The organism is Sutcliffiella horikoshii (assembly GCF_021991925.1).
Classification (GTDB): domain Bacteria; phylum Bacillota; class Bacilli; order Bacillales; family Bacillaceae_I; genus Sutcliffiella_A; species Sutcliffiella_A horikoshii_F.
Map to the genome: position 1 here is coordinate 115,343 of NZ_RXZI01000008.1, position 43,512 is coordinate 158,854.

Consider the following 43,512-nt stretch of genomic DNA (forward strand, 5'->3'; position numbering starts at 1 on the left):
CATCATGATGTTATTCATCGCCATCGGAAACAGTGGGGCAAGGGTTGCGCGGAATGCCTTCATGATGGAGCGGATTCCAAATGAGATCATCGGAAGGGTCGATGGTTTGTTGAGAGCAGTTGGGCTTTTATTGCGAATTGTGTTGTTGGGGTTGTTCACAGGGCTGGTTTCCATGGGGCAGATTCTGTTGTGTTTTTCCATTCTGGCAGGGTTACTCATGGTCGCTTCGGTTTATGTGGTCGTATTTTCGCGGAAAAGCGTGGAAGTTGGTGGTCGGGAGGTCGTGAAAGTATAAAAGGAGCCAAGATGAGTGGCTCCTTTTGTTTTGAGTGGAGGCGACGAGGTGATTTATCAACCAACTCATGAATTTATCAACCACTTTTTGTGGTTTATCAACCAACTCATGAATTTATCAACCACTTTTTGTGGTTTATCAACCAACTTTCGAATTTATCAACCACTTTAGGCAATATAAATGCCATTCGACCGTTTTCGACAAAAGTCCTTCCTCAACTCATGGGCTGGACCGTCGTGCTGTCCCCTCATCCCACCACCGTCAACATCACCGCCAGCCCATTAAATACTCCATGAATAATCATCGCCGGAATAACGGAACCAGATTTCTCATAGGTCCACGCAAAAATCATCCCAGAAATAAAGTTGACCGGCAGGGTGTTATAGGTCGGGATGTGAACCACGGTGAAAATGAGGGAACTCCCTATTAAACCAGCCCACACACCCCACCTGCCGCGTAACCACTTATATAAAAATCCTCGATAAAAGATTTCCTCATAGATGGGGGAAACACCGGCGGCGGAAAGAAAGGCGATGGTGAATGTGAACCAGGTGATCTGCTCTTTCAAGGATTCGGTCTTGCTGTTGTCGACGCCGATTCCAAAAATGTCCATCACAATTAACAGTAGAATACTAGAAACAATCAATACCCCGGTCCACACCGGGATCCATTTCCAATAGCTTTTCCTAAAGGAGCGGAGGCCGACTTCCTCCCAGCCCAATTGATGTGGTTTGAGGGCAATCAGGTATACACTAAGTGTGAAGATAATGGACATGATGAAACCAGTCATGGTGCCTGCGTAGAGTGTGTTCTCGAACGCTTGCAGTAAAAATCGGTGTAACCAGAACTCAATAAAGATCGGTACGAAAACGAGTGCCATCAAGAGTAACAGGATTAATTCTCTCAAATTCCATTTTGTGTTCATTTCCAATGTGATTTCCTCCAGATATTTTGTATGATAGATGTAGGATAAATGGTGACGTTACGTAACCTGCAAGTAGTTTAGGGGGGATTATATGAATTATTTTTCATCGGGGGAAGTAGCGAAGAAGTTGGGAGTTTCCTTGCGAACGATACGTTATTATGACGATATTGGATTGGTGGAGCCGACAAGTAAGGATGATAGTGGAAGGCGGTTGTATACGGCAGAGGATATCCTGCAGCTTCAAAAAGTAATGCTATTGAAGGAAACTTCCATGCCACTGAAGGACATTCAGAATATCTTGAATCAGATCACGATGGAGCGGATTCTTCTTTTACATAAGGAAAAATTGGGGAAGTTACTTGAGCAGTTAAAGCTGTCGCTAGATCACACACATTCTCTGTTAAACATGATCAAGCTTGAAAAGGACATACAATGGGAGCATCTTGTCCCTTTGCTGGGAGAGGACTTAGAAAAGAAACGCCAGCAGCGATCGGCAGCAATGGAAATGGTATTCAGCGGGAAGGAGCAAGCGGTTTTGCAAGAGAACCTGCCTAAGATGGAAGACAATCCGATGAAAGTGGCGAAGTGGATCAATATCATCAAGCGGATTGAGCTTTGCATTGCGGAGGGGAAAGTGCCGGAATCACCACAGGGCCAATTGATCGCCGAAGATGTGATGATTTTGTCTCGGGAAACCTTCGGGGGAGATGACGAGTTGGCGGAGAAGTTCTGGGATGTGAGGAGATCGGAAGAAGCGTCTAATGGGTTGGGGTTTTATCCAGTGAAGCAGGAAGTGTTGGAGTTTTTGGAGAGGGCGATGGAGGGGAAATAGAAAATTGAGTAGCAGAACTTTTTTCATATAGTTTCGTCTATTGATTGTAGGAGATACATACATAACGCGCAGGGGTTAGGGAGAGAGAGAATGAGATTAGAAGAAATCACGGGAATACTTAGTCGGTATTTCGAGCTGGCATTGATTGCCGTCGTAGTATTAGGGGCCATATTAGTAATCGGATATTTTGTTGTATATCGAAAACTAATGGGTGGAAAGAAGCGGCTCTCTATAAAAAGTTGGCTCGTTGGAGGGATGTTTACGGGCTACATCATCATGGTATTGGGTGTAACGTTCCTGAGCAGGGGGCCAGGATTCGAAAACGAGATGAATCTCTCGTTGTTTTATAGTTATCGAGATGCATGGCATGGCTTTAGTGTTCGGCATTGGCAGTTTGTGATATTGAATATTGTGATGTTTGTTCCTTTGGGAATTCTTTTACCACTGCTACATCCTCGTTTTAAAAAGGCTGGATGGACGATAGGTGCTGCGTTCTTATTTACTCTTTTTATTGAAAGCACCCAGTTTGTAACGAAGTTTGGTAGATTTGTAGTGGATGATCTGTTTAATAATTTTATCGGTGGCATCATCGGGTATGGCATATGCATGGGTATTATGAGGTTGAAAGAGAGGCGAGTAAAACCGGCCATTCTGAATTTTATGCCATTGTTATTAGTAGTGGCCATGTTTGGCGGGTTATTCGGTTATTATCATTTGAAAGAGTTCGGGAACCTCGCCATTGTGCCGGCAATGAAGGCGGATATGAGTGATGCCTATATAACGACAGATGTAGAGTTTGATGATAGGAAAGCGACTTCTACCGTTTATAAGGCCCCGTTTTATACACAAAAAGAGGGGGATGCTTTCGTTTTAGATTTTTTCGAAAAAATGGATATTGATACTTCTAATTTGGAAACTATCTATTATCAAAATGAAGGTGTCTATACGGTAAGAGATAGCGGTTCTCACTATATATGGTTCTATGGGATTGGTGGAAGTTATCGTTATTCGGACTGGTCAGCCTATGGTGAAAGTGCAGAGCCAAAAGAAGTTGAAGAGGATGACCTTAGAGAAATCGTGGAGGACTTTGGAATTGATTTGCCGGCTGAAGCTACTTTTAAGCAAGTAGAAGATAGTGGCCATTATAATTTTACGGTAGACAAACTGACTCAAGGAAATCAGCTAATTGATGGTACTTTGACGATTGGTTTCTATAGCGACGATACAATAAAAGTAATAGATAACAATCTCGTCACTTATGACAAAGTGCGAGATAAAGAAATTAAGAGCGAAAAGGACGCGTACGAGCAGATTTTGAAGGGGAACTTCCAACACTTTTCTCCAGACAGAAAAGTAACTAGCCTTCATGTTTACGACGTGACTATAAGCTACTTTTTGGACTCAAAAGGGTATTATCAACCAGTCTATGCTTTCTATAGTGAGTTGGATGGGGAAGAAGTGACTATTTTGGTTCCCGGGATTTGACTGGGGGCCAATGAGATGCAGTTGTTTTGAAAAAAACAGCTGTGTTTTTTTGTTTGATACTGACCACGGATGATTTATCAACCACTTTTGCATGTTTATCATCCAACTTTTGAATTTATCAACCACTTTTGCATGTTTATCAACCAACTTTTGAATTTATCAACCACTTTAGCGTGTTTATCAACCAACTTTGAGTTTTATCAACCACTTTAACCAATATAAATGCCATTCGACAACTCTCGTCAATTGATGCAAACGTTATTTACTCCAGTAACCGCCTCCCCACGAGAAACTGGGTCAGCGTGCGGCCTGTCCCCTCAACCCGCGGTTTAAAAATTCATTCAACAGCCCCGCCATCTCCCTAGGTGTTTTGTTCATCCCGCTCTCCAACCAGTTCTTAATCATATAAATACTTCCACTCACAAAGAATATACTTAAGTATTCAAAGGTTTCAGCATCTACTTGTTTACTTGGAATAAAATTCTTCAAAATGTATTCCTTTGCGATCATCATGCCTTTTTTCTGGAATTGCACTTCGGTATTTTCGCTCAACAGAATGCAACAAATATCACTTTTTGATGCGATGTACTCAAAGATCTTCTCGGTCATTTGGTATGCCTCGTCTTCTTTGGAGAAGTTATATTGGTTAAGCGTTTTGACCATGTCCTCGGTGAATTCGTCGTCAATGGAATCCAGCAGGTCGTATTGGCTGGAATAGTGGGCATAAAAGGTGGAGCGGTTTATATCCGCCTTTGTACATATTTCTTTTATAGTAATGCTCGCAATGGATTTCTCCTTAAGTAAATCAAGTAAACTTTCCTTCAGTACCATGCGTGTGTACTGCTTTCTTCTGTCCATCTTTTCACTCATCTTCCGCACAACCTTTCATTAAGCAACACAATAGAATGATTTGTTGTGTATCTGACATCCCGAACACAACTGTCTGTTGAATAGCCAACACCGTGTCTAATATAATAATAAGATGTAAAGAGGAAAGACACAAGAGAGGATGAACAACCATAAATATCGCATCACGTATTATTAAACATAAAAAGGCTGTCCTGATTGTCTTTGCGTTGGTGACCATCATCTCGACCGTGGCGCAGTTTTTTGTCTCGGTCAATTATAATATGGTAGATTATCTGCCCGAGGATGCCCAGTCGACCAAGGCGATGGAAATCATGGAAAAAGAATTCACCGGTTCTGTTCCGGATACGAGGGTCATGGTGACCGATGTATCCATTCAGGAAGCCGTTTCGTATAAAGAAAGACTAGAGGCTATCGATGGCGTGGCAGAAGTGATCTGGCTCGATGATGTGGTCGATTTGAAGACGCCACTCGAAATGGCGAACACAGAAATGGTGGAAACCTACTACAAAAATGAGAATGCCCTGTTTTCCATCAGCGTCCGCAGTGGGGATGAGGTGGCGATCACGGATGCCATTTATGAAGTGATTGGAGACAATGGCGCGATTGCCGGGGAAGCGATCAATACGGCGACCTCACAGAAAATGGCGGGGAACGAATCAATGTATGCGGCCATGCTGCTTGTGCCGATCATCATTTTCATCCTGATCATCTCCACGACCTCATGGGTGGAGCCGATTTTCTTCCTGACCGCCATTGGGGTGTCCGTGTTGATCAACTTAGGAACCAACATCTTTATCGGAGAGGTTTCCTTTGTGACGCAGTCAGTTGCACCAATCTTGCAGCTCGCGGTGTCACTTGATTATGCGGTGTTTCTCTTGCACAGTTTTGCGGAATATCGTCAAAAGACAAACAATCCGGAAGAGGCCATGGAGCTTGCGATGAAAAAATCGTTCCCGGCCATCACGGCAAGTGCGGCGACAACATTCTTCGGATTTATTGCCCTTACTTTCATGGAATTTGAAATTGGTTCTGATCTTGGATTGAACCTGGTGAAAGGGATTGTCTTGAGCTTTATCAGTGTTATGGTATTTTTACCGGCATTGACCTTGTTCTTTTATAAATGGATGGATAAAACGCAGCACAAAAGTTTTATCCCAAGCTTTGAGGGGATTGGGAACTTCGTGGTGAAGTTAAGGGTTCCTAGTTTACTCATCGTCCTCGCATTATTGGTACCGGCGTTCCTTGCGCAGACGAATACCTCTTTTACATATGGATTTGGTGAACTGCCAGACCATACGAGAGCGGGTTCGGATTATAAGCGTATCAATGAATCCTTTGGGGAAGTCACGCCGATTGTACTCTTGGTGCCAAAGGGTGAGGTGGCCAAAGAGGAGGAGCTTGTTGCGGAAATCGAGGCTATGGATTATGTCACAAGTGTGGTGTCCTACGTTAACATGGTGGACCCGGTGATTCCGCCGGAGTACCTGGATGAAGAAGTGCGGAATGAATTTTATTCGGAAAATTACAGCCGGATCGTTATCAACACCAACCAGGCGACAGAAGGGGATATTCCTTTTGCCATTGTGGAAAATGTGGATACAGCAGCATCGGACTATTATGGGGATTCAGCGCTCAGCCTTGGGGAGAGCGTGACCTTGTATGATATAAAAAATACAGTCACCAAGGATAATATTCTTGTCAATGTGCTGACGGTCGTGACGATTGCGATTGTATTATTGATTGGTTTCCGGTCGATTTCCATACCGGTTGTGCTGTTGTTGACGATTCAGTCTGCTGTATGGATTAACCTGTCGATACCGTATTTTACGGAAACTTCCCTCGTGTTTGTGGGGTACCTCATCATTAGTACGGTGCAGCTAGCCGCAACCGTGGACTATGGAATTCTATTTACCGAGGCCTACACGCATCATCGCAAGGAGATGTCTGCGAGAAAGGCCATCATCAAAACGCTGGACGAGAAGACCTTCTCGATTTCGATATCGGCAGCGATTTTATCGAGTGTCGGGTTTATTTTATGGATCACCTCTTCAAACCCGATTGTCGGTTCCATCGGATTGTTGCTGGGAAGAGGGGCGCTGCTGGCGTTTATCATGGTACTATTCTTCCTGCCGGCGATGCTGCTTGTGTGTGATAAATTCATCAAAAAAACAACCTATAAGTCCAATTTTAAAGAGGAGAAGTGATGATGAGAAAGAAAAAACTACTTTATGCTGCACTTGCCGGAATGATTTTCTTGCCTTCATTTCTTGGCAATGCGAGTGGGGTTCTGGCGGAGGATCAGAAGAATGTCCGGTCCAAGGAAGAGGTCGTGTATGCCACGTTGAAGGCAAACGGGGACCTCGGACCGATCTATGTCGTGAATACCCTTGAGGTGGCAAAGGCAGGGGAAATCCTGGATTTTGGAAACTATAAAACGGTTAAAAACCTAACGGATAGAACAGAGCTACAGCAAGAAGGCGAACGGGTTGTAGCGGATGTGGAACAGGAAGGAAAGTTCTACTACCAAGGGGACTTGGAAGAAGGGACAGAACTGCCTTGGGATGTGACGGTAACCTACCTTTTGGATGGACGTAAAATGGATCCTGCCGACCTTGCGGGAGAAACTGGTCATGTAGAGATACAAGTGGAGACGAAAGCCAACAAGAGTGTGGATAACGATTTTTATGAAAATTACTTGCTACAGGTATCCCTGACGCTGCCGAATACCTACCAGAATATCGAAGCATCCCCTGGTGGCATGCAGGCGAATGCCGGGAAAAATAAACAAATCACGTTTACTGTGATGCCTGGAAAAGAAGAGCAGCTTATCGTTGAAGCTGATGTTGAAAATTTTGAGTTCAATGGTGTGGAAATCGCCGCAGTCCCATCCAGCCTTCCGATCGATACAACGGGAACGGAAGGAATGACCGATGATATGGCGGAATTGTCTGATGCGATCGGGCAATTAAATGATGGGGTTTCTGATTTGCAGGACGGCGTTTCGCAGTTGAATGACGGTGCTGGGAAGCTTCGAGATGGTTCAGGAACATATAAAAATGGCATTAACCAGCTGAATGGGTCCTCCTCAGAGTTGGTTGGCGCTTCTGCATCTATAAAAGAAGCATTGGGAACGATCAACCGTGAGCTTTCCGGTGGTGCGGCCGACGTTGATTTAAGCAGTTTGACTCAATTGCCTGCAGGGTTGCGTGAGCTTGCCAAAGGTATGAATGATACGGCCGACGGACTTGCTTCTTTACAGAAAAACTATGGAGCGGCATATGCTGCACTAGATGGTGCGATCACAGAAATTCCTGCAGGGGAACTATCCGAAGCAGAGATTGCCTCGTTATATGAAAGCGGGGCAGATCCTGCCGTTGTGGATAAGTTGGCAGCTAATTACGCAGCTGCTCAGAAAGTGAAAGGTACTTATGCACAGGTTCGGGAAGCATTTGCTGCAGTGGAACCAACGCTTACACAGGTCGATGGAGCTGTAAGAGGGATGAGCGGCACGTTGACAACGATTGCCGATGAGCTATCTGCTTCCTTAAAGGAAACGGACCTGAGTGGGTTTGCTGAACTTGTGAAAGGGATGGAAACATTAGCCGCGAATTATAATCAGTTCCATTCCGGGCTTGTGAGCTATACGAATGGTGTTGGCGAGCTATCCACATCCTATTCACAACTCCACAGTGGTTTGGTTGGTTTGACGGATGGTACGAGTGAGTTGTCATCTGGAGTGGATGAATTGTCTAATGGAACTGAGGAATTACATTCCGAAACGAAAGACCTGCCTGAGAAAATGCAAGCCGAAATCGACAAAATGATTCAAGAATTCGATAAATCGGACTTCAAGCCGGTATCGTTTGTTTCTGAGGAAAATGAGAAAGTTACTTCCGTTCAGTTTGTGATCAAGACCGAAGCGATTAAGATGGAAGAAAAGAAAACGAAGGAAGCGGAACCTGAGAAGAAGAAGGGGTTCTGGACTTTGTTGAAAGAGTTGTTTAACTAAAAAAAGGGAGGTTTCTACTGGTACACAGAAGAAACCTCCCTTTACTAATAAAGTTAAATTTCAGTAGGCTCAACGATATCTTTACGTCTGTAAACACTTAAGATAATCCCTAAAACAGCAGAATAAAAAAGAAGAGAACTTCCCCCATAACTTACAAATGGCAATGATACATTTATTATTGGTGCAAATCCTAAGCCCATAAGGATGTTCCATATGGCTGGAACCGCTATTAAGGTGGCTCCACCGACAACCAGTATCTTTCCATAGTGATCCTTCGTCTTGCTTGCAGTTTGGGACATTCTCCATAAGAAGACTAGCAATAAAATGCTCAGAAAAATTCCGAACGCCCATCCGAGTGAGTAAACTAGGTATGGAAAAGCAAAATCTGTATGTGCTTCTGGCAGAGCTTGAATGGTACTATTCCCGTTTAATCCATTGCCGAACCATCCTGCGTCGGCAAGGAATTCCTTGATTAAGATGTACATATAACCCGGTCCATTAAAATATTTTTCAGGGGAAAGAAATGAAAGTAATCTTTCACTTAAACGGCTACCACGAAAGTTGATTAAAATCGGTACTATAAAAAGTAAACACGTGGTTATGTTTGCTGTGATCATGATAATCTTGTTCTTTTTCGAAATATGGGAAAAAGTGAACATCATTAATACACAGAAGAAATAAAAAATACTGTAAGGAAAATATGGAAGCATCATGTAGAGAATGAATGGAATCCAGAATAGGACAAACATTACTATCTGTCTCCAACCGCTGAACATCGTCTCTTTCGTGAAAATACCAGCCCATGCCAGGAAAAAGAAAAGCATGGTAAAGGTAGTGACATCTACCGTAAATCCTCCAAATGATATCCATCGTAGAACTCCGTTTTGCGTAATGCCGAATACAAGAAGGTATAGTAAGAGAAGCACGCCACTAACATAAAAGCCTATCCACCAGTTCATAAGTTTCCTATAATCAAAAAATAGAAAAGATAGTGTAACAATGGATGCCAATCCTAACCATATTGCCTGGCGTTCCAAAAAGGAGGGACCAGGAGCATTCCCGATCAAGGGAAGAAAACTGATGGCACCGATCATACCAAATAGAATAAGGAGAACCCAGTCCATTCTGGGTTTATGTAGCTTATTTAACTTCTCCCCAATGGAATAAGGATCCCCCATTTCTTGAACGGCCTTTCTTTCCGCCTCCTCGTTAGAGTCCTCACGATTCTGGAAGGAGTGGCTTAACTCTTGGAGGTGATGATGTAGCTCTTTCTCAATCATTTTGTGAGCTTCTTTCGACTTTACTTTAGACATTACTTTTGCTAAAAAATCATTAAATATGGGGGAGTTCATAGGGAGGCCTCCTCTAGTAAATCTTTTAGTATAAACGGTTGATGGGCATATCCTTTTTTATAGGCGGCTGCCAAGTACTTTCGCCCTTTTTTGGTTAAAGCATAATACTTCTTATCCTCTCGCCACATGGAAGTTAACACTTCTTTGCTCTCTAATAGATGTAAAAGTGTATAAAGTTGTCCCTCATTGTGCAGGAAGCTGTGTTCTTCTTTTTGGAATAGAAGCGTGGATATCTCAAATCCATATTTTTCCTCTAGCTGTAGAGATTTCAAAATAGATAGGATGGTTTCTTCCTTAAATGAGTGTAGCGTAGAGGACGAATGCTTTGCCTGTATCGCTTCGTTCACTCTAGCTTTTCTTTCTTCCGTAAAAGAGAGATCCTTGAAGACATTCTTTTTCATAGACTTTTTCAAATTTAGGAATGGATCAGTCATTTTTTAAACCTCCTCCTTCATGTGCTCTTTTAATATTTCTCTTGCGCGTTTAAGTCTTGTTTTGATTGTATTGACATTAACAGTGGTGATCTCGCTTATTTCAGCCAAAGGCAATTCTTCATAGTAATGGAGTACCACCAATTCACGGTATTTTATAGGTAATTCCATCACTGCATTGGTCAGGCTGGTTTCTAGGCTTTTATCTATGACCTCCCCCTCCACATCCTTTGATTTGGAAGGTATAAAGTCCAATAGTTTTTCATTGAGTACTAGCTTCCGATAATGCCAGCTTCTTAGATAGTCTTTACAATGGTTGCTGGCAACGCGGTAGAGCCAAGTTTTTATGGAAGACTGGTGATTGAATTGTTCCAACTTCTCATAGCACTTAATAAAAATCTCTTGTGTCAAATCCTCCGCTATCGTCCGGTTCTTAACATATGTGAAAACAAGATGGAGAACCGCGTCCCCGTTCTCGTTCATTATTTCATTGATTAGCTGTTCCTTATCTGTGACAAATTCTTTAGAAACAGCCGTATGTTCTAGTTCGTTCATGTAGATATCCCCCCTCTCTCCATTTTAGACGAAGCACCCACTGTTTGGGTTTGGTAAAAAAGAAAATATAGTATGTAAGGTGTGGACGAACTACTCTATATCTTAAGTCACATATTACTTAATTAGAAAAATTACTTTGACACACACAGTAATATGTTGTAAATTATAACCAGGAGGTGAAGTGATGTGGGAAGCAAAATATCGACTGATTTGATACGTGGGCATACGGATACCATTATCCTTAATGTGCTGCGGCAAGGGGACAGTTATGGTTATCAGATATACAAGACCATCATAGAGCTCAGTAACAATCAGTATGAATTGAAGGAGGCAACCTTGTATACGGCTTTTCGGCGCCTTGAGAAGGAAGGATCTATTGCTTCTTATTGGGGAGATGAAACGCAAGGGGGACGCAGGAAGTATTACCGGATAACAGAAGATGGGATAGCGCGCTACGATCAATACAAGGAAGAATGGAACTTTGCGAAAGAGGTTCTTCATTACTTAATAGAGGGAGGAATCGAAATTGATGAGAAATCAGAGTGACTTGGATAAAAAAATTCATGCGTATGTGGATGGCCTGTTTTCTGGAGTTGGAGAAAGTCAGCAATTGTATGATCTAAAGGAGGAGCTGGCAACTAATCTGAAAGAAAAAATTGCGGACTATAAAAAAGCAGGAATGGATGAGTCGACTGCATTCAAAGAAGCAGTAAGTTCGATGGGGGACCTTAGCGGACTTGTGGATGATATGCGTGAAGTTGGCCAAGACAAAGCGAAGCAAGCGGTCTATTCGTCGATGACGGAAAGAATTGCTGTTGCCGGATTGATTACGGGGATATTGCTTATTTTATTCGGGGTATTAACAACTGCCATGTTGTTCTTCATGGGTCTGCAGTTGGAAGCTGTCACAGGTACTGCGATATTTACCGTGTTTGGGATAGCGATCATTACGTATAGTGCGCTGACAAGAGAGACGAGTAAGAAGTATGCGATGAATAAGATACGGGCCATTTTTTATGCTGTTGCAATAGGGTTGATCGCATTTAGTCTGTATGTGGCATTCACTTCAGGATTTGCGACTGGAGAGATGTATATTGCCATCAGTTCCTTCATGATTTTTTTTATCATCGGACTCGGATTATGGTTGGGGCTTTTATTTACGGGGACGGACCGCAGGAAGATGGTGTCGAGGTAGTGATATCTCGAGGAATCTGGGCAAAAGAAAACCACCTTATGCTTCGGTAAAAGAAAAAGGTGGCTTTACTTCTAAGATTGAATTGTAGAGAGAGGTGTTGGCGCACTTCTCTCTTTTTTATTATACACCAGAGTATTAGATGCTCCTAGCCTAGGCAGCCACATCCCCTTTAACCTGTAAAAGGTTCGCTTGCTTCAGACGTCTTCTTACAGTTATCCCAATCCAGCTTGCCAGGAATGCTTTAATCAGACCGACGACTATAAAAGGATAAACCCCGAATTTCAATGCATCTGCCCATGTCATAGCCATCACCATTTTTAACTGAATGGTTCCCATCACAAGGGTGATGATCATCCCGACGGTATTCGCAATCATGGCCCATTTTAAGGAGAAAGATGTTTTCTCCAAAATGTATCCCGTGAAGAAAGCTGCTAAGATAAAGCCGAATATGTAACCACCAGTTGGACCGACAAGCACACCTGCTCCGCCCTTCATTTCCGCAAACACCGGCAAGCCGACCGCTCCAAGCAAAACATAACAGACCATCGACATGGCACCGTATCTACTTCCGAGGATGGTTGCCGCAAGCCCCACCGCAAGTGTTTGCCCGCTGATCGGTACAAGCGGTAATGGTATTTCCATTTGTGCCAGCACTGCTGTGATGGCGGCGAACATGGCACATAAAATAAGCCATCTTAGTCTTTCATTTTTTGCATTCATTTAATGTCCCTCCATTTATGTTAACTTGTTTATTTTTAAAGTTTACATAAAATTCTCGGAAATAAAAAGGCCTTTTTGACCCATTCACTTAAAGGATATTAATAAATTACATAGAATTTGTTACCACATAAACCTTTAAGGAGGAAAAATGATGATCCATAAGCTTGGCCAAATCATGCTTTATGTTAATGACCAGGATGAAGCAGTAAAGTTCTGGAAGGAAAAAGTAGGGTTCCACGTCATTACGGAAGAAGACATTGGGGGAGGGATGAGATGGATTGAAATAGCACCCTCTAATGAATCGGAAACAAGCATCGTCCTTCATAATAAGGAGTTTGTTGCGAAAATGTCACCAGAACTAAACCTCGGGACCCCTTCTTTGATGTTTTTCACGGAGGATCTGGAAGGACTCTATGCAAATCTGACGGAAAAAAATGTCACGGTTGGCGAGATGGTGAATATGCCTTCCGGTAAGGTATTTAATTTTGCTGATGGGGAAGGGAATTATTTTGCGGTGATGGAGAAGGGAAGATAGAAATTAATTTCCTCTAAATGACCCGGGATGATAGCTCCTTGTTTTACCACTACTCCTACAGGGAACACAAAACGATAACCTACTTTACAGGAGGAGTTCAAATGGCTAAAACCATATTCATTACAGGAGCGGGAACCGGGCTTGGTAGAGGTGCTGCGTTGGGACTTGCCGAGAAAGGGCATAGAGTGATCGCAACGACTGAACTGACATCCCAGAAAACCGATCTATTGCGGGAAGTGGAGAATCAAGGCTTGGATATGGAAGTGTTCAAGCTCGACATTACCAACCCTCTTGATTTGGAGCAGATAGAGAAATACGATTTTGACGTGTTTGTGGCGAATGCTGCAATCAATGAGGGAGGGCCGCTTGGGGAAGTGCCGATGGAAAGGTTTCGCGCCCTTTTTAAAATCAATGTATTCGCGACCCTTGAAACTGCGCAGATTGCTGCAAGGAAGCTCGTGAAAAGGGGAAGTGGAAAGATAGTCTTCATGAGTTCCATGGCGGGCATTTCCGCGACTCCATATGTGGGTCCTTACACGGCAACCAAGCATGCATTGGAAGGCATAGCGCAGACGATGAAATCTGAGTTGGAAGAGTTCGGGGTGAAAGTGGCGACAATCAATCCAGGCCCATATGCAACTGGCTTCAATAAACGTGCTGCTGAGGAAAAGTGGAAGTGGTTTGATGAAGAAAAGCATTTTACTAGAAAAGCAGACATGATCGAGCAGGAAGAGCAGTTAAAAGAGTTCCATCCTGAAGATATGATCGAAAAGATGGTGGAAATCATTCCGGCTGATGACCATAAGTTCCGTACCGTTTATCCTGAGGAAACGGAGAAGCTGTTGAAAGAGACGGAGCAAGAGCGATGGGATATGAGGATATAAAAAGAGAATGTAGAAACCGGTGACCTTCATTCCAGGAGGTGGCCGGTTTTTTTTGCATCTATTGAACATATATAGAGTAATTAAAGTTATTATAGGGAGGGTTCTTCCGCTTCTGATGGAGAGGTGGAAGAACCAACCTTTTATTTTTCCATTTATTAAAACTTTTTTAAAGTTCGCCCGTCTATACAGTGTCAAAAAAAACGAGGGGGAAAAATTGGTGTCATTCTATAAAGAAAATGAGATAGAGGAGTGGTATAGCCAATACCATCAGACTATTTTCAAATATATTATTCTCATGGTCAAAGACAGTCAGCAGGCAGAGGATTTGACGCAAGAGACTTTTTTAAGGGCATATAAGCATCATCATACATATAAGAGAGATTCTTCACCGAAGACGTGGCTCTTTAGGATTGCCCACAACACCACAGTCGATCACCTTCGGAAAATGAAACCAATAAGGTTATTTCATCAAGTCTTTCAAAAAGAGCAGTCCGTTTCATCTGAGGATATTGTGATTCTGAAAGAGAATTCACGTGAACTTTATGAAGCATTGAACAATTTAAAGGATAGTTATAAACAAGTGATCATCCTTAGAAAGATAAAATGCTTCTCTATACTGGAAACAGCACACATCTTGGATTGGTCGGAAAGTAAAGTGAAGTCTACTTTGTTTCGGGCGATGCAGACCTTGGAGGAAAAAATGAAGGGGGAGATAAATTATGATGAGAAGCAGGTCAGAAGGTGATTCCCGGTTGGAGCAATCATTGAAGAGATTGGAGCATGATTTGGAGTGGAATCAGGAGCGTGCCGGTTTGGTTCGAAATCAGATTGAATACAATATCCGAAGCATCAACAAAAGGCGAGTTGCCTCAAAGTTTCTAATTGCCATCGCAACATTATTACTGATGATAAGTATTTCATTTATCGTAATTGAGCCACAGGAATTGTCTGTGAAAGAGGAAAATCTTTATCAAGCAGCTCCAAGTACCGTTAAAAATGCCGAACCTAAAGGTATTGAATTTGACCCAACATTTCAAGTGTTTCCGATGAATGCAGAAGATTATATTGATGCCATCATCGGTGAGCCATTAATTACAGATGGTAGTATTTATGGCGCTTACTTTTACCAGCTTGGTAATCGTTCCCCAGAATTACTTCATATTACTACTTATGAAAATGATGAGTATTCTATCGATCAAAGGATGAAATTGCTATTACCGCACAAAAAATTCCCCTCAGCATCCTATGAATCTACAGAGATACTAGTCGGGGATCACAGGGCTGTAATGACATTTTCAAACCAAGAATATGGAGGAGTGACACTTCAAGTTGTAACTGACAATTATGTGTACACTTTTTCCCCACCCTTTCAGTTTAAGGCTATGACAGACAAAGAAGCGGAGCAGTTGAAAGAGGATATAGTGGAACTTGCAATGCTGCTTAACTATAAATGAGTAAAGGTTCCATTTGCTTTCTAGTGTAAACTAGAGTTGCAGATGGAACTTTTTTTATTTTAAAAACTGTAACCAAAGAACAATCCTCACGTCCTTAAAGTAAGCAAATTTGCGATAGCTATAGAGAGAGATAGGTGAAATACATGGAGGGAGAATGGTCAATTCAAAAGCTGAATGATTGGTATGAGCGGTATAGTGACGAGGTTTTTCGGTATGTTCTGATGATGACCGGTGATCCAGAGATGGCGAAGGACTTGACGCATGATACGTATATCAAGGCTTATCAAGCAATAGATCGTTTCAAAGGGGAGACAAGTGAAAGGAATTGGCTGTACCGGATTGCGCGGAATGCGACAATCGATGAGTTTCGGAAGAGGAAGCCTTTTCGTTTTGTGGCGGATTCCTTTGGAGCTACTGCCATGCTTCCGACTACGGAATATTTACCCGAGCAGGTGACACAGCAAGGGGAATATGAGGCATATGTGTATCGCGCCCTACAGCAATTGAAAAGATCCTATCGGGAAGTCATTATTTTACGAAAAATAAAAGATTTGACGGTTCGGGAGACAGCGGAAATCCTGGGTTGGAGTGAAGGCAAGGTAAAGACCACTTTGCACAGAGCGTTGGAAGCCTTGAAGAAACAGATGCTGAAGGAGGGTTATAACCATGACGCATGAGAAAGATGAGAGCCGCCTTGATCGGACTTTGAAAGGGTACCAGGCAATTAAGATGGATGATGAAGGAAAAAAAGAAATACATGAAAAAGTGATGGGGTCAGTTAGGCAACCGGAGAAAAGACAACAAAGGAGATGGGATATGAGGCCGGTCGTTTCATTTATGTTGGCTGGGTTTTTGTTGGTGGTTGGAGGGTATTTTCTTGCGACAGAGTTGATATTTTCAGATGGTGAAAAGAGTTTGACGGTGGAGGAAGAGAGGGAAGCTGGTTTGGATACCGGCAATGGAGGGGCGACTCCGTATACCAATTTAGAAAAAGTGGCATCTTCTAAACTTGGGACTGAGGTTCATATTCCGTTTCATGCTGATGTTCCTTTAAAGGTGGCTACCATTATAAAAGACGGATACATTATTGATGATGAAGCTCATATCGGCGAGCCAGTTTACGGAATTTTCATTTATAGTACATTGGATGCGGGAGAGGAGGAAAAGGAGCAGGAAGAGGAACTGGAAAAAAGATATGGTGGCTTCTTTGGAGATATCATTTACGGTGAGCCATTGGTTGATGATAAACACATGGTGAGTCTGAGCGTCGTAAATGGAGAAACGAGTCATATAGATGATATTAATAGACGTCTGATTGGAGAAGAAAAAACAATCGCCGGCAAAACTGTCTACTATAGTCATAGAAAAGATTCCATTCCGGAAACGTTCAGGATCAGTTTTCGACAAGATGATGATGTGTATGCTTTCTATTTTAATATGGAAAAAGTAACGGAAGACTATGCGTATTCTTTTGTGGAGAAGTCGTTGAAACAGATTCAGGAATGAGGGAAGGACGGCTCCATTATGCTTTCTAATTTTTATAGGTATGAAGACAATCTGAAAGGTGATTTCTAGTTGAGATTGTCATCATACCACTTATGAAGACACTCTGAAAGGTGATTTCTAGTTGAGATTGTCATCATCCTGCTTATGAAGACAATCTGAAAGATGATTTCTAGTTGAGATTGTCATCATACCACTTATGAAGACAATCTGGAAGGTGATTTCTAGTTGAGATTGTCATCATACCGCTTATGAAGACAATCTGGAAGGTGATTTCTAGTTGAGATTGTCATCATACCGCTTATGAAGACAATCTAGTAGCTTATTTTCTAGTTGAAAAGGACTTCACACTGTTTATGAAGTCCTTTCCACTGTTATTTTTATACCAAAATGGTCATCATCTAACTAAGCTAGATTTCTACCACTAAATCCTATTCACCATTTCCCCCCAACACCTGCTTCGCCATATCCATATATTCTTCCAAACCAGATTTGAGTGCAAACTCAGCAATGGCGATAGGGTACGCTGCCGTTAGTTCGATGACGTGCTGTGCCATCCCTGGCCACACGTATCCACCAGCCTTTTCATAGTGATGGATCAACTCTTTCAACACATCTTCTCCAAATGTGCGGTAGTGGGCTACAAAGTCGATGGCAATGTCCCCTACGGCAGCTTCAGTCCAGTCGATAAAGCCAGTGACCTTATTCACTTCATCTATCAAGATATGACCGGCATGCAGGTCGCCGTGTACAAGGGTGGTCTTTGCAGGCCAGAGGGAGTCATTCTTCAACCAGGCCTGCCATCTTTGCCAAAGCCCTGGGTCCACATGAAACTCCTCTTTCACTTTTTCCATTCGTTTTGCCATGTTCTCACGGATTTCCTCAGGTGTTTCCACAAGGAGCCCAGCAGCGCGAACATCCTCATGATCAACATGGTGTAAGGATACCAAAGCTCTTGCAAGTGTTTCATTAAAAACAGTTGGAACATTCTTTTCGTCAAGGACCCAGACATATGCCTGAGCCTCTGGATCGACAGTAGCGGCCGGTACTCCGGTAAGTCGTTTATATGCAATGAGTGAATCGTTATAGATTAACCAGTTAGGTGCTTCCACAGTTAGCGATGCCCTTACTAAATCAAGGGTGCGCTTTTCTTTTTGTGTGGAAGCAATCACATCTTCTCTTCTAGGGAAGCGTAATACCCATTCCTCCCCTTTAGCATCTTCAGCAAATACCACAAGGAAATCCAGTCCGGATTCGTTAAATGTCAGTGAGTCGGCAAGGATATCCAAGCCATTATCTTTCGCTATTTCTATTACTTTTTCTTTTGTTAAAGTCATCATTCATTCTCCTCTTCTTTTTTATTTGGGCGTCCTGTAAGAAGAGTAGATGGGTAGGCAAAATAAGCCCTTAAAGGTTGCACGAAAAAAAGGCATAACAAAAAGAGGGTAGACTGTCCCCCTCTTTTTTCTACAATCATATAAGCATCGTAAAATAAAGGTTTCCTAAAAGTAGGCAGACCAATCCCATTTACCCTGCACACAGGCAGAGCCTTTGAACGTATTTAATTAACGGTTCAAAGCGTGGAATCGAAGTCGCATACTTGCAGTCATAGGAAAAACCTCCATTTCTTCATAAGTTACTATAAGTGTAGCACGGAAGATGGAAGGGAGGCAAGGGAGTCTTGTTAGAACCACTCCATTTACACCTTTCCCAGTTACTGATAGTGGATTAAAATGTAAAGTATATAAAGTCTGAAGGAGGTTTTGGAATTGTTGCTATCCCTCTCATTTCTCACCATGCTACTCAGTATTTTTTATCTTATTGTGTTGGAAAAACATATTAAATCATGGCCGTATCTTTTAAAGCCAGGGACCATGGTTGTCATTATTTTGATAGGGATAATGGGAGTGGGGAATTCTCCCTCTACCTATAGCTGGTGGATCTTGGCGGGATTGTTATTTTCAATTCTAGGGGATATTTTCTTGATGCTACCAAAGGATCGTTTTGTATATGGGTTAGTTTCCTTCTTGGTTGGACATATATGCTATATCGTTGCTTTTTTATCTTTTCCAGGTAGTGGAGAGGTAAATAGTTGGATTACTGGAGCGTTACTTGTTGTCGCTATTCTCTACCTTTTGAAGCTATCAAAAGGTGTTCTGAATTCAGGAGGCATCAGTCTTTTCCTTCCTGTAACAGGGTATGTGGCAATCATCACGACCATGGTATGGGTAGCATTCTATACTCAACAGCCTCTTATGATAGCAGGGGCAATCTTGTTTTTCTTTTCTGATGCCATTCTTGCGTGGGATAGATTTATCGGAAAACTAACGTATAGAAACTATCTGGTGATGATTCCTTATTATTTGGCACAATATCTTTTTGCGATTTCCTTGCATTAGATGTGACTTGTTATTAGATTAAAAAAGAAGGAATATGTAAATAAATGTCGAATCCTTTCCTTGTATCAAACTATTATTGAAGGGATGGATGTAATGAAGAAGTTTGAAACTGTTGATAATGTCGTGTGGTTTGCTCAGTCGGCAACACATTCTGGAGAGTTTAAAAATGACTTGCCAATCTCCGAGGAGCTCAGGGAAGAGTTACTCAAGGAGGTCTATAACGATTTTGTTAAGGAAATAGTTGGCACCCATTTTCAATACTTTCAGGAAAATACACAGGAGTTTATGGATGAACACCAGATCCCGAAAGATAAAAAGCACTCCCTCGAACACAACCTCTTCTGGTGGAAGGTGCTATACCAGGCAAGCAATGGAATCGAAATTTTATTTGTGCAAGAATATATCGCAAAAAATTACTCAGTCCTCAAACACAAACCACTTATCATCTCCTGGCTCAAAAAATGGGAGGAAGCCACCACCAAATTCTACTATGTCGGCTACAAGTATAACGACCGCACCTTGGTACTCATTGATATGTTAACGGAAGAGACACTTGATGTTGTCGTATACGATCGGAACGCCACCCCACCGAAAAAAGGAGAAATAGTGGTGGGAACCTTACTCCCCATTGGAGATGCCCTCTATTTCCCTATCCTTGACTTCTATCATTTTGACTACCAAGCAAGAGCGCACATCGCAACCCTTCTACCACACTATTACGACCGCCATAAAAAAAATTCAACCGAACAAGAAGCCTTCATACATGTCCTATCTACCCTTTTGCAAGTGGAGAGGATGATTCGTGAAGAGAAAGAGGAGTCTATTGATATAAAAAATTAGATACATGAGATCAAACCCTTAAGTATATGTATAGCTTAGGGGTTTTTTGCTGCTGGTTTCCCCTACCTACCTAGTGAGATTTCAAGCGTTTTTTAAGACTATTCGGACCGATATTAAGTCATTCCGTATAATCTGAAATCCATTTAAGTGGAAAAATAAAGCGAAAAGTCCTTTAATGTGGTAAAGTTATTGTTAGAATAGTAGAAAAATTTTAGAGGCGTTGATACATACTATGTTGAATGAACTTTTGCATAAAAACCCTTTTGAAAATGATGATACAGTGGAAAAGATTCTTTCGCGTTTGGTGGAGGAGTTGCAGGTGATGCTCTCGGAAGATGCCATCGTGACAACGATGATATTTGATGAGGCTAAGCAAAGCTTAAGTCCAGGTCCTGGGTATGAGTCGTTTCCCGATATATATGTGGAAAAAGTAAAGAATCTTCCCTTGGGGGTCGGAGGATGTGGGATAGCAGCGAAGGAAAAACGTATAGTTGTCTGTGAAGATATACATAAAGACAAGGCATGGGTGCCATTCCTCGATCTTGCAAACAATGCTGGAGTACGCGCTGTATGGTCGATCCCCATCTATTATCGGGAGAAGATCTATGGAACTTTCGCCATCTACCATCCTTATCCATATACCCCGACTGAAATGGATATCCGTCTTTCGATTTTGATGAGCAAGCATGCGGTGACGGCCTTCACCTTTTTGAGAAAGCAGGAACTTGAGAGCATGTATCAGCTTATTTCGGAACATGCCAAGGACATCATTGCCATGTCTTCTCCAGAGGGTGTGGTGCAATACGTAAATCCTGCTGTGACTGATATTCTTGGGTATAGCCAAAGTGAGATAATTGGAAATGATTTTACCCAGTTCATCAGTCCGGAAGATATCGACACTATTAGAGGATACCATGGGGAAAACAATTATCCCGAACCATCATTAAGTAAAGAATTTCGCGTGGTAGCAAAGGATGGGAGGCAGATTTGGCTTGAAACGGTGGCAAAGCCTGTACTCGATGAATATGGCCAATTAAACAAAATCATCAGTACCTCCAGGGATATTTCCGAGCGGAGGGAATCCGAAGAGGCACTTGTCAATTCAGAAAAATTGACGGCGGTAGGACAGTTGGCTGCAGGAGTAGCCCATGAAATACGGAATCCGCTCACTTCGTTAAAAGGGTTTCTGCAGCTAATCCAAATACAAGGCGGGGCAAACCCTGAGTACTATGCGATTATGGCAAGTGAGCTCGAGCGGATTGAACTGATATCAAATGAAATGTTAGTGTTGGCAAAGCCGCAAGCTAAATTCATGAACAATGTGGACATGGTTGAAGTGTTAAAGAACGTGGTGTTCCTCTTGGACTCCCAAGCATTGATCCTGAATATAGAAGTCAAGCTCGAAGTACATGAATCGCTGATGCTTGCTTGTGTGGAAAGCGAGATGAAACAAGTCTTCATCAACCTTTTGAAAAATGCTTTTGAAGCTATGCCACGTGGTGGAGTGGTCACCATTCGGCTGAGGGAGACAGCTAAATCTGTATTTGTCGAATTCGAAGATCAAGGCGTCGGCATTTCTCCTGAGAAACTTCAGGAGCTCGGGAAGCCATTTTTCACGACAAAAGAAAAAGGAACGGGCTTGGGCCTGCTTGTTACAAATAAAATCATTAAAAATCACCATGGCAAACTCGAATATGAGAGTGAATTAAACAAAGGAACCACTGCCAGAATCACGCTAGATAAAAGAAACCAGGGAGCCGGGGACGTGACACATGCAGCGGTTATCGCCGAATAGAGGGAGAGTGCCACATACGCGGCATTCTCTCCTTTATTTTTCTGTGTTAAATTCACTTGTCAGCTTGGAAGCCAACGCTTTACTTTCCCGTCTTCTATTGCGTCGAGCTTTTGCCCGATCTTCTCCAGTTTTGTTCAGGTACATCTCTTCTTCTGTTTCTGGAGTGATGGAAGGGACTTGTGCCGGCTTGCCTTGATCATCAAGGGCTACGAACGTTAAGAAAGCAGTTGCGGCAATGTTTTTCGTTCCTTTTGTAAGATCTTCAGCAGTTACTTTCACGAAGACTTCCATGGATGAATTTCCGGTCCATGTGACAAATGATTCAAAGATAACGGCATCGGTTGGCCGGATGGGTGAGAGGAAGTCAACCGAGTCCATAGAGGCTGTCACACATTCGCAACGGCACAAACGGGCTGCCGAAATAGAGGCAAGCATGTCCACATCTGATAGCAATTTCCCTCCAAAAAGGGTGTTATGGTTATTAATATCGTTCGGAAATACCCGGCTGGTTCGAATGACACGGGTATCTTTGCAGGTTTTGTTCATGGATATTCTCCTTATATGTTACGGTGTTTGGGGTTTATTTTAACATTATTTTCCTCAGATGCGAAATAGGAACTCTCTTTTGGAAAGTCTGATTTTATTTATATAGGTGGCATAAAGGGTATAATAAAAATAAGAACCAGACAGATGATAGGAAGGGGATTCGATGAAGACTACGAACGAAATAGGTTGGAATTTCGATAATAGCTATGAATCATTGCCAGAATTATTTTTTTCGGAGATCAAGACAAATCCTGTGGAATCGGCGAAGTTAGTCGTCCTAAATGAATCAGTGGCCAATGATCTCGGATTAAGTGCGGAAGCTTTGAAAGAAGGCTCTGGGGTAGAGGTGTTGGCTGGCAACAAGGTCCCTGATGGTGGTTCTGGTATTGCTCAAGCTTATGCAGGACATCAGTTTGGTAATTTCACCATGCTTGGGGATGGGCGTGCTATATTGGTAGGCGAGCAAATGACCCCGAACGGTGAACGGGTTGATATTCAATTAAAAGGTTCAGGACGGACTCCATATTCCCGAGGTGGGGATGGGCGTGCTACTTTAGGGCCGATGCTGCGGGAATATATCATCAGTGAGGCGATGCATGGGTTGGGAATACCTACTACACGTAGCTTGGCAGTGGTCACAACCGGTGAACGGGTGTTGCGTGAACGTCTATTGCCTGGAGCGATCATGACCCGCGTAGCATCCAGTCATCTCCGTTTTGGAACATTTCAGTTTGCTGCTCAGTGGGGTGATATGGAAAAACTGCATGCTTTGGCTGATTATGCAATGAAACGTCACTACCCTGAATTGGAAGCTGGCGATTATCTTGGCTTTTTCAGAAAGGTGCTGGAACGCCAAGCGGAGCTGATTGCTAAATGGGAGCTGGTAGGCTTTATCCATGGGGTGATGAACACAGATAACATGACGATCAGCGGGGAAACCATTGACTATGGCCCGTGTGCATTTATGGATGTGTACGACCCGGCTACCGTATTTAGCTCCATTGATGTGCAAGGTCGTTATTCATATGAAAATCAGCCGAAAATCGGGGGCTGGAACTTGGCAAGGTTTGCGGAAGCTTTGTTGCCGTTGTTTGATCAGGATCAAAAACGTGCGGTCGAGTTGGCGCAAGAGGAGCTTTATACGTTTTCTGATTTGTATAAAGGACATTGGCTGGCAGGGATGCGTTCGAAGTTAGGATTGTTTGGTGAAGAAGATTCAGATGAGGAATTGGTGCAGGGATTACTTGATGTGATGAAGGAGAACAAAGCGGACTTTACGAATACGTTCCGTGAATTGACGTTGGGGGAACTTGGTGGAAAACCGGAGTTTCAAGAGTGGCATTCGTTGTGGCAGGAGCGATTGGGAAGACAGTCTGATGGGGCGGAAGCTGTTCGGGAACTGATGCAGAAAAGCAATCCTTCTATTATTGCACGGAACCACCGGGTGGAAGCAGCGTTGGAAGCGGCTGTGGAGCATGGGAATTATGGAGTGATGGAAAATTTGGTGAAGGTACTGCAAAATCCATTTGCTTATTCTGGTGAACAGGAAGATTATTGTGTGGCGCCTGGTGCGAGGGTTACGGCTGGGTATCGGACGTATTGTGGGACGTGACCAAGGATTGGCATGAACTATGGGGGATTTGATACGGATTTTAAACAATGCAGGACTGAACTGTTATAAAAAGGATATCTCAATGCCTAAAGCGCGGGATTGAATCCACCCAATTCCACCAAAGGTGATATAATAATCCTAAAATGATAACAGAGGTGATCCCATGTCACTATCAAAAGAGTCATTTGTCCCCCTAGAAAAATATTATGAAATCCGCGAATCAAGTGACCATCTGTACGAATATATAGATGGTTCTGTCTTCATGTCCCCATCTCCGTCTACCAAACATCAAAGAGTATCAGGACGGATTTTGGTGAAATTCAGTAATTATCTCAACGAAAAATCTACAAACTGTGAAGTGTTTGCTGCTCCCTATGATATTGAGTTGTCCAAAGAAGGCTTGGAAGGAACAAAAATTGTCATTCCAGACATGGCTATTATGTGTGATACAAGTGGATTTACTGAAACTAAATATGTTGGTGTCCCTGATTTGATTGTTGAAATCCTTAGTCCCTCCAACCAATCACATGATCTTATAACAAAGCTAAATCTTTACATGAAATATGGTGTCAGGGAGTATTGGATCGTAAATCCAATGCTAAACTCTATTACAATCTACTCTCTTAATAAAGAAGATGTATACGAACAACACGCTATAAAGACCGACCAGGGTCCGATTACCTCAAGGATTTTTGAAGACTTTCATATCGAACTAGAGCATATTTTCCATTAAAAATGGTCAAGGGTGGTGAGCCCTTGACCATCTTCGTTCCAATCTAAGTAACCCCCATTTTACGTTAGCTGCTGCTCCGCAAATTCCCGATATAACTTATGCGAGCCAACCAACTCCTGATGAGTTCCCATTCCGGTGATCTCCCCTTTTTCAATGAAGATTATCTTATCCGCATTCACAATGGTAGACAATCGATGGGCAATCACAAAGGTGGTACGGCCTTCCATCAGCCTTGTCAACGCTTGCTGTACAATTCCTTCTGACTGACTGTCTAGACTTGCTGTCGCTTCGTCCATCATCAAAATCTTAGGATCGCGCAAAAAGGCCCTTGCAATCGCAATTCGCTGGCGCTGTCCGCCTGAGAGCATGACACCTCGTTCGCCCACCTCTGTATCGAGTCCTTTTGGAAACTCTTGAATGAACTGGTCGGCATAAGCCATCTTGGCCACTTCCCATAAGCGATCATCTGTCAAAACCTCTTTATTTTCCAATCCATATGTTAAGTTATCCCGGATGGTTCCAGCCATCATCGGGCTGTCTTGTGAGACATAACCGATCTGTTGGCGCCAGGATTTCATGGATAACGAACGGATTGGCAAAGCACCTACGAAGATTTCCCCGTCTGTGGGCTCATAAAAACGTTCAAGTAATCCGAAAAGAGTACTCTTCCCGCCACCGCTCGGTCCTGCAAAGGCCACCATCATGCCAGGTTCTACATCAAATGAGACATTGCGCAAGATAGGCTCGTCTTCGTTATAACCAAAAGATACACTTTTAACAAAAACAGGCTGATTGGTGATATCCACCTCTGCCCCCTCTTGTCCTGGCTCATCCTCTATTTCTAAAATGCCAATGATTCGTTCCGTCGCACCTTTCGCTTTTTGTAACTGGGTGAAGAACATCGTAAACGATGTAATCGGAAAAATGATTTGAAACAGGTAAAGTAGGAATGCCACAAGTGCTCCGGTTGACATCGTTCCTTCTGCGACTCGAATTCCACCATAACCGATGATCACAACGATGACAAGCATGACAACCATATACATAAGCGGTCCAATGATGGCAAAGATGCGTGCCTCTCTAAGCCCAAATGTCAAAAGCTTATGGATGCCGGACTGGCCCTTTGCTTCCTCTGCCATTTCTGCATTGGATGCTTTCATGAGGCGGATTTCACTTAATGTCTGCTGTACGCTTCCGGTAAAATTAGCTGTTTCATCTTGCATGCCACGCGAAATTTTCGCCATTCTCGTACCAAGCGGTATCATGACTAAAGTCGTTACAGGAACAGAAATCAGCATAAGTAAGGTCATTTTCCAATCCATGATGAAGAGGATGGTGACTGCCCCGATAATGGTAATGATTCCAGTGATGAACTGGGGAAAGTGTTGAGAAATCAAGTCTTTCACAATCCCTGTGTCATTGACCACACGGCTGACAGATTCCCCGCTTGTTTTTTTATCAAAATAACTAACAGGCAGGCGGATCAATTTGAACCACATTCTCTCTCGAAGGCCGGCAACAATTCGTTGGCCGACATAGGCAAGGGAATAGGTGGATAGTCCGTCTATGACTGCTTGGACAATAAAAACGGCAGCAATTGCAATAATCAGACCGACACTGAGTGCTTCCATGGAAAATCCGTCGACCAGCTGCTGGGTCAGTAAGGGGATGGTCAATCCGACCAGTGTTGTGATAAGGCTGCCGACTAACCCGAGTGTTAGTGCGAGTTTCGGGATGTTGGTTGACAGGATGAGGGAGATGAACTTCTTTAAATTTGAATTTGGTGCTTGTTCCATTTACTGTAGGTCTCCTTTAAAAGGTGTATGTGATAATTGTACGTTTTTAAGACAAGTAAGTTCCTTTTTTATTGTGACAGATTGAGGAACAAGTTTCCAATTTTAAAGATGACAATCCATCAGGGGAAGAGAGGGAATAGTACTCCATATGAATGAGAATTAGAAGAAACGAGGAAGAATCAAATGTTAGACAGAGAAAAGGGGGATCAATTCTAATGGCTGATCCCCCTTTTAAATTAATGTTGTTCTACGCCCTCCGCAACCGATAAACCTCATACAGATTCTTCGTCACGACTTTCAACACAGAATACACCGGAACAGCCAACAGGATTCCGATAAATCCATACAGCTTGCCTGCTGCAAGAAGAAGTAGAATGACTGTCAAAGGGTGAATGGACAGTTTGTTTCCAATAATCTGCGGCGACACGAGATTTCCTTCAATCTGTTGCACGATTGTAAGCAGTATCAATATTTTCACGACCATGATTGGATCTGTCATTAACCCTATTATCACTGCGGGTAGTATGCCTAGTGCAGGGCCAATTATAGGAACGATGGCGGTAATCACGATGAATAGTGCCAACACTAAGGCATAATCCAAGCCGATGATGAGATAGCCTATGTACATTAGAAAACCGTTGACCAATGCCACAAGCATTTGCCCTACAATGTAGGTCGATAAAGTCTTATCAATATCGATCAATAATCTTTTCCCTTCGTTATGGTGTTTGTTAGGCAACATTTTCAATATAAATGGCAAGAGTTTATGACCATCTTTTAGAAAATAGAACAGGATGAAAGGGACGACAACAAGGACGGTGACAAAGTTGGTGATGGAAGAAATGATGGTGGATATGTTCTCACCAATGCGCTGGGATTGATCCTTTAAAAAAGCCAGCCCTCTCTGTTTAGCTTCCTCATAAGAGATGAGGCCAAAGTTATTGTCATCAATCAGTTCCTTTGTCTGTTTTTCATTTTTTTCTAGAAAAGCTGGAAAGTCCTCCGCAAACTGTACGACCTGCTCCTCGATTTTCCCTCCAACGGAAAATCCGCCTACTATCGCGCCTCCGATAATAGCTGAAAATACAAGAATGATAGCCAAGGTCCTTGGCACATACTTAAACTTTGCCAAAAGATTCACCAAAGGCTTTAAGATATAAAATAGAAAGCCCGCAAATAGAATAGGGAAAAACAAGGTTGTGGTGAAACGGATTATTGGGTTAACGATAAACTGCACTTCGCTTAATAGAAGAATGATTAATAATACTAGAATGATACCTGTTGCGTATTTAAAGAACGGGTGTTTAATCCACATGCTACCCCTCCAGATAAAGTAATAGTAGTTTATTCCCTTTAATGGAGGGGGATGAAACGGTTAGTGGAATTACGCCTTTCTTAAGAAAAGAATACTTAGTACAGGGGACAGGAAACGTATCCTGTCCCTTTGCGGTTACCTCGCAAGACCTCTTTCGAAAGCAGCCAAGTGATTGACCGAGGCATCTCGTAACCTGGTAAAAACGAGTCTCACATCATTTGGAATGTTTAAAGCGAGGAATTTATCATACATGCCAATATTCTCGATTTCGCCTTCCACTCCTGCTGCATAGGCATCCTGTATAGATGGCGGTGTGGTAACGAATTGAGGGGAGATGTCTTGCGGAATAGGGACTTGATATTGTTGGAATAAGGGTAACAGGGCACTGATGTGTCGTAGTTCGGCCTCTTGGATCCTTGCAAATGTACGGATATAGCCGTATGTTCCAAGGATCCTGTTGTAGCGTGCCTGAGCAAGGTATTCGTCCTGTAACGCATAGGTAAGTATGTCAGGAAGAGTTAATGATGCCGCATTCAGGGCACCTTTTGCCCCGTAGGTATCAGCAGTTTGGCGGTAAAAGTAAGGATGGTAGGGATAAAACATAGTGCAACCTCCTAGAAGTATTAATTACATAGTATATGCGCCTAAGAAAAAGTGGTGTAAACGCACCTATCAAAAAAATGGCTAGACTTTCCTCACTTCCATACTGTATGATACATAGTATAAACCATACTGTACGACATATAGTATAAAAAAGAGGTGAGCAGATGGGCGATGGGTTGTTGCAGACGTTAACGACGGAATTGAGGAGGGGGACCTTGACCCTGGCGGTGTTAAGTCAGTTGAGGACTCCTCAGTATGGATATTCGCTTGTCCAATTGCTTGAACATAGTGGAATCACTATCGAGCAAAGCACACTTTATCCGTTGCTCAGGCGTTTGGAAAAGCAGGAACTGGTCACGAGCAGCTGGGATAAAACGGAAAGCAGGCCACGGAGATATTATGTTTTAAGTGAATATGGAACAGAAATTCTTGAGAAGTTGAAAAAGGAATGGGAGAAAACAACTAAGGAACTGGCGATTCTATTAAGAGAGGAGAATGAGAAAGAATGAAACTAATTGAGCTATATGTTCAAGAGGTGACAAGAAGGCTGCCTGAACGCCAACGGGAAGATATTGGACTGGAACTGCGATCAACGATAGAGGATATGTTGCCTGATGATTATCAAGAGGAAGATATCAAAACGGTACTTTCTGAACTTGGGCATCCGGCTAAACTTGCTAGCGGATATCTAGATAAGCCGATGCATTTAATAGGGCCGCGTTACTTTGATGTATATGTGAGTTTGTTGAGGTTGATCATTCCACTTGCGATGATCATTTCGTTTTGCGTGGTGACTTTTGTCGGCATATTCTCTTACAGTGGAGAAGGGGAAGTGATCCCGGTCCTATTGGGTATGATTGGGGATGGAGTCTGGAATAGCATAAGCGCTGGGATGCAGACATTTTTCTGGATAACGCTTACGTTTGCAATTGTAGAAAGATACGATACATCCAATAAAACCAACCCGATTACATCAAACTGGAAAGAATGGACTCCAGAAGATCTGAAAGATGTTCCATATATTCCCAAAGAAAGAGCAATTACAAAGGTGGAATTGTTCGGCAGTATAATCTGGACGGTCATTTGGGTAGCCGGTTACTTCAATGCAAATAGACTGCTTGGAATCTATGAAAAAGGAGAAGAGGGGCTGACACTTGTGACGCCACTTTTCAATCAGGCCCAATTGATTTCCTTCTGGCCACTTGTAATGTTGGTGATTCTATTGGAGCTAGGATTGGTAGCGTATAAATGGAAACTTGGGCAATGGACCATGAAACTTGTTATTGCCAATGTAGGTGTCCATGTGGTGTCACTTGCTGTATTCCTTCTCGTTTTCAGCAATTTAGCCGTGTTCAACCCAGCATTTTTTGACTATTTGCAAGAGCTGTTTGGCTTTACACACCAGCTCCATCATATTTTCTGGGTGGCGGTACTGATATTTCTCCTTTCTTCAATCTCAGATATTTATCAAGGTGTGAAAAAAGCGAAGAAGTGATACAATAGTCCTGGATGCTAAGAAATAAAGAACAAGGGAAGGAGTTTTTTAAGTACTTCTTTCCCTGTTTTTGTCGAATAAAGGAGGATTCCTCTTTTTTATCTAGAAGTAGAAAGTAAATACATGTAAAGGGGATAATGAAATGAGTGTGAAATTTATCAGCAATGGAGAGGTAACCGATTTTCTTAAGGAACATAAGGATGAGTTTGAGGCAATTCTGTTATCAGAGGCTGTAAATGTCGCATCCAAAATCAATGATATTTTGCAAAAGGGAAATATCGATCTTCTTAAAAATGCTCAAACCTTGATTCAACGAGTGGTAGAGCAAAAAGAATCAGAGGTTATCGAGTTTGCTGAACAAGAAGGGGTAGCCTGGGCAAAACATTCTCTCACCTTATCGTTTAAGCTGGAATGGGTGCAGGCGATCAGGAGGACACTCTGGAAATTCTTACATAGATATATTGAGGAAAGAGGAACATATCTCGCACCGGAAGACTTTTTTGAAATGGAGAAAAAAATAAATAATAATATCGATTACTTCTTAAATAGTTTTTTCCTGAGCTATTCCCATTACAAGGATGAATTGCTTAATTCTCAAAGAAAGCTGGTGGAGCACCTATCTGTTCCCATCATCCCTGTCAGTCCTACCGTTGCAGTGTTGCCTTTGATCGGTCATGTGGATGACTATCGCATTAGGATCATCGAAGAGAAGGCTTTGTTGGAAATCTCCGACTTAAAGCTACAGACCCTTGTCCTAGATCTTTCTGGTGTCACTACCATGGAGGAAAATGTCATCTCAAAGTTTGAAGATATTCTTACTGGCGTTTCGATGATGGGGTGCAAGGCGGTACTGACAGGCTTGCGGGCAGAGCTTGTTCGTGAGATTGTCAGCATGGGAGTTTCTTTCCATCAGTATGCAGAAACGCATGGAACGTTGCAACAGACCTTGAAGAAGTATTTGTCCGTACAGGAAGTATAAATAGAACCGGTGGGCTCCTTATGTATGGACTCCTACCGGTTCTTTTTGCATCCTATGCTACTGTGAATTTCCCAATTCACTTCTCTGCTTTTCCTTCTTTTCACCTATTGTAAATTTTTTTTCGACCTTTATAGATAGTAAAAGAGTAGAAAAACGTCGTTTTTAGGACTTATTTCCCGAAAAATAACCCCAAGAGGTATTTCCTGACCTTTCTATAATTCTTTAATAACAGGGGCAATAGCTTAGTTATTAAAGGAGAGATTGTTATGGTAGTGGGGGAAATTATTAGATTTTATCGGGTACGTACAGGGTTGACACAATCCCAGCTTGGGGAAGGTATATGTACGACAACCCATGTAAGTAAAATCGAGCGGGGGAAAACGGCTTACTCGGATGAAATCATTTCACTTTTATCCGAAAGATTAAATATAAATATTCAGGAAGAATTGGCTTATCTCCAAGAGGTAAAAAGACTTTTACAAGAATGGCACAATGCCCTGATCTTGCGCAGAAAGACCAAGATAGAGGAACTGAAGAAGGAACTAGGTAAATCAAAGGTAGTGCAGGTCTCAAAGTATGCTGCCCGTTACCATCTGTTGATGGCTAGGTACTATCTGCATCACAATAAATTAGCCGAAGCTGAGGGTTTGATCAAGTGGGTAGAGAAAGAGTATATAGATAAGATGCCTTTTGATTGTAATCTCTATCTTCATATAAAAGGGATTTATTACTTGGGGTCATCCAATAATGAAGATCACCAGAAAGCGATAAGTGTTCTTAATCAAATCAATCTAAAGGAATACGGAAACAAGGAATATTATTATCACCTTGCGACGGCTTACTTTTTGATTGATTCCAAAGTATTGTCATATTACTATATCGAGAAGGCACTTAAATACTTTAAGGAGTCAAATAATTTTCTTCAGGCAAATAGGGCGGAGGCGATGATGCTTTTGCAATTGAGCAGCGACATCTACAGTGATTTCGATTTTATCGTGGATAGATACAATAACCTGATCAATAACTGTGAGCAATATGGGCTTACCGAAAACAAGGGATTGTTGTTGAATAATCTAGGATATGAATATTACAACAGGAAGTTATATGATGTGGCATTGCACTACTTTAAAGAGGCATTGGCCCTTGCAGAAGAGAAATCGAATAGTTATCTCATACGCCTATATAACTATATCGACTGTAACATCGAAGGGAACTTCGGGAAAAAGCGGTTCTTGCTCAGGAAAATAAAAGAAGGGCTGACAGACGCAAAATTGAGTAACAATACTTTGCATAAGACCTTGTTTATGCTATTAAAGTATCGTTTGGAAGAAAACTATGAAGCCTACTATCAGTTCATGGAAACAGTAGCGCTGCCTCAATTCCATTCAGGAAAGCATGTAGCCTTGATGAAGCGATATGGAAAGGTCCTCTTCACGCATTACATAAAAAATAAGAACCATGAGAAAGCGGCGGAAATGTCCATGTACATCTGACATAATGGAAAGAGGAAAGTCCCCCGACAACTTGTGGCGGGGGACCGTCCTTTACTTGTCTTTTATCACTTTTCCAAAAACGAATGTCAGGAGCGCAAATAAAATGAAGCTGATCATTAGAATTGTCCCGCCGACAATATAGAAAATAAGGGTGAATGTCTCTGGCAGTGCTTCAGGTTTTAAAAAATACATCCACATTCCTGCTGTGAGTCCAAAGCTCCCGATGATTGCCGTCCACACATGGAAAGTGGCAAGTTTAGATGTTTTCGGGATGGCAAACAAGGCATAAAAGACAGCAAAAGCAAACAAGGAAAGCCAGCCGACCACAAGGATGTGGGCATGGATGGCACGAAATGCGTAAGATCCAGCCCCTGCCATGTGCCCTCCTATGAAGACGCCAATTACTGCATAAAGCGCAGAAAAACGGATTAACAGTTTGGTTCTATTCATTTATTCTCTCTCCTTTTGACTCTTTTGTTCTATGACTTTTGAAGGCCACCAGTTCCAATCCTTCAATAAAGTAACGATTGCCGGTACTAGCATGCCTCGGATGAGAAAGGCATCCAGCAGTATTCCGATACAAACGATAAAGCCAAACATAAATAGCTCCAGAATAGGTTGTGTCATCAATACGCCGAATGTAGCCGCAAGAATGATACCGGCGGAAGAGATGACCCCTCCTGTCAACGCCACACCTCGTCTTGTCGCTTCTTTTGTGGAGAAGGAGCGATTTTCCTCCTTGATTCGTGAGATAAGCATAATATTATAATCGACCCCAAGAGCCACAAGGAAAACGAATGCGTAAAGTGGGATGCGATAGCTCATCCCCTCAAATCCAAAGATTGTATCAAAAATGAACCAGCTTAAGCCAAGTGCCGAGGCGTATGATAGCAATATGGTTGTCATCATGTAAACCGGTGCCACCAATGAACGTGTATGGAAGATCAACATCCCGAAAATGACAATGGTGACAGCAACCACTATTAGCATGGTATCACGGTCATTAGTGGAACGGATATCCGCGGAAGTAGCGGTTTCCCCGGCGAAATATATGTCATAATCGTTTGCATCAAGACCGCTTTCCCTTAAAATCTCTTGCTTTGATTCGGTCAGTTGGTCTAGAATGTCCATCGCTTCTGCTTCATATGGGTTCATCGTTAAAATAATATCAAACTTCAATGCCTTTCCATCTTCACTCAGTATGCGGCTTCCTTCCCTGCCGCCTGTTGCCATCATATCTTTTTCAGGAAGAGTGGTACTGGAAACTCCCTTCATGTTAAGGAAACTCTCGTTCAATCTTTCTATTGCATCCAGCTCCCTATTAGAAAACGCGAAGCCGATCTCTTTTTCCACCAACACATTTACAGGAGCCAGCTCACCTGCTGGGAATTTTTCCTCTAGTTGTTCAAAACCAATCCTGGATTTCATCTCCTCCGGGAAAGACTGGATGATATTATAGGAATAGTTGGCGTTGAACAATTGAGAAGCGTTTAAAAGTAAAAAGACTAGTACAAGCCCTCCTGCAAGAATAGGTTTTTTGGTAACGAATCCGCCTACTTTCCCCCAGAAGCGATTCTTCTCTAATGTTTCTTCCCCTACTTTAGGGACGAAAGGCCAGAATGCCCTGCGGCCGAAAATGGTGAATAGTGCCGGAATCAAGGTAAGTCCTGCTATTAATACAATGGCAATGGTAATGGTGAATACAGGTGCAAAGCTATTGTAAGGCCCATAGTCTGCCAATAATAATACAAGCATGGCAGCAAAAACAGTTCCGCCTGAGAAAATGAGAGGCTCAGCTATTCCACGAACTGCTTTTCGCATGGCTTCATGTTTATCTTCTTGCTTCCTTAATTCTTCACGGAATCTGGAAAAAACAAAAAGGCTGTAGTCCACGGTCGCCCCGAATAAGAGGATCATCACAATGGAGATGGATTGAGCTTCCACCGTGAACACGTCATTTTTCGATAAAAGTCCAAGAACACGATCCACAACCTGATAGACAAATGCAACAGCCACCAACGGGATGATCGCAAGCAATGGGGAACGATAGATGACAATCAGTAAAATAAGGACCAATGCGATGGTGGAGAATAATAAAACCAGATCGGCATTGGAAAATATGGCAATCGTGTCAGAAGCGATTCCCGCAGGCCCGGTTATCACCATCGTTCCGTTGGTTAATGAAGTTTCCGTGAATTCTTCGATGGATTCAACGGTATCATGGACCTCGTCCATCTCCAGTTTATCTTTTAAAAACAGGGGGAGAACAAGTGTTGTCCCATCTTCAGATAAAAAATCTTTTTTCGCCTGTTCGGGAAATTGATGGAATGGAACGGCAGATTGAATGGTTTCCAGCTTGGAATCATCCTGGATCCATTTGCTGACTTCATCCACTTCTGTAGAATTTTCCGTATTCCATCCCTCTTCGTTATGAAAGACCAATAAGGCGAACAACCCGTTATCATCCGGAAAGTAAGCATCGAATTTCTCACTTGCCACAACGGACTGCGCTTCTGTAGGAAGATCATTCTCTCCCGTGTTGACCTTGTAGTCATTGACAGAAGGTGCTGCACTTAATGCTCCGGTAAGGATGATCCAAGCAAGCAGAATCACCCAGACCCCTTTCTTATGGGATGCGTATTTTGCTATCTTTTTCATAGGAACCCTCTTTCTCTAATTGCTTTTTAACAATGAATTGGAACGATGTAAGAATAGCACGGGAATGTTAATGAAATGTTAACGAAAAAGGCGATCTTTGTGTTAACGTACTATTAACATTTAACTGGCATAATGGAGGAAGTAGTACTATTAGAGAGGAAAGAAACATGAAAATATTAATAGTAGAAGATGATAGTAATATAAGGGCCATCATCCAGATGTACATGTCTAAACAGGGATATGAAACCATTCTGGCAATAAATGGCGAAGAAGCATTGGAACTGTATTATGGAGAAACTCCCGATTGTATCATTTTGGATCTCATGTTGCCCGAAATGGACGGTTGGGAAGTCTGCAAACTGATCCGTCTGGATGACACCCTCATTCCCATCATCATGTTGACGGGAAAAGGGGAAAGCTACGATATCGTAAAAGGACTGGAGCTTGGGGCAGATGATTATATGGTCAAACCCTTTGATCCCAATGAATTGTCCGCTAGGGTAAAGGCTGCCTTAAGAAGGGTGACACCTGCCAATCAGCAAAGGGATGTCATTCACTTAAAAGATTTTATGCTTAACTTGCAAGAGTTCAGGCTGCGCATCGGCAACAAAGATGTGAAGCTTGCCCCAAAGGAACTGGAGTTGCTCTATTATTTTGCCTATCATCATGATCAAGTCCTATCTAAGCAACAGTTATTGGACAAGGTTTGGGGCTATGATTTTGATGGAGATCCGCGGACGATTGATGTCCATATCAAGCGGGTCAGGGACAAACTAGCTTCTAATGGCTCCACCTGGTCCATCACGACTATCCGTGGTGTAGGCTATCGATTCGAGGGGAAAGTTAATGAATAAAATATTTTATAAACTATTTTTTATCTATGCCCTTATCATCTCGAGTTTGTTTATCATTTTTGGACTTATCTTCCTGTATCTGTTTCATGTTGATCTTTATGAAGACTTTGAAGAAACGTATACACATCAACAACAACAGATTACCAAGGTGCTAAAAGCAAGCGAAGAGTTTGCTTGGACAGAAGAAGAGACAATGGCGGCGCTTGAGCCAAATCTAGATGAAAAAGACTTCTATGTGTTCCTGTTTGAGGTCGATGGGAACAGGATCTTTAAGGATGTGCCCTTTAAACAAGGCGAGATTGGAAAGGGTCTGTTGGATAAAGCGATATCCGGGGAGTACGTTGCAAAAGGTGGCTGGAATAATGGTGATTTGAGTTATATGATCGCCTCCCCGATAGAGGGGCAAGTGATCATGGTCATGGTCTTTCATGATCTAAGCCACGCCTATCAGCAGGTCTTGTATATGATCTTACTTACCTTTGCCATCACCATTGCCATCGCTGGCATCGTCATCTGGTTCCTTTCTGCAAGAATCACTGCCCCGCTAAGGGATATGAACGAGATCGCTTTAAAATATGCGAAAGGGGACTTCTCACAATCTGTCCAGGTTTCCTCTAAAGACGAAATAGGGCAACTTGGCGAAAGCTTCAATCATATGGCAGCAGAGCTGAATTCCTTGGAGGAAACAAGAAAAGCGTTCATTGCTAATGTCTCCCATGATTTGAGGACACCCCTTACTTCGATCAAAGGATTTTTGATTGCTTTGTTGGATGATACGATTCCAGCCGATCAACGAAAAGAATTTTACCTATTGATGAAGGATGAAACAGAGCGAGTCATCAAGCTTGTCAATGATACCCTTGATATGTCGCAATTGGAGGCAGGTCAAGTTACGCTAAAACCCACTTCTTATAACTTGACGAAACAACTGCAGTTGATTGCGGTAAAGCTTGAACCTCATCTTGCCAATAAGAAATTGGAGATACAGCTCATCCCGGACAATCAAGAGATGATGGTGGTTGCTGACAGGGACAGAATTGAACAGGCACTTATCAATCTATTGCAAAACGCCATCCAGGTGTCATCCCATCAACAGAACATTCAAGTGATGTTGGAAAGGAAGTCAGAGGAAGTGGTGATAAGCATAACGGATCATGGGGAGGGGATAAAGAAAGAGAACCTCGAGCACATCTGGGAACGGTTTTATAAAACCGACAAAGCCAGATCAGGGAAAACCGGCATTGGAATTGGCCTGTCCATTGTGAAATCCATTATGGATTTACATGCAACGACCATCGAAGTGGAAAGTGAGGTCGGGGTAGGTACGGTGTTTCGTTTTGCATTGCCGTTGATGAAGCAAGAGTCGGATGATGAAGGAGAGGGATAGGTGAAGTAGTCATATGTCCGACTTGTTTCAATTGGGAGAAGCTGTCTGTCACCTACATGCAAACTGTGGTAGGATAAGAAAAAATTAGAACTAAAGCACAGGGGATGACAGCATGCTGGAAGGTAAGATTATTAAATTTTATCGTGAATTTCAGGGGTTAAAGCAAAAGGATCTAGGAGATGGAATTTGTTCCAGTACCCACATCAGTAAAATAGAGCGTGGCCTGACGGAGGTATCGGGTGAGACCATCGATTTTTTATGCAAGCGGCTGGGAATCGAGATGGAAGCCGAGATGAAGAATTATAAGGAGATCGAACAGCTGCTGAAAGAGTGGCAGGATGCCATCGTCAAAAAACTTAAACCGAGGGTGGAATTCATCAAACGCCAGCTCCAGGACTTCAATTTATTGCACATGCAGGATTTCTACCGCTTATACACCCTTATCCTCACAAGGTATTATCTATTTGTTGGGGAAGGTAGGAAGGCTGACAGTTTAATCGAAGAAATGTCGGTCTGGACGGACTTGACACCTTACGAGAAAAATCTGCTCTTGCATGTAAATGGAATCTATCATTTATTAAATAAAAGTAACTATGTGAAGGCACTTGCCTGCTTAAAGGAAATTAATCTTGAAGACTACCCTAACCAAGAATACTATTATGATCTCGCTCTCGCATACCATTCCCTTAACTCGCGGGTGCTCGCATTCTTCCATGCAAACAAAGCACTGCAGTATTTTACTAAAATACGAAGTTTCTCCCGTATCATTGAATCAGAAATGCTCATGGTCATCCAACTTGAGCAATCAGAAGACCATCCCACCTTAAGTCAGGAATATCATAGATTGATTGAAATGACAGAAGACTATGGGCTGGAACATCAAAAAGCGATGCTATACCATAATGTGGCTTATCTGTATTTAAGAAATGGGGAATATGACAAGGCAAGCAACTTTTATAAAAAATCAATGGATGCAAGAGAGAAGAGCCATCCCAATTATTTGGGTTCCTTAGAAGGCTATGTGAATGCCTTGACGAAAGAAGGGAAGACCTCAAGGGAAAAACTTCTTGCCCTGGTGGGACAAGGGTTGGATCTGTCCTATGCCTCAAGCGCTTCAACATTTATCCACATTTTTAAGATGCATCATTTCTACCTGTCTAATCAAACAGAGAAGTATTATGAATACTTGGAAAAGGAAGCATTCCCTTATTTTAAAGATAAGGGGTATATGTTACTGGTGGAGCATTATACGGTGGTTCTGTTTGATTATTATATGGAGAAGAATGATATGGATAAGGCGAACAGCTTTGCAGGACCTGTGATCAATAAGTTCAGGCGGAATAATCAGTTTGTTTAAAAATAGTGGAGCATGGAGACCATTGAAGGCTCCATGCTCCATTTATTTGTTAGCGCAGACCGTAGGCTTTGATAATTTCTTGTGTGATTTTGTTGCCTTGGTCGTCCCATGCAGAAGTTCTGAGGGACACGCTTTTAGCTGATTTCGGGTTTTTGATGGATGCGATGAAAATATCCTCATTACGGTTCACCTTCACTTCTTTCCATGTTGCCCCTTCATCAAAAGAAACTTCAAGTGTTGCACCTTCTACCTCTCCGTAGCCGATCCCATCTTTTACTTTTTCCACAGAGATGACAAGTTCCGTAGGTGGGTTCAATGGTGCATTTCCATTTCCATCTGTGTCGACTTGGTAGTTTAGCGTTAGGAATGGAAGATCATATTGCCATAATTCATCATCTTTCTTCGCCTTGAAAATCCATTCTGTATTGGTGCGGACAGATGTATTCCAACGGTTTGCATCACGTTTCGCTTCTGTTACGACGCGGAACTCTTTATATTCATCCGTCAGGACGCCAAAGCCATTGACAGCCTGTCCTCCGCCTTCACGAATAAGCGTATCACCATGGAATAGTTTGGTTTTTTGGTTTTGAACAGAAATATCATAATCTGTTCCACCTGTATTCCCAGATCCTGCGTCAGCCCAAGCCGGAACATTGATTTGCAAGGAGTTGCCTTGTGCTCGAGGTGCCCAGTAGCCTTCTCCTAATGCTGGACGAACGACTGGAGAGAACCAGTTTTCCTCCAATTTCTGTCCTTCTTCATAAACAACACGCGGCTGGCGGATCTGCCAAGTTGCATCTAATACTGTTGCTTGGTGATACCAGTACGTATCCTTGGTGGCAGAAACATATTCGGTTCTTGTAGTAGGGAAGGAAATCTTGTATTGGAATCCAATCGCACGTCTAGTGTAAGGTCGCATATCAAAGCGGAATTCTCCACCATCAGTGTCTACGTGGGATTTATAGTTTGTCTCAATTACTGCAAGCTCATTATTTTTCGGCTCGTATGCCAATTTCTCTGGAACATTTTCTTGATGGACATAATCCAAGTCATAGACGTATGGAGAGTCCTTTGTTCCTTCGACTTGCAACTTCACGTTCCCGGAACGAACAGCTTTAATCAAGTTATCTCCTTCTGATTTGCTTATTGCTGCAGCAGTTAAAGGGACATTTCCAACTGATGTATTAAATTCTACATCTTCATAGTTCGCAATGATTAATAGCTTTGCACCGGCAGCAACAGCCGCTGCAGCTTGCTCGGCCGCACTGATTGTTTTGCTGCGATTGATGACAACTGCCTTACCTTTCGCATCCAAGCTTTCGTAGTCAGCTTGTGCCCCTTCACCCGCATATATAGTCTCAAGATTATGCTTTCCTTCTAAAAGGGTACTTCCCGGCATCACGATATCATCTAATTCTTTGCCTTTATAATTCATGGTCAGGTATGGCTTTATTAAGCGCCAACGCGTTAAAAATTCAAATTCGCCTAGTGTTGTCTTTTTAGTAGGTGTTGCATAAAGTTTATCCACCCATACAGGCATCAGATAGACACTGTGTACTGTACCTTTACCCATCGTCTGGTAGTATTCCATACGCTGATACATCGGTTCTGTTTTCTTAGGAACCTTGACTGTGATTTCGTTGGCTTTTCTTGCATCCAATTCCACCGTCTTCGGTCCATCTAGTACTACTTCCGGATCTCCGACAAGAGCAACCCCTCTGTGGTCTGTATTCACATCAACATCCATCATGGACATCACAGAATAAGTGCCTTTTTTCAAGCGAAGTTCTCTTGTTCCTGGTACTGCGATAGATTCTGGTTGCATGTTTTCGTTGAACATGACCACATATGCAAGGGTAGGTGAGCCATCACGGTCTGTGGCATTCAATGTTAGTGTGTATCTTTCATCTTCTTTTATTGTAGCCATCGTTGTGTGGACCAATGCTTCCCCATTTGCACTGGCAGTTAAATGGCCTTGGTAGCGTTGACCGCTTTGTCCGTGTGCAGGGTCTACTGTTACTTGGACGTCTGCAGTTCCATTAGCTGGGACAGTGACAGTTGTTTGAGCAAGAGTCAACATGCCCTCAGGAGCGGCCTTGCCAGTTGCATCTGCAAAAGTAGCTTCAAGGTCAAGGGTGATGTCTTGGTCGCTTTCATTTGTGTATGTTACTGTTTTCTCTACAGGTGCTGCCTCATCATGCGGCCATTGGAAGAAACCGAATGAAACGGAGCCTGTTGCTCTTATGTCTGTATTCAATGCTTTTACTATATCAATGCGTCCAGTCCCGATATGGTATGGCTGATAATTTGGTAGTTTTTTCGCTGTATTCATCAGTGTTTCTTTTAATTCTTGAGGAGTGGCCTCAGGATTTTGTTGTAAAAGAATGGCCACTGCTCCTGCTACGTGAGGTGTAGCCATGGATGTACCGTTTTTGCTTGTGTAAGAACCAGAGCCTGTGGCGTATTGGGAGCGGGCGGCCATGATTCCTACTCCAGGAGCGGAAAGGTCAGGTTTCAATGCCATGTCCCCAAGTCGAGGTCCTTTGGAGGAGAAGTAGGCAAGGTTGTCCGCTTTATCAACAGCACCAATAGTAAGAGCTGCGTCCGCTGCACCAGGAGAACCAACACTTCCTTCTGCACCAGCATTACCTGCTGCAATGACGAAAAGTGTTCCGTGTTCTTCAGTAAGTGTGTTAACCGCTTGCGCCATTGGATCCGTTCCGTCACTACCAACAGAGCTTCCAAGACTCATGTTAACAACATCTGCATTTTGAGCTGCCCATTCCATTCCTTCGATGATCCAAGAGGCAAGACCAGACCCGTTATCGCCAAGTACTTTTCCTACTAGTAATCTAGCATCCGGGGCTACACCTTTGTGTTGCCCGTCAGAAGCAGCACCAGTTCCAAGAATAGTAGAGGCTACGTGAGTACCGTGTCCGTTTTTATCTTGAACTTCTTCACCAGGTACAAAACTTATTGCTTCATCAAGTTGCGGAGCAATGTCAGGGTGTGTCGGATCTATTCCGCTATCAAGAACGGCCACCTTGATGCCTTCCCCAGTAAGACCTGATTCCCAAGCTGTGTGAGTGCCAATCTGTGGCACACTTTGATGAAGAGTAGCTTCGACTTTAGCATCTAACCAGATCTTTTCGATTGCGTAGTTAAGTTGTACAGATTCTGGTTTGGATGCATCTGTCTTTTCTGATTGCACATCATTCCAGAAAGTTGTTGCTTCTTCTTTGTTTGTTTCTAAAGCAGCAGCGTTAATGCTTTTTAGCTCACGCTGTTTCTTTGCGCCTTTTGGCGCTGCTTTTTTGGAAGCTGCTTTTGCTTTCGTTTCTTGGTATTCGACGATGACAGGGAGGGTGTTGCTGTTGTTGTCATCAAACTGATATTCTACTAGTTTTGTGATGTTGAAAAGGTTGTGGTCAAGCTTCCCTTCCGCCAGATAAGGCATCGCAGCATTCGGGTACACATATGTGTCGTCCCCGACTGTGATGACGCGAATTCCATCCCCATTGTTCTCAGCAGGTTCTACGTTAATGACACTTTGTCCAGTTGGCAGTGCGGTTACATGAACAACATCCCCTGTAATGAGGGTGATTTTTGAGTCGCCTGTTCCAAGTTGATCGTGGATGATGGTAGGTTCGTTAGCAGTTGTAGATTTTGTGGCTGCCCCAAGTGCCTGGCCCTGAAAAAGGGACGTGGCAAGCATAAAAATCGCGACGATTGCTATAAGGAACGGTTTCAGTTTAAGCTTTCGCATGTACATTCTCCTGTTCTGTTAGTTGTTTAGTAGACTATGTATTTCTTAGAAGTAGGTTGATGGGCAGAGTTGAGCGGGATTTCACCTCCTGGGTTCGGTTTGTTTGGTGCTTGTTACGAGATTCTAGTTGTTAAGGCATGAAGAAAGGTGATGAGGATGTGATTCGTGATGCGAAGTTAACTGAATTGTATAGGCTGTCGGATGGTGTTGACAAATGGTGTTTTGAGTGGGCCCAAAGTACTGTATAACGTGTTAGGAAAGTGAAAGAATGGAGCGGATTTAGCTTTGGAATGTTTCCTTAGTACTAAAAAGAGGAAGTGGAGTTGGGGTTTTGAGGTCTAAAAGGGGTTTTTGAAGGGGTCTGACCCGCTGTGCGTTAATGCGTTAAAGTGCTGTGCTGTAGATGGAAGAATAGTCACCATGAGGTGGATAAAGACAATCTCGTGCAGAAAAAGTGTTTGAGATTGTCATGAAGAGTGGATAAAGACAATCTCGTGTAGAAAAAGTGTTTGAGATTGTCATGAAGAGGTGGATAAAGACAATCTCGTGCAGAAAAAGTGTTTGAGATTGTCATGAAGAGGTGGATAAAGACAATCTCGTGCAGAAAAAATGTTTGAGATTGTCATGAAGAGGTGGATAAAGACAATCTCGTGTAGAAAAAGTGTTTGAGATTGTCATGAAGAGGTGGATGAAGACAATCTCGTGTAGAAAAAGTGTTTGAGATTGTCATGAAGAGGTGGATAAAGACAATCTCGTGCAGAAAAAGTGTTTGAGATTGTCATGAAGAGGTGGATAAAGACAATCTCGTGCAGAAAAAATGTTTGAGATTGTCATGAAGA

General features: G+C 42.7%; 39 protein-coding genes (1 of these 39 running past the window's edge). 25 read left to right on the forward strand and 14 right to left on the reverse strand.

The genetic code is table 11. The features are described 5' to 3' along the window. Nucleotides 1-295, forward strand: the 3' portion of a protein-coding gene (locus EKQ44_RS17995) for an MFS transporter (RefSeq protein ID WP_237664935.1). The gene continues 929 nt to the left of window position 1, outside the view; the window shows 295 of its 1,224 coding nt (coding positions 930-1,224); the start codon falls outside the window, past its left edge; its stop codon occupies nt 293-295. A gap of 247 nt (nt 296-542) precedes the next feature. On the opposite strand, the gene EKQ44_RS18000 is transcribed toward EKQ44_RS17995, so the two are convergent. After that, the gene (locus EKQ44_RS18000; protein ID WP_237664976.1) at nt 543-1,220 is read right to left on the reverse strand and encodes a CPBP family intramembrane glutamic endopeptidase; all 678 of its coding nucleotides are present in this window, start codon (nt 1,218-1,220) and stop codon (nt 543-545) included. Nucleotides 1,221-1,311: 91 nt separating this feature from the next. Here EKQ44_RS18000 and EKQ44_RS18005 point away from each other — a divergent pair, with 91 nt between their 5' ends. Both EKQ44_RS18005 and EKQ44_RS18010 read left to right on the forward strand, forming a co-directional pair. Further along, nucleotides 1,312-2,052, forward strand: a complete 741-nt coding sequence (locus EKQ44_RS18005) for a MerR family transcriptional regulator (protein WP_237664936.1) — start codon at nt 1,312-1,314, stop codon at nt 2,050-2,052. A 90-nt stretch (nt 2,053-2,142) separates the two neighbouring features. Next, a complete protein-coding gene (locus EKQ44_RS18010) occupies nt 2,143-3,537 on the forward strand; it encodes a VanZ family protein (protein ID WP_237664937.1) in 1,395 nt (464 codons plus the stop codon). A gap of 297 nt (nt 3,538-3,834) precedes the next feature. Here the strand turns inward: EKQ44_RS18010 and EKQ44_RS18015 are convergent, their stop codons facing one another. After that, complete coding sequence (locus tag EKQ44_RS18015) at nt 3,835-4,407, reverse strand: TetR/AcrR family transcriptional regulator (protein WP_237664938.1); 573 nt, start codon at nt 4,405-4,407, stop codon at nt 3,835-3,837. A gap of 260 nt (nt 4,408-4,667) precedes the next feature. Here EKQ44_RS18015 and EKQ44_RS18020 point away from each other — a divergent pair, with 260 nt between their 5' ends. Further along, nucleotides 4,668-6,611, forward strand: a complete 1,944-nt coding sequence (locus tag EKQ44_RS18020; RefSeq protein ID WP_237664977.1) for an efflux RND transporter permease subunit — start codon at nt 4,668-4,670, stop codon at nt 6,609-6,611. Continuing rightward, the gene (locus tag EKQ44_RS18025; protein WP_237664939.1) at nt 6,611-8,416 is read left to right on the forward strand and encodes a YhgE/Pip domain-containing protein; all 1,806 of its coding nucleotides are present in this window, start codon (nt 6,611-6,613) and stop codon (nt 8,414-8,416) included. The genes EKQ44_RS18020 and EKQ44_RS18025 overlap by 1 nt, the downstream gene beginning before the upstream one ends. 53 nt (nt 8,417-8,469) lie before the next feature. On the opposite strand, the gene EKQ44_RS18030 is transcribed toward EKQ44_RS18025, so the two are convergent. Genes EKQ44_RS18030 through EKQ44_RS18040 form a run of 3 tightly spaced genes read right to left on the reverse strand, consistent with a single transcriptional unit; the run spans nt 8,470 to nt 10,754 of the window. Continuing rightward, complete coding sequence (locus EKQ44_RS18030; RefSeq protein WP_237664940.1) at nt 8,470-9,768, reverse strand: FtsW/RodA/SpoVE family cell cycle protein; 1,299 nt, start codon at nt 9,766-9,768, stop codon at nt 8,470-8,472. After that, the gene (locus EKQ44_RS18035; protein ID WP_237664941.1) at nt 9,765-10,202 is read right to left on the reverse strand and encodes a PadR family transcriptional regulator; all 438 of its coding nucleotides are present in this window, start codon (nt 10,200-10,202) and stop codon (nt 9,765-9,767) included. The genes EKQ44_RS18030 and EKQ44_RS18035 overlap by 4 nt, the downstream gene beginning before the upstream one ends. A gap of 3 nt (nt 10,203-10,205) precedes the next feature. Further along, a complete protein-coding gene (locus EKQ44_RS18040; protein ID WP_237664942.1) occupies nt 10,206-10,754 on the reverse strand; it encodes a sigma-70 family RNA polymerase sigma factor in 549 nt (182 codons plus the stop codon). Between the two features lie 186 nt (nt 10,755-10,940). Between EKQ44_RS18040 and EKQ44_RS18045 the strand changes: the two genes are divergently transcribed. Together EKQ44_RS18045 and EKQ44_RS18050 are read left to right on the forward strand one after the other, a co-directional pair. Beyond that, nucleotides 10,941-11,300 (forward strand): PadR family transcriptional regulator, encoded by a 360-nt coding sequence (locus EKQ44_RS18045; RefSeq protein ID WP_237664943.1) that lies wholly within the window; start codon nt 10,941-10,943, stop codon nt 11,298-11,300. Then, a complete protein-coding gene (locus EKQ44_RS18050) occupies nt 11,284-11,949 on the forward strand; it encodes a permease prefix domain 1-containing protein (RefSeq protein ID WP_237664944.1) in 666 nt (221 codons plus the stop codon). Before EKQ44_RS18045 ends, EKQ44_RS18050 begins: the two co-directional genes overlap by 17 nt. 150 nt (nt 11,950-12,099) lie before the next feature. On the opposite strand, the gene EKQ44_RS18055 is transcribed toward EKQ44_RS18050, so the two are convergent. Further along, nucleotides 12,100-12,669 carry a biotin transporter BioY gene (locus EKQ44_RS18055; RefSeq protein ID WP_237664945.1) on the reverse strand — a complete coding sequence of 190 codons (570 nt, stop codon included), beginning with the start codon at nt 12,667-12,669 and terminating at the stop codon, nt 12,100-12,102. 151 nt (nt 12,670-12,820) lie between these two features. Here EKQ44_RS18055 and EKQ44_RS18060 point away from each other — a divergent pair, with 151 nt between their 5' ends. From EKQ44_RS18060 to EKQ44_RS18085, 6 genes are all read left to right on the forward strand, one after another. Continuing rightward, entirely contained in the window at nt 12,821-13,204 is a 384-nt protein-coding gene (locus tag EKQ44_RS18060) for a VOC family protein (RefSeq protein ID WP_237664978.1), read from the forward strand. Nucleotides 13,205-13,305: 101 nt separating this feature from the next. Then, nucleotides 13,306-14,088 (forward strand): SDR family oxidoreductase, encoded by a 783-nt coding sequence (locus EKQ44_RS18065; RefSeq protein WP_237664946.1) that lies wholly within the window; start codon nt 13,306-13,308, stop codon nt 14,086-14,088. A 217-nt stretch (nt 14,089-14,305) separates the two neighbouring features. After that, nucleotides 14,306-14,833: an RNA polymerase sigma factor gene (locus EKQ44_RS18070; RefSeq protein WP_237664947.1), complete on the forward strand. Its 528-nt coding sequence runs from the start codon at nt 14,306-14,308 to the stop codon at nt 14,831-14,833. Next, nucleotides 14,808-15,542 (forward strand): hypothetical protein, encoded by a 735-nt coding sequence (locus EKQ44_RS18075; RefSeq protein WP_237664948.1) that lies wholly within the window; start codon nt 14,808-14,810, stop codon nt 15,540-15,542. The genes EKQ44_RS18070 and EKQ44_RS18075 overlap by 26 nt, the downstream gene beginning before the upstream one ends. A 143-nt stretch (nt 15,543-15,685) precedes the next feature. Beyond that, nucleotides 15,686-16,219 (forward strand): RNA polymerase sigma factor, encoded by a 534-nt coding sequence (locus tag EKQ44_RS18080; RefSeq protein WP_237664949.1) that lies wholly within the window; start codon nt 15,686-15,688, stop codon nt 16,217-16,219. Beyond that, nucleotides 16,209-17,048, forward strand: a complete 840-nt coding sequence (locus EKQ44_RS18085; RefSeq protein WP_237664950.1) for a hypothetical protein — start codon at nt 16,209-16,211, stop codon at nt 17,046-17,048. The genes EKQ44_RS18080 and EKQ44_RS18085 overlap by 11 nt, the downstream gene beginning before the upstream one ends. 428 nt (nt 17,049-17,476) lie before the next feature. Here EKQ44_RS18085 and EKQ44_RS18090 read toward each other — a convergent pair whose 3' ends face one another. Continuing rightward, nucleotides 17,477-18,382, reverse strand: a complete 906-nt coding sequence (locus tag EKQ44_RS18090; RefSeq protein WP_237664979.1) for a macrolide 2'-phosphotransferase — start codon at nt 18,380-18,382, stop codon at nt 17,477-17,479. A gap of 432 nt (nt 18,383-18,814) precedes the next feature. Here EKQ44_RS18090 and EKQ44_RS18095 point away from each other — a divergent pair, with 432 nt between their 5' ends. The 3 genes from EKQ44_RS18095 to EKQ44_RS18105 all read left to right on the forward strand — a co-directional run bounded on the left by EKQ44_RS18095 (nt 18,815) and on the right by EKQ44_RS18105 (nt 22,079). Beyond that, nucleotides 18,815-19,444: a lysoplasmalogenase gene (locus EKQ44_RS18095; RefSeq protein ID WP_237664951.1), complete on the forward strand. Its 630-nt coding sequence runs from the start codon at nt 18,815-18,817 to the stop codon at nt 19,442-19,444. A gap of 93 nt (nt 19,445-19,537) precedes the next feature. After that, complete coding sequence (locus EKQ44_RS18100; RefSeq protein ID WP_237664952.1) at nt 19,538-20,284, forward strand: hypothetical protein; 747 nt, start codon at nt 19,538-19,540, stop codon at nt 20,282-20,284. A gap of 232 nt (nt 20,285-20,516) precedes the next feature. After that, a complete protein-coding gene (locus EKQ44_RS18105; protein ID WP_237664953.1) occupies nt 20,517-22,079 on the forward strand; it encodes a PAS domain S-box protein in 1,563 nt (520 codons plus the stop codon). Between the two features lie 33 nt (nt 22,080-22,112). Here the strand turns inward: EKQ44_RS18105 and EKQ44_RS18110 are convergent, their stop codons facing one another. Further along, nucleotides 22,113-22,625 (reverse strand): acyl-CoA thioesterase, encoded by a 513-nt coding sequence (locus tag EKQ44_RS18110; protein ID WP_237664954.1) that lies wholly within the window; start codon nt 22,623-22,625, stop codon nt 22,113-22,115. A gap of 163 nt (nt 22,626-22,788) precedes the next feature. On the opposite strand from EKQ44_RS18110, the gene EKQ44_RS18115 reads away from it, so the two are divergent. Next, entirely contained in the window at nt 22,789-24,237 is a 1,449-nt protein-coding gene (locus EKQ44_RS18115; RefSeq protein WP_237664955.1) for a protein adenylyltransferase SelO, read from the forward strand. A gap of 163 nt (nt 24,238-24,400) precedes the next feature. Then, entirely contained in the window at nt 24,401-24,970 is a 570-nt protein-coding gene (locus EKQ44_RS18120) for a Uma2 family endonuclease (protein WP_237664956.1), read from the forward strand. Between the two features lie 59 nt (nt 24,971-25,029). Here EKQ44_RS18120 and EKQ44_RS18125 read toward each other — a convergent pair whose 3' ends face one another. From EKQ44_RS18125 to EKQ44_RS18135, 3 genes are all read right to left on the reverse strand, one after another. Further along, complete coding sequence (locus tag EKQ44_RS18125) at nt 25,030-26,766, reverse strand: ABC transporter ATP-binding protein (protein ID WP_237664957.1); 1,737 nt, start codon at nt 26,764-26,766, stop codon at nt 25,030-25,032. Between the two features lie 247 nt (nt 26,767-27,013). Further along, nucleotides 27,014-28,081 (reverse strand): AI-2E family transporter, encoded by a 1,068-nt coding sequence (locus EKQ44_RS18130; protein ID WP_237664958.1) that lies wholly within the window; start codon nt 28,079-28,081, stop codon nt 27,014-27,016. Between the two features lie 135 nt (nt 28,082-28,216). Beyond that, nucleotides 28,217-28,684 (reverse strand): ferritin-like domain-containing protein, encoded by a 468-nt coding sequence (locus EKQ44_RS18135; protein WP_331254671.1) that lies wholly within the window; start codon nt 28,682-28,684, stop codon nt 28,217-28,219. Between the two features lie 164 nt (nt 28,685-28,848). On the opposite strand from EKQ44_RS18135, the gene EKQ44_RS18140 reads away from it, so the two are divergent. The 4 genes from EKQ44_RS18140 (at nt 28,849) to EKQ44_RS18155 (ending at nt 32,651) form a co-directional block, all read left to right on the forward strand. Further along, nucleotides 28,849-29,193, forward strand: coding sequence for a PadR family transcriptional regulator (locus EKQ44_RS18140; protein WP_237664959.1), 345 nt, complete (start codon nt 28,849-28,851; stop codon nt 29,191-29,193). Further along, nucleotides 29,190-30,179: an HAAS signaling domain-containing protein gene (locus EKQ44_RS18145; RefSeq protein WP_237664960.1), complete on the forward strand. Its 990-nt coding sequence runs from the start codon at nt 29,190-29,192 to the stop codon at nt 30,177-30,179. The genes EKQ44_RS18140 and EKQ44_RS18145 overlap by 4 nt, the downstream gene beginning before the upstream one ends. Before the next feature lie 142 nt (nt 30,180-30,321). Next, complete coding sequence (locus EKQ44_RS18150; protein ID WP_237664961.1) at nt 30,322-31,158, forward strand: STAS domain-containing protein; 837 nt, start codon at nt 30,322-30,324, stop codon at nt 31,156-31,158. 266 nt (nt 31,159-31,424) lie between these two features. Next, nucleotides 31,425-32,651, forward strand: a complete 1,227-nt coding sequence (locus tag EKQ44_RS18155) for a helix-turn-helix domain-containing protein (RefSeq protein WP_237664962.1) — start codon at nt 31,425-31,427, stop codon at nt 32,649-32,651. Between the two features lie 51 nt (nt 32,652-32,702). Here EKQ44_RS18155 and EKQ44_RS18160 read toward each other — a convergent pair whose 3' ends face one another. Together EKQ44_RS18160 and EKQ44_RS18165 are read right to left on the reverse strand one after the other, a co-directional pair. Beyond that, complete coding sequence (locus EKQ44_RS18160; protein WP_237664963.1) at nt 32,703-33,101, reverse strand: hypothetical protein; 399 nt, start codon at nt 33,099-33,101, stop codon at nt 32,703-32,705. Next, complete coding sequence (locus EKQ44_RS18165; RefSeq protein WP_237664964.1) at nt 33,102-35,309, reverse strand: MMPL family transporter; 2,208 nt, start codon at nt 35,307-35,309, stop codon at nt 33,102-33,104. Between the two features lie 167 nt (nt 35,310-35,476). On the opposite strand from EKQ44_RS18165, the gene EKQ44_RS18170 reads away from it, so the two are divergent. The 3 genes from EKQ44_RS18170 (at nt 35,477) to EKQ44_RS18180 (ending at nt 38,907) form a co-directional block, all read left to right on the forward strand. After that, the gene (locus tag EKQ44_RS18170; RefSeq protein ID WP_237664965.1) at nt 35,477-36,163 is read left to right on the forward strand and encodes a response regulator transcription factor; all 687 of its coding nucleotides are present in this window, start codon (nt 35,477-35,479) and stop codon (nt 36,161-36,163) included. Further along, the gene (locus tag EKQ44_RS18175) at nt 36,156-37,550 is read left to right on the forward strand and encodes a sensor histidine kinase (RefSeq protein ID WP_237664966.1); all 1,395 of its coding nucleotides are present in this window, start codon (nt 36,156-36,158) and stop codon (nt 37,548-37,550) included. The genes EKQ44_RS18170 and EKQ44_RS18175 overlap by 8 nt, the downstream gene beginning before the upstream one ends. Nucleotides 37,551-37,662: 112 nt before the next feature. Beyond that, nucleotides 37,663-38,907 (forward strand): helix-turn-helix domain-containing protein, encoded by a 1,245-nt coding sequence (locus EKQ44_RS18180; RefSeq protein ID WP_237664967.1) that lies wholly within the window; start codon nt 37,663-37,665, stop codon nt 38,905-38,907. 49 nt (nt 38,908-38,956) lie between these two features. On the opposite strand, the gene EKQ44_RS18185 is transcribed toward EKQ44_RS18180, so the two are convergent. After that, on the reverse strand, nt 38,957-42,673 hold the full coding sequence (locus tag EKQ44_RS18185) for a S8 family serine peptidase (protein WP_237664968.1): 3,717 nt from the start codon (nt 42,671-42,673) through the stop codon (nt 38,957-38,959). Between the last annotated feature and the right edge of the window lie 839 nt (nt 42,674-43,512).

Excerpts from the sequence above, each read along its gene's own strand:
- EKQ44_RS18000 (WP_237664976.1), bottom strand. The coding sequence starts at position 1,220 with ATGAACACAAAATGGAATTTGAGAGAATTAATCCTGTTACTCTTGATG.
- EKQ44_RS18005 (WP_237664936.1), top strand. The coding sequence starts at position 1,312 with ATGAATTATTTTTCATCGGGGGAAGTAGCGAAGAAGTTGGGAGTTTCC.
- EKQ44_RS18010 (WP_237664937.1), top strand. The coding sequence starts at position 2,143 with ATGAGATTAGAAGAAATCACGGGAATACTTAGTCGGTATTTCGAGCTG.
- EKQ44_RS18015 (WP_237664938.1), bottom strand. The coding sequence starts at position 4,407 with ATGAGTGAAAAGATGGACAGAAGAAAGCAGTACACACGCATGGTACTG.
- EKQ44_RS18020 (WP_237664977.1), top strand. The coding sequence starts at position 4,668 with ATGGTAGATTATCTGCCCGAGGATGCCCAGTCGACCAAGGCGATGGAA.
- EKQ44_RS18025 (WP_237664939.1), top strand. The coding sequence starts at position 6,611 with ATGATGAGAAAGAAAAAACTACTTTATGCTGCACTTGCCGGAATGATT.
- EKQ44_RS18030 (WP_237664940.1), bottom strand. The coding sequence starts at position 9,768 with ATGAACTCCCCCATATTTAATGATTTTTTAGCAAAAGTAATGTCTAAA.
- EKQ44_RS18035 (WP_237664941.1), bottom strand. The coding sequence starts at position 10,202 with ATGACTGATCCATTCCTAAATTTGAAAAAGTCTATGAAAAAGAATGTC.
- EKQ44_RS18040 (WP_237664942.1), bottom strand. The coding sequence starts at position 10,754 with ATGAACGAACTAGAACATACGGCTGTTTCTAAAGAATTTGTCACAGAT.
- EKQ44_RS18050 (WP_237664944.1), top strand. The coding sequence starts at position 11,284 with ATGAGAAATCAGAGTGACTTGGATAAAAAAATTCATGCGTATGTGGAT.
- EKQ44_RS18055 (WP_237664945.1), bottom strand. The coding sequence starts at position 12,669 with ATGAATGCAAAAAATGAAAGACTAAGATGGCTTATTTTATGTGCCATG.
- EKQ44_RS18060 (WP_237664978.1), top strand. The coding sequence starts at position 12,821 with ATGATCCATAAGCTTGGCCAAATCATGCTTTATGTTAATGACCAGGAT.
- EKQ44_RS18065 (WP_237664946.1), top strand. The coding sequence starts at position 13,306 with ATGGCTAAAACCATATTCATTACAGGAGCGGGAACCGGGCTTGGTAGA.
- EKQ44_RS18075 (WP_237664948.1), top strand. The coding sequence starts at position 14,808 with ATGATGAGAAGCAGGTCAGAAGGTGATTCCCGGTTGGAGCAATCATTG.
- EKQ44_RS18080 (WP_237664949.1), top strand. The coding sequence starts at position 15,686 with ATGGAGGGAGAATGGTCAATTCAAAAGCTGAATGATTGGTATGAGCGG.
- EKQ44_RS18085 (WP_237664950.1), top strand. The coding sequence starts at position 16,209 with ATGACGCATGAGAAAGATGAGAGCCGCCTTGATCGGACTTTGAAAGGG.
- EKQ44_RS18090 (WP_237664979.1), bottom strand. The coding sequence starts at position 18,382 with ATGACTTTAACAAAAGAAAAAGTAATAGAAATAGCGAAAGATAATGGC.
- EKQ44_RS18100 (WP_237664952.1), top strand. The coding sequence starts at position 19,538 with ATGAAGAAGTTTGAAACTGTTGATAATGTCGTGTGGTTTGCTCAGTCG.
- EKQ44_RS18105 (WP_237664953.1), top strand. The coding sequence starts at position 20,517 with ATGTTGAATGAACTTTTGCATAAAAACCCTTTTGAAAATGATGATACA.
- EKQ44_RS18110 (WP_237664954.1), bottom strand. The coding sequence starts at position 22,625 with ATGAACAAAACCTGCAAAGATACCCGTGTCATTCGAACCAGCCGGGTA.
- EKQ44_RS18115 (WP_237664955.1), top strand. The coding sequence starts at position 22,789 with ATGAAGACTACGAACGAAATAGGTTGGAATTTCGATAATAGCTATGAA.
- EKQ44_RS18120 (WP_237664956.1), top strand. The coding sequence starts at position 24,401 with ATGTCACTATCAAAAGAGTCATTTGTCCCCCTAGAAAAATATTATGAA.
- EKQ44_RS18125 (WP_237664957.1), bottom strand. The coding sequence starts at position 26,766 with ATGGAACAAGCACCAAATTCAAATTTAAAGAAGTTCATCTCCCTCATC.
- EKQ44_RS18130 (WP_237664958.1), bottom strand. The coding sequence starts at position 28,081 with ATGTGGATTAAACACCCGTTCTTTAAATACGCAACAGGTATCATTCTA.
- EKQ44_RS18135 (WP_331254671.1), bottom strand. The coding sequence starts at position 28,684 with ATGTTTTATCCCTACCATCCTTACTTTTACCGCCAAACTGCTGATACC.
- EKQ44_RS18140 (WP_237664959.1), top strand. The coding sequence starts at position 28,849 with ATGGGCGATGGGTTGTTGCAGACGTTAACGACGGAATTGAGGAGGGGG.
- EKQ44_RS18145 (WP_237664960.1), top strand. The coding sequence starts at position 29,190 with ATGAAACTAATTGAGCTATATGTTCAAGAGGTGACAAGAAGGCTGCCT.
- EKQ44_RS18150 (WP_237664961.1), top strand. The coding sequence starts at position 30,322 with ATGAGTGTGAAATTTATCAGCAATGGAGAGGTAACCGATTTTCTTAAG.
- EKQ44_RS18155 (WP_237664962.1), top strand. The coding sequence starts at position 31,425 with ATGGTAGTGGGGGAAATTATTAGATTTTATCGGGTACGTACAGGGTTG.
- EKQ44_RS18160 (WP_237664963.1), bottom strand. The coding sequence starts at position 33,101 with ATGAATAGAACCAAACTGTTAATCCGTTTTTCTGCGCTTTATGCAGTA.
- EKQ44_RS18165 (WP_237664964.1), bottom strand. The coding sequence starts at position 35,309 with ATGAAAAAGATAGCAAAATACGCATCCCATAAGAAAGGGGTCTGGGTG.
- EKQ44_RS18170 (WP_237664965.1), top strand. The coding sequence starts at position 35,477 with ATGAAAATATTAATAGTAGAAGATGATAGTAATATAAGGGCCATCATC.
- EKQ44_RS18175 (WP_237664966.1), top strand. The coding sequence starts at position 36,156 with ATGAATAAAATATTTTATAAACTATTTTTTATCTATGCCCTTATCATC.
- EKQ44_RS18180 (WP_237664967.1), top strand. The coding sequence starts at position 37,663 with ATGCTGGAAGGTAAGATTATTAAATTTTATCGTGAATTTCAGGGGTTA.
- EKQ44_RS18185 (WP_237664968.1), bottom strand. The coding sequence starts at position 42,673 with ATGCGAAAGCTTAAACTGAAACCGTTCCTTATAGCAATCGTCGCGATT.